This is a genomic window from Hymenobacter properus, from assembly GCF_015694735.1.
Lineage (GTDB): Bacteria > Bacteroidota > Bacteroidia > Cytophagales > Hymenobacteraceae > Hymenobacter > Hymenobacter properus.
Genome location: NZ_JADQDP010000007.1, coordinates 57357 through 113471, shown reverse-complemented (window position 1 = coordinate 113471; position 56115 = coordinate 57357). Strand labels below are relative to the sequence as shown.

Here is a 56115-nt window from a genome sequence, read left to right as displayed (position 1 = left end):
AGCTGCTGCGCGAGCTGCAGCGCATCACGAGCGAAGGCGACTACGCGGCCGGCAAAAACCTCATCGAAACCTACGGCGTGCAGGTAGACCCCGAGCTGCACAAGGAAGTGCTGGCCCGCTACCAGAAGCTCAACATCGCGCCCTACCAGGGCTTTATTCAGCCCAAGCTTGTGCCGGTGATGAGCGGCAGCAAAATCACGGACGTGAAGGTTGAGTACCCCACCAACTTCGCGCAGCAGATGCTGGACTTTGGCAAAAAGTACTCGCTGCTGCCGGATTATAACTAGGGCGCTGGGGACTGATTAGCCCGTCATGCTGAGCGCAGTCGAAGCATCTCTACCGCTTCGTTGCTCCGATTGGATTAGTTGCGCGGTAGAGATGCTTCGACTGCGCTCAGCATGACATTCTTGATATTATTGAATATGTCCCGGCCGGTTGTTCAGACAGAACAACCGGCCTTGTTGTTTCGGGCCCGAGGTCCGCTCACGTTACCGCTTCATAGTGAACCACTTTCGCTTCTGCCTTTTTAAATTTTCCGCCCTGCGCCCAGCCGTCCTGACCCTGCTGCTGAGCATCTTCGGGGTCAGTGCCTGGGCCCAAACCCCGGCCGACTCAGCCAGCACCGCGCCGGCCGACACGGCGGCGGTGAGTAGCGTGGGCGGGCTCACGCCGCCGCCCGCCGGGCTGCCTTCGGCCGAGTTTGAAACCTACAACGTGAACAGCCGCGGCGTGCGCTACACGGCCGCCCTCACCGGCCTCTACACCACGGGCACGGTGGAGCGGGTGTACTTCAGCACCAGCCACACGGGCGGGTTTTCGCGCGGGCACTGGCAGTTTCCGGCGGCGCTGAGCTACAGCTACGGCCGCCAGGACGGCGCCCTGCGCGAGCGGGAGCTGCTGCTGCTCAGCACGCCCGACTACCGCCTGGGCAAGTGGAAATTTTACGCCCTGGGCGAGTTCGAAACCAGCAACCTGCGCGCCATCGCGCAGCGCGTGGTGGCGGGCGGCGGCGTGGGCTACCAGCTCTACGCCGACACGCTAACCAACGAAGTGGCCCTAAGCACCTTTCTGCTCAATGAGCGCACCGACTACAACACCGAGCCGGAGCTGCAGCGCTACGTGGTGCGCAACTCCACGCGCCTCAAGCTGCGCCTGACGCGGGGCGTGGCCAGCTTTTCGGAGCTGCTGTTCTACCAGCCCAGCCTGCGCGACCCCGGCGGCGACTACCGCCTCAACAGCGCCAGCGTATTGGCCCTCAAGCTCTACCAGCACCTGGCCCTGAACGTGGCCTACACGTTCTCCTACGAAAGCGTGGTGGTGCAAAACCGCAGCGCGGCCAATGCCACGCTATCGGTGGGGTTTGCTTACAGCACGGGGAAGTAGTAGCAATGCACTGTCATGCAGAGCGCAGCGAAGCATCTCGCGTGCTTCAACTAATTACTTAATCCAAGCGAGATGCTTCGCTGCGCTCTGCATGACCTGGGTAAAAGTGCCTTGATTAACCTGTTAGTCGGCCTGCATGTTGGCTTGCGTGAAGAGCGGCTCCCGGTCTTTCACCACTTTGATGAGCTCGCCCAGAAAAACGTTGGCGCGCAGGTAGAACACGGGGCCGTTCAGCTCCTTTTGCACCGATTTGGGCACAAAGAAGGGCTGCCGCCAGCCCGCACCCGTGCCAAAGCCGCCCCAGCGAAACAGCCGGTACTGGGCCGCCACAGCCGGCTCGGCCACGCCCATGAAGTCGCGTGGTGTTTTATCGAAGTCGCCCTCCACATTCTCGTAGCGCACGTAGGCCGAGCCCATGCCCAGCTGCAGATTGGCGCTGAGCTCCCAGCGGGTGGTTTCGAGCAGCACGTAGCCGGCGTAGGCGGCCAGGTAGCGGAAGCGCAGCTCGGCGTCGGCGTCTTCGGCGGCATTGTCGGGGCGGGACTGGCGGGTGGGCACGCCGGTGCTCAGAAAGTAGATGGCCGCGCCGGTCCGGAAGCGGCTTTTGAATTCAATGCCCAGCTTGAGGCCGTTGATGGTGGTGAGGTGGTGGTTGATGACGGAGTAGCGCGAGTCGTACTGCACCACAAAACGGTTGCGGGCCAGGCGCGGAATATTGGGCCGGCGCCCCACGGTATCGGCCGGCACCGCCAGGCCCACCTGGGCCCGGCCTAGCGCCGGCACCAGCCACAAGCCCATCCACAACCCAAAACGCAACATCAAACCCATAGCGAACCGAAGTACGGCCCGGCCCCGGCGAGGTTGTAGCCACGCTGGCGCCAAGGCCTTGCCCCGGCAGACGGATGAGCAGGTGCAATACTTTAACCCCTACTTCGCCAGCGCCGCGTTGAGGGCGGCCACGGTGGCGTCGCCGTCGCTGGGGCGCGGGGCCGTGCGGGTGATGATGCGGCCGTCGCGCCCAATGAGCCAGTAGGTAGGGTAGCCGCTCACCTGGTAGCGGCTGGCCACATCGTCGCCCGCGGGGCTGCGCAGGTGCACGCTGTTGGGGCTGGTGAGGTGCTCAGCAGCCAGCACTTTCTGCCATTTTTCTTCCTTGTCGCCCACCGAAATGAACACGAAAGCCACGTCGCGGCCTTCGAATTTCTTTTTTAATTCGATACTGGCGGGCATTTCCTTCATGCAGGGAGCGCACCAGGTGCCCCAAAAATCGAGGTACACCAGTTTGCCGCGCAGGTCTTGCAGCGACACTTTTCGGCCGGTATTATCAAGCAGCGTGAAGGCTGGGGCAGGCTGGGCCTCTCTCACCGCCAGTTGCCGACCGAGGAGCGTGCGCAAGGTGCGGGCCGCTGTTGAATCGCGGTTGTGGGCGCGGAACGTAGGGTAAGCAGCCACCACGCCGTCGAGGTTGGAATCGAGCTTCCAAAGATAGAATTGCGACATGGCCCGGTCGATGCTGGCCGGGTTGGCGCCAAAGTCGGCCCGGGCCAGGGCGTAGTGGCGGGGCGCCTCGGCGGGGTCGGCACTTAGCACACCACTGGGATTCAACCGGTTGGCGTAGGACGTGAGAAAGCGCATGACGGCCGTGTTGCCCTTGCCGCCCCGCTCGCCGAGGTATTGGTCGAACTGTTTGAGCGGCAGCTGTTGCAGAAAGTCGAAATAAGTGGTCGGCAGCACCGGTTCCTGCTTGGCGAGGTAGCGGTAGGTGCCGGGATATTCGAGCAGGGAAATGGCCCAGCCCAGGTCAATATCAAGCCGTTCGCTGCGCTGAAAATCAGCCGGCAGCGGGTGGGCTTTGGCATAGCTGGCCAGGAAATCGCGCCGCGCCTGGCGGAAATCGTTGGCCTGCTGCCGCATTTGGGCGGCCGTGGTGGTGGGCTGGGGGCGCGCGGCGGCGCTGCCCGGGCCAAACTCAAACCGCCACAGCGACCGGGCCAGGTAATTGTTGGCGTCGGCGCCGTCCCCGCTGAATTGCAGGCTTTCGTCAAACTTGGGGAAGTCGAGGGTCATCCGCACGTCGTCGCCGGGGCGGAGGTAGAGGCTGGCGTGCTGGCGGGCGTAATAAAAATCGACCGGCGTGCCCGTCTTCAGGTCGGGCACCGTCACCCGGAAGTCGCCGGTGGGGCTGAGCACGGCGCGCAATCGTTGGCCTCCCTGGTGTGAGCCGTAGGCAAGGCGCACGGTGTCGCCGGCCGGGGCGTGGTCGAGGTGGCCGCTAAGGGTGGCTGTGGTGGGTGGGATGGGAGCGGGCACACGCAGGGCGGCACTCAGCAGCAGCGCGGGTAGGGAAAGGAGCATAGCAGAAGATTGCAGCAAAAGGTCGGTTGGTCAAAGGTAGATTCGGCCGACGGGCTATTGGTTGCCTCGCTTCACCGCCGCGGCTCCCCGCTTCGCCCCGCCGTTTCGCCGCTTCGCCCCCGTAGCCCTGGCGGCCGGGCAGACCGGCCCGTAAGTTTGAACCAGTCATCTCACTTTACCCGCCATGCTCACGCCCGACCTCCTGTTCAAAATTGCCAGCAACGTGGCCGCGCTGGGCTGGCTGCTGCTGGTGCTGGCCCCACGCTGGCGCGGCACCCGCGCCGTGGTGCTGAGCGGAGCCCTGCCCCTGCTGCTGGCCGCTACCTACGTGGCCGTCATCGGCTACCAGACGCTGGCCCACCCGGCGCCGGGCGCAGGCTTTAGCTCGCTGGCGCAGGTGGCGGCACTGTTTAAAGAGCCGTGGGCCCTGACGGCCGGCTGGGTGCACTACCTGTGCTTCGACCTGGCGGTGGGCATCTGGGAAAGCCGCGATGCCCAGCGGCGCGGCGTGCCGCACCTATTGCTGCTGCCTTGCCTGGTGGCCACCTTCCTGCTCGGGCCGCTGGGGTTCCTGCTGTACTCGGCGGTGCGGCGATGGTACCCGCGGCCGGTAATGGCCACCATCTAGGTGTTTTTCAAAGCAATTACACTCCAGACCGCCTCACATGCATCCTTATTCAATCAATGCTGGCGGCTATTCCACCTCCGGGCACCGACAAGAGCCCGTTGGCGGGAGCGGCGCTACCTGGTTGTGTAGCCTTGCATACCTGCTGCTTTTGGTGTTCTTGCTCCTGACTGCGTCGGCCCAGGTTGTGGCGAAAGCTCCGGACTGTACCACGAAGAACATCACGTTCGAGTGTGCGGGAGTTACGCTGGCGGGCACCGTATTAGCGCCCAGGCGGCCGGTGGCGGCGGTGGTGCTGGTGCACGGCTCCGGGCAGGAAAAACGAATGATAGACATGGCGACGCGGCTGGCGGAGCGCGGCATTGCCGTGCTGACGTACGACAAGCGCGGCGTGGGCGAATCGGGGGGCGTGTATGCCGGGCCGGAAGTCGGCACCAACAACGTCGACGCGGCCAACCTTGACTTGCTGGCGCGCGATGCCAGCGCGGCCACCGATGCCCTGCGGGCGCAGCTGCCGGCCTGGCACGGCCCGATTGGATTGCTGGGGTTTAGCCAGGCCGGCTGGGTGATTCCCCTGGCGGCCCGCCGGAACAGCGCGGTGGGCTTTATGGTGTTGTTTAGCGGGCCCGTGGTGACGGCGCGCGAGCAGTTGCGGTTTCAGTTTTTCACGCAGGGCAACCGCCATTTTTGGGATACGCACACCGAAGCCGAGGCCCGCGAGCACCTGCTGCACGACCCCGACCGGTATCAATTTGCCGATACCGATGCGGGCGGCATTCTCGCCACGCTCGCCATCCCGGGGCTTTGGCTGTTTGGCGGCCAGGACATTCAGGCCCCGGTAAGCCTGTCGATGGAACACCTCGATGCACTCAAGGCCCAGGGCAAGCCCTACTCCTACCGCTTGTTTCCGGCCTTGGGGCACGACACGGGCTCCTTGCCCGAACCACTGGACACGGCCATTCGGTGGATGAAAGACCGGGCCGCCCGCCAGCGCTGAGAGCGGAGGCGCCGATGGCGCAGGCTGTAGAATTCTCTCTCCTGTCTCTTCTCTTCCAAACCTGAAACCCATGCTTCACCCGTCGCTTTCCGCACCGGCCGTTCCCGCCGAATCTTTCCTTTCCTCCATCGCCACCGCCCTGCGCACCCTGCACCGCGCCAACCCTGTGCTGTCGTGGACGGGCTGGCTGAACGTGGCGCTGGCCGCGTTGGCGCTGGCCCTGCTCCTGCTCGACCACCGCCTGGTGACGGGCGCGCCGGTGTGGGTGAAGCCGCTGAAGTTCGCGCTGTCCATCACGGCCTTTGCTTGGACGCTGGGCTGGCTGCTGGCCGACCTGCCGCAGGGGGCGCGGCGGGCCGTGCAGCTCATCAGCTGGGGCGTGGCCGTGAGCATGGTGGTGGAGCAAGCCGTGATTTTCACGCAGGCCGCACGCGGCACCACCTCGCACTACAACAATACCTCGGCCCTGAACGCCGTGCTGTTCGGCCTGATGGGCCTTTTCATTCTGGTGAACACCCTGCTAACGGTGTGGGCGCTGTTTCTGGTGTGGCGGCACCCGCTGCACGGGCCGGTGGGCTACGTGTGGGGCGTGCGCCTGGGGCTGCTGCTCTTCCTCATCGGCAGCGTGCTGGGCGGCATGATGATTCACAACATGCAGCACACCGTGGGCGCGCCCGACGGCGGCCCCGGCCTGCCGGGCCTGGGCTGGAGCACCCGGGCCGGCGACCTGCGCATTGCGCACTTCCTGGGCATGCACGCGCTGCAGGTGCTGCCCCTGCTGGGCTGGGCCCTCAGCCACTGGGCGCCGCGCTGGGCCGCCCCCCTCACCTGGACGGGCGCCGCGCTCTATGCGGCGGCAGTGGGCGGGCTGTTTGCGCTGGCGCTGGCCGGGCGGCCGCTGTGGGCCGGGCAGTAGCGCGAACTTTAGCTTCGCTGACCTTTGCGCTACTATTGCCCCGCCGCCCCATGCCCGCCCTCAACGACCGCCGCTTTCTGCTTTGGGGCATTCCGCTGCTGAGCCTGTTCATCACCGCCTTCACCTTGCCGGCGGCCGAGCGCAACTGGCCGCAGCTGCTCGGCCACTGGGCTATTTCGATGTATTTCACCACCGGCTATTGGCTGAGCAACCGGCTGCTGTGGCGAGAGCTGCTGCGCCGCCTCCCGCGCCCCGAGCAGACGCCGCGCCGCCTTTGGCTGCTGGCCGGCCTGGCGTTGCTGACCACCATCGGGGCCTCGGTGGGGCTGTTTTTGCCCATGCACGGGCTGCTGCCCCGCTATTTCCCGCTGGCCTGGGGCGCGCTGCTGGAGCAAATCCGCTTCAGCCTGGTGCCCACCGTGGCGGTGCTCACCCTCTACGAGGCCATGTATTTCTTTGAGCAGTGGAAGGACAACCTGGGCCGCGCCGAGCAGCTGGCCCGCGCCCAAACCCAGGCCCGGCTCGATGCCCTGCAAAGCCAGCTCGACCCGCACTTTCTCTTCAACAACCTCAACACCCTGGCGGCCCTCATCGAGCCGGAAAACGAGCCCGCCCAGCAGTTTGTGGAGCAGCTGGCCGACGTGTACCGCTACGTGCTGCTGGCCCAGGGCCAGGCCACGGTGCCGCTGGCCGAGGAGCTGGCCTTCGTCGAAACCTACCTGGCGCTGCACAAGGCCCGGTTTCGGGATAACCTGGCGGTGGAAGTAGCGGTGCCCGCTGCCGCCCTGGCCCGCCGCGTGGCGCCACTCAGCGTGCAGCTGCTGGTCGAGAATGCGCTGAAGCACAACGAGGCCTCGCGCCAGCACCCGCTGCACCTGCGCCTGTGGGCCCCGGCCGACGCGCCGGGCTTCTTGCTGGTGGAGAACACCCTGCGCCCGCGCACAGCCGGCCTCGCGCCCGGTACCGGCACGGGCTTGGCCAACGTGCGCCGCCGCTACGAGCTGTTGCACGCGGCCCGCCCCGTGGAAGCCGGGCCGACGGCGGGCAAATTCGTGGTGAAATTGCCGCTGCTCTCGCCTCACCCATGAACATTCTCCTCCTCGAAGACGAGTACCCGGCCGCCGAACGCCTGCAGCGCCTGCTGGGGCAAGCCGCCCCCGAGGCCCAGGTGCTGGCCGTGCGCGACACCGTGGCCGGCGCCCTGGACTGGCTGGCCGCTCACCCTGCCCCCGACCTCATTGTCAGCGACATTCAGCTGGCCGACGGCCTAAGTCTGGAAGTATGGGAACAAGCCGTGGTGCCCAGTCCGGTCATCTTCACCACCGCGTTTGACGCCTACGCCATCCGGGCGTTTCAGGCCAACAGCATTGCCTATCTGCTCAAGCCCGTGAAGCTGGCGGAACTCCAGGCTGCCCTGGCCAAGCTGCGGCAATGGGGTGAATTAAGAGTTAGGAGTGAAGAGTTAAGAGTTGATTCAGGGGACGCTGCCGAATTAACTCTTAACTCTTCACTCCTAACTCTTCACTCCATCGAGCGTTTGCTCGATGCCCGCCGGCCCTACAAAACGCGCTTTCTGGTGCGGCAGGGCGAGCAGTTGCTGCCCCTGCCCGTGGCCGAAGCGGCCTGGTTTCTTAGCCGCCACGAAACCGTGACGCTAGTGGCCGCCGACGGCCGCCGCTTCGTGCTCGACTACACCCTGGAGCAGCTCGAAGGCCTGCTCGACCCCACGCAGTTTTTCCGCCTCAACCGCCAGGTAATTGCTCAGCTCCCGGCCGTGCGGCGCCTGCACCCACATTTCAATGGCAAGCTGTTGGTGGAGCTGCACCCCGCCGCCCCCGAAGAGGTGCTGGTGAGCCGTGAGAAGGCCCCTGCCCTCAAGGCCTGGCTGGAAGGCTAGCCTCGAAAAAAATTTCGAAGAGTTCTGTAACGTTCGAAAAGTCGCGCAGTATCCACACGCGAACACACTCTTCATCTTTTTTCTGCAACGAAGTTGAGCGGGTCGCGACGGGCGGCCCGCTCCGACCTGGTTGGCCGCCAGTTCGCTTTCCGGCACCCTGCCGCCCCGCCAATATTCCGGTTTTGCTGCTTTTCCGCTACGCGCCTTTGGCCGGACCGGGCACCCGCATGCCACTACCGCAGCTGCCTTGCAGCGGCTGCTTTTCGCATTAGCTCACTCATCGCTAAGCCCTTATGCCACACCTTTTCTTTCTGCTGAAAGCGCGTTTTTCTCAAAACCAGCGCCCCTTGTTTCGCGCAGCCCTCTTGCTGCTGAGTTTCTGGCTGGCCGCCTTCTCGGCCCAGGCGCAGGTTGCAGCCGTGACGGGCAGCGTGCGCAGCGGCGCGGGCGCTGGCGTCGAGTTTGCCACCATAACCCTGCACCGCGCCGCCGATTCTGCGGTGGTGAAAACCGAGTTTAGCGACGCACAGGGCTCCTTCAAATTGGAGCACAAGGCCGGCGGGCTCTATCGCGTGTCGGCGTCGCAAGTGGGGTTTGTGCGGTATTGGAGCGCGCCGTTTGAGCTGTCCGCGGCTGGCGTGGCGCTGCCGGCCATCGCTCTGCAAACCAGTGCAGCTACAGCGCTGAAAGAGGTGACAGTGATGGGGCAGAAACCGCTGTTTGAACGCCTGGCCGACCGCACCGTGGTGAACGTGGAAGGCTCGACGCTGGCCGCCGGCAACTCGTCGCTGGAAGTGCTGGCCCGCTCGCCGGGCGTGACCGTGGACGGCAGCGACAACCTCGCCCTGAAAGGCCGCACGGGCCTGCTGGTGCTCATAGACGGCAAGCGCCAGCCCATGACCGGCACTGAGCTGGCCGACTACCTGAGGGCCCTGCCCGCCGACCAGCTCAAAAGCATTGAGCTGATTACCAACCCACCGGCCAAGTACGACGCCCAGGGCGGGGCCGGCATCATCGCCATCAACCTCAAGAAAGACCAGCGCCTCGGCACCAACGGCAGCCTGAACGCCAGCTTCGGCCGGGGCGAGTACAACAAGTTCACCAGCGGCTTCAACCTGAACCACCGGCGTGAGAAGGTGAACCTGTTTTCGTCGGTTACTTACACCGACCGCGAGAACTTCAACGTGCGCGACACTTACCGCTACTTCTACGAAACGCGCGACGGCCAGCAAGTGCTCAAAGGCACCAGCGACCAGCGCAACCGCATGGTCTCGACGGACCATTTCCTCATCTGGCGGGCCGGAGCCGACGTGAACCTGTCCAAGCACACGGTGCTGGGCGGCGTGGTCACGGGTTTCTCCATCCCCAATCCCAAGCCCCACGGTACGGGCCTGAACACCAGCGTTTTTTACGATGCCAATGGCAACGTGCAGGAATCCTACACGGCCCTGAGCACCAGCATGGGCAACAACCCCAACGTGTCGGGCAATGTCAACTTCAGGCACACCTTTGGCGAGGGCACGGGCAAGCCCGAACTCACGGCCGACGTGGACTACGCCCGCTACTCCACCCACCGCACGCAGAGCCAGACCACATTTTTTGAGCCGAACGTGCCCTTTAATACCCTGGCAAGCGACCAAACCAGCGAGCTGACCATTCAGGCGGTGAAGGCCGACTACGTTCAGTCGCTCAGCGCCCAAACCCGCTTTGAAGCCGGCGCCAAGGCCAGCCAGGTGACGGCCGACAACGACATTCGCTTCGAGAACACCCGCCAGGGCGTTACCACCCTCGACCGCAACCTGAGCAACCGTTTCAAATACGACGAATTTATCTCGGCCGCCTATGTCAACCTCAACCACACCGTGGGCAAGCTCAATGTGCAGGCCGGCCTGCGCGGCGAGCAAACCCATGCCAAAGGCCAGCAGCTGACCACCAACCAAGGCTTCCAGCGCGACTACTACCAGCTGTTTCCGAGCGCAGCGCTGAAGTACTCCCTCAACGAGCGCCACGAAACCACGCTTTCGTTGAGCCGGCGCATCAACCGGCCCGGCTACGGGCAGCTCAACCCCTTCCGCTACATCATCGACCCGGCCACCTCGGGCAAAGGCAACGAGGACCTGCGCCCCGAAACCAGCCTCAACACCGAAGTCAACTACACCTACCGGCAGAAATACACCCTCGGCCTGAGCTACAGCCGCACCAGCGACCCCATCACGGACGTGGCCTACCCCGAAACCGACAGCACCACGGTGTCGACCAACGTCAACCTCGACCGCCAGCACTACGTGGCCCTGACGCTCACAGCGCCGCTCACGGCCGGCAAGTGGCTGAGTGTGTACAACAACGCCATTCTCTACTACATCCACTACCAGGGCAACCTGGCCGGCACCTCGCTGCGCGCCGGCAAGCCCACCCTTAACCTGAGTACCAACCTCACCTTCACGCTGGCCAAGGGTTGGGGGGGCGAAGTGAGCGGACGCTACACCTCGGCGCAGCGCGTGGGCTTCTTCGAGTTTCAGCCGCTAGGCCAGGTGGGCATCGGCATCAAAAAGGACGTGTGGGACCGAAAAGGCACCTTCCGCCTCGCGGCCACCGACATCTTCTATACCACTCCACTGCGGGCCGTTTCGGAATACACCAACTACCGCCAGTACCTGTTCCTGCGCCGCGACACCCGCGTAGTGACGCTGTCGTTCAACTGGCGCTTCGGCAATGATAAGGTGACCACCAACAGCTCCCGCCGCACCGGCGCCGAAGACGAGCGCCGCCGGGCGCAGTAGTCAGCTTCGAGGAAGTGTAAACGCAAGTAACAAGCCCCGTCATGCCGAGCGCAGCCGAGGCATCTCGCGTGTGGTAGTAATCAAAATCGTTGGACGATTGAAGTACTGCCCCGAGCGAGATGCCTCGGCTGCGCTCGGCATGACGTCCTTTTCATTTTACTCTTTCACGCTACCTATCCAGCCAGCTTTTGAACACGTTCACTTTCTCGCGGCTCACCAGCACCTGGGCGTCGGGGGCGGTGGGCTTGAGCACGGTTTGCAGGCGGGAGTTGGTGTAGTGGATGATGTCCTGAATGGCCGACTGCTGGGCCAGGTAGGCCCGATTGAGGCGGAAGAAGCGGCGCGGGTCGAGCAGGCCCTCCAGCTGGTCCATGGTGTAGTCAACCACGAACTTGCGGCCCTCGGTGGTTTGCAGGAAAGTGGCTTTTTCGAGGCTAAAGAAGTAGGCAATCTGGTCGAGGGGCACCACTTTCAGGTGCTCGCCCACGCGCACCACAAACTGGGTTTTGTAGCTGGCGGCGGGCGGCGCGCCCTGCTGCATCTGCTGCACCAGCTGGGCCAGCAGCGCGGGGTCGAAGGCGGGCGCCGGGGCGGCGGGCAGCCGCTCGCGCAGCTTGCGCAGGGCCGTCTGAAGCTCTTCTTCATCAATGGGTTTGAGCAGATAGTCCACGCTGTTGACCTTGAAGGCCTGCAGGGCGTACTGGTCGTAGGCAGTGGTGAAGATGACCGGGCAGCGCACCGGCGTTTGCTCGAAAATCTCGAAGCTCAGCCCATCGGCCAGGTGGATGTCGAGAAACAGCACATCAGGTGCCGGGCCGGCCTGCAACAGCTGCACGGCCTGGCTTACCGCCTCGGCCGTGCCCGCTACCTGCACAGGGTCGGGCTGGCGGGCCAGCATATCGGCCAGGCGGCGGGCGGCAAGGGGTTCGTCTTCGACAATGAGGGCGCGGAGAGGCATGGGTAAAATCATTTGAACATCAAAGAACGTCATGCTGAGCGCAGCCGAAGCATCTCTACCGCGCAAGTAATTATTTACTACTGCAGTAGAGATGCTTCGGCTGCGCTCAGCATGACGTTTCTAAATGGGAACATGCACCTACAGCACCAGCAATGGCAGCGTCACCACGAACTCGCCGGCCTCCTCCCCTATCACCAGCTGCTTATCCGTCAGGAAAGCGTAGCGGGCAGCCAGGTTTTTCAGGCCCAGGCCCGACGACTCGCCCGGCGCGAGGCGGCGCGGGCGCCGGGTGTTGCGCACGGTCAGGGTCTGCTTCTCCGCGTCGAGCGTGACGGTCACCCGCAGCGGCTGGGCCTGAAAGGCGGCGTTGTGCTTGATGACGTTTTCGAGCAGCATTTGCAGGGCCAGCGGTGGCACGTAGTACGGGGCCAGGGCGGCGGGCGGCAAGTCCATTTCCACGGCCAGGGCGTCGCCGAGGCGGGTTTGCTGCAGGTAGAGGTAGCTTTCGGCGAAGCGCACCTCCTGGGCCAGGGGCACCAGCTCCTGGCTTTCGCTGTCGAGCACGTAGCGGTACACCTGCGAGAGCTGGCGGATGAAGCGCACGGCCCGCGGCGGGTCGTTTTCTTCCACCAGGCTGGTGAGGGCGTTCAGGGAGTTGAACAGGAAGTGCGGGTCCACCTGCCGGCGCAGCGAGTCGAGGCGGGCCACGGCGGTTTCCTTTTCGAGGCGCTCGGCGCGCACGGCGGCGTCGCGCCACTGAAAGAAAAACGACCTACTGTGGTTGAACAGCGAGATGATGACCGTGATGATGAGCGGCATGAGCACCTGCCAGTACATCTGCCCCGACCACAACCGGGCCAGCGGCTGCCCCTGAATGAGCAGCAGCACAGCGTTCATGAGCACTATCACCAGCACCGAGCCGCCCAACGACACACCCAGCGTGAGCAGCAACCGCTTGAGCGGCTGCGACGACCAGGGGTAGTGCCGGTTGAGCCATTCCACTACGTACCCGTTGGTGAGCCACAAGCCCACGCTGTAGCACACGGTGTAGGCGTAGGTGATGGCGAAAGAAGCCCAGCTGTGCAGCGCGTTGGGGTTCATGAGCACGCTGATGCCCAGGGCCAGCAGCAGGATGACGCCCGCGGCCCGGCGCAACGCCCGCCACGAAGTGGGCGCTGCCCGGAACACATCAGGCAAGGCAGGCACAGAAGAATCGGAAGCGGCCACGGCGGCAGGCAAGGAAGTGGGCATCAAAGAAAGAGAGAAAGGTCCGGAAGAAATAGAACCAGACGTCATGCCGAGCGCAGCCGAGGCATCCCGTGTGCGCAACGCAACTCATGCGATTGGTTTACTTCGGCACGCGAGCTGCTTCGGCTGCGCTCGGCACGACGTTCTTTATCTAATTTGTGGCCGCGGCGGCGTACTGCTGCAGGCGGGCCTGCAGTTGGCGCTGGCCCCAGTTGGGCATCAGCGGGCTGCTGGGCTGGAAGGCGGTGTATTTGGCCTGGGCTTCTTCGTAGAGCGGCTTGGCGGCCTCGGGCCCGCCGCCGAACATCTTGGGCATGAAGTTCACGTTGTTGGCCCCCACCAGGTAGGCGCGGGGGTTGGCGGGGTTGAGCCTTTTGGCTTGGGCTACGGCTTCATTCACCAGAGGAGAGTATTTCATGGCACGCAGCGTGGGCGCCACGCCCAGGCGGGCTTGATAGATGTAGGCCTGCAGCACGAGCAGTTCCGATTCGTCGCCGTGCAGCTTGCGGGCTTGGGCCAGGGCGGCCTCGGCCTGGTCGAGGGTTTTGTCTTTGGCGTCGGCTTCCTCTTTGCTTTGGAAAACGTTGATGAGCAGCGCATAGGCCTGGTAGTAGCGGGGCAGCCAGTCGGCGGGCCGGGCGCTGGCGGCGCGCTCCAGCTTGGCGGCCACGGCCCGGAGGGCGGCGGGGTCGCCGGTGCTCATCAGCTCGGCAATGGTGGCCGTCATCTGGGCTGTGTAGGCGTCGGCGGGGGCTTCCGCAGAAGCGGCCGGGGCGGCAAGCTGGGTTTGGGCGCGGGCGGCCAGCGAAGCGGCGGCGAGGGCGAGGGTGAACAGGGCGGTTTTCATGAGAACGGGCTGGGGGTTGGGGCGCGGCGGCGTTGCCGGGGCTGATGATTCAAAGGTGGCCGCAGACGGAGCCCGATTTCCACTTGCCGTTGCCGAAGCGTCGAATGAGGCCGACGAAGCGGCAGATTAGCCGACGGCCCGTTCTGTATCAAGATGGCCAAGCGCGTGCTGGGGGTATGCAACGTTTTGGCTGTTTGGAAAATCATGCTGACCTTACTATTGCATTTCCACCAGTCCAATCCCTTCCTTGTATGCGAACTTCCTTACTCGCCCTCAGCGGCCTGCTATTGTTTTCTGCCCTGCCGGGCCGCGCCTAAACCGCGCCGGAGCCGGCGGCTTCGCCCCGCTTTTTTGTGGGCTTGGGCGTGTACAGCAGCTATTATCAAAAGATAGGCAAATACCCCCCGGAGTACGTGAGCAGCCAATTTCGGCTGCCCGTGCAGCTGACGGCCGGCTACCAGTTCACGCCCCGCCTGGCCGTGCAGGCCAGCGCCGCCTACAGCGGCACCTCGCGCGACCTGTTCACGGTCAACTCCAACAACCCGGCCTCGCCCACTGGCTACACCGAGGGCAGCTTCACTTTCACGGCGCGTAGCATTTCGGCCGCCGCCCTGGCCCGCTACACCGTCACCAGCCCCACGGCCCGCCTGCGGGTCGATGCTCTCGGAGGCGCGGGCCTGGAGCACTCCGGCGGCAACTCACGCGGCACCATCTCTACCCGTCCATTCGGCCAGGATGCCCAGCCCGTCGAGTCGCATTACTCAAAAAACATACTGACGGCTACCCTGGGCGCCGGCCTGCGCTATAGCCTCAACCCGCACTTCGAACTGACCTACGACTTCACCGTGAACCGCGCGCTGACGTCGGACACGCGGGATTACATCACCCGCAGCCTTACCACCGCCCACGGCCTGGGCGTGCGCTACCGCTTCGGGTCACGTTGAGGAAACTATCCATAGAAAAGCCGCCCCGCTCCGGCAGGGCGGCTTTTTCTATGGGCTCACCGGTGAGCTGCTTTGCGAAAAGCAGGTGTTTTTGGGTGTGGTTTGCGCAGTGCCTTGCAACGCTGGCCGCCCCGACGGAATCTACCCAGTACACCAACACCTTTTTCTACACATGCAACACCTCCGCCCCGCCCTGAGTGGCCTGCTGCTGGCCCTGCCATTGCTCGGCCGCGCCCAAGCCGCCCCCGATGCTGCACCTGCCCCGCGCTTCTACGTGGGCTTGGCCGCCTACAGCAGCGACTATCTGCCGCTCGAAAGCCGCCACTCCGGCGTCAGCGGCTTTCCTGTGCCGCTGCAGCTCACGGCGGGCTACCAGCTGCGCCCGCGCCTGGCAGTGCAAGTAGGGCTGGCCTATAGTGGCTCGGCCTATGGCTATAACGGCGAGGGCTATTTCTACAACCTGAACAGCGCCCGGGGCACTTACTACAGCTACTCGGGCAAAAGCACTGTCCGCAACACCTCGGCATCGGTGCTGGCCCGCTACACCCTCACCCGCAAGGCCGAGCACCGCCTGCAGTTCGACGCCCTGGGCGGTTTCACGCTGGTGCACCGCCGCGGCTCCGACCAAGGCATCTACGTCGACAGCTTGAGCGGAAGCCGCAATACGAGCCCCTACGACGGCCACGCCAGCACCAACACCCTGCTGCTCACCGCCGGCCTGGGCACTCGCTACCGCCTGAGCCCGCGCTTCGACCTCACCCTGGACCTGTTGCTCAACCGTTCGCTCGCATCGCCGCTGTACTACGATAACTTTTTCAAAAACTATCAGGGAGGATTCAGCAGCAGCGCTGCCCTGGGCGTGCGCTACCGATTTGGGCGGAAGTAGGGCGTTATTTTCGGCCAAGCCGGCGCTGCTCAGGCTGACATAACCAAAGACAGTCGGGCTTGCACTTAGCCCTGAGCCCGTCCGCAGCGAGTATCTTCGGGCTTTCAGCCCGCTTGCTCTTCTGCCATGTCTGATTTCCCCGCTTCGGCCCTGCCCGACACCGCCCCGGCCGCAGCCGAGTTGCTGCGCGCTGTGTTCGATGTGTCGCTCTCGGCCCTCAACCTGCTGCGCCCGCTCTACGCGGCCGAGGGCGGCGAAATAGTTGACTTTGCATTCGACTACCTCAATCCCGCGGCCCAGCGCCTCACGGGCTTGGCCGGGCAGCCCGGGGGCACGCTCCTGGGGCACTTTCCCAACGCTTCCGCCAACGGTTTGTTCGACCTGTACCGCCGCGTGTTCGAAACCGGCGAGACCGGCGAACTGGAGCTGCACTACCAAGCCAACCAAGGCGGCACCTTTCTGCAAGTGGCAGCCCGGCGGCAGTCCGGGCTGCTGGTAGCCAGCTTCCTCGACGCCCCCGCAGGCCCCCATACCGCAGTAGAAACCGCCCTGCGCGAAAGCCGGGCCCGCGAGCAGGCCGCCCGCACCGAGGCCGAGGCCGAGCGCAGCCGCCTGCTGCAGGTGCTGGAGCGCCTGCCGGCCAACGTGGCCCTGCTCAGCGGCCCCGAGCACCGCTACAGCTACGCCAACCCCGAGTACCGGCGCCTGTTTCCGGGCCGGCCGGTGCTGGGCCGCACCCTGCGCGAGGTCATCCCCGAGCTGGAGGGGCAGGGCTACTACGAGTTGTTCGACCGGGTATTCGAAACCGGCGAGCCCTACTACCAGCCCGAAAGCGAGGCCTGGGCCGACTACGCGGGCACCGGCCAGCCGCAGCGCCGCTACTACCGCACCACCTTCGAGCCCCTGCGCAACGCCGAAGGCACGATAACGGAGGTCCTCAACTTTGCCGTCGACGTCACGGCGCAGGTCGAGGCTCGCCAGCAGGTGGAGCGCCTCAGCCAGGAAGCCGAGGCCGCCCGCGCCGAGGCCGAGCGCCAGCGCGGCGAGCTGCTGCGCGTGTTTGAGCAGGCCCCCATCGCCATTGCCGTGTACCGCGGCCCCCAGTACGTCATCGAGCTGGCCAACCCCACCGTGTGCCGCCTGTGGGGCCGCCGCCAGAAGGACATCATCGGCAAGGGCTTGTTTGAGGCGCTGCCCGAAGTGGCCGGCATGGGCTACGAGCAGCTGCTGGATGAGGTAATGGCCACCGGCGTGCCCTACGTGGCCCACGCCATGCCCGCCCAGCACGACCGCAACGGCCGCCGCGAAACCGTGTACTGGGACTTTGTGTACGTGCCCATGTACGAGCCCGACGGCCGCATCTACGGCGCCATGGTGGTGGCCACCGAGGTAACCACCCAAGTGCTTGCCCACCAGCAGATGCAGCAGCTCAACGAGGAGCTGGAGCTGCGCGTGACGGCCCGCTCGGCCGAGGCCCGCGCCGCCCAGTTTGAGGCCGAGCAGCAGCGCGAGCAAGCCCGGCACCAGCAGGCGTTGCTGGGCCAGATTCTGCGCCAAACGCCGGCGGCCATTGCCACCCTCACCGGCCCGGAGCACCGCTTCAGCTTTTTCAACGACGAGTACCTGGCGCTCACGGCGGGCCGCGCCCGGCTGGGCCAAAAGGCGGCCGAGCTGCTGCCGGAGGTGGAAGAGCAAGGCTTCATTGCCCTGCTCGACCAGGTGTATGCCACCGGCGAGCCCTTCGTGGGCACCGAAACCACGCTGCTGCTTCAAAACGCGGCCGGCCAGCCCCAGCTGCGCCACATCGACTTCATCTATCAGCCCTTGTTCGACGGGCAGCGGCGGCCGCAGGGCATCCTGGCTTTTGTGCTCGACGTGACCGACAGGGTGCGGGCCCGCAAGCAGGCCGAAACCCTGCAAGCCGCCATGATGGGGGTGCTTCGGCGCCAGGGCGAGGAGCGCGAAAACGTGTTTCAGCTGTTTGAGCAGGCCCCGGCGGCCATTTGCCTGCTGCGCGAACCCGACCACCGCATCGACTACCTCAACCCCGCCTACCAGGCCCTGTTTCCGGGCCAGGAGCTGCGCGGCCAAACCCTGGCCGCCGCGCAGCCCGACAACCCCACCCTGGTAACGCTGTTCGACGCCATTTACCGGGGCGGCGTGGGGCAGTTTCAGGCCGAGGTGCCGATGCGTGTGGCCCCGCCCGACGGGCCGGCCCTCACCCGCTACTTCGATTTCACCTACCAGGCCTACCGCGAGCAGGGCCGCAACGTGGGCGTGTCGCTGTTCGGGTTTGATGTGACGGAGCGCGTGCTTACCCGCCGGCAGCGCGACGCTGAGCAGCAGTTGGTAGTAGCCGTGTTTGAGCAGTCGCCCACGGCCATTTGGGTGGTCGAAGGGCCCAATTACGTGTTCAGCATCGTCAACCCACTTATGGAGCAGATTCTGGGCCATAAGCGGGAGCAGCTGTTGGGGCGCCCCTATTTCGAGGCCATCCCGGAGCTGGCCACCCAGGGCCTGCCCGAGCTGCTGGGCCAGGTGTGGCGCAGCGGCGAAACCTTGGCGGTGAACGAACTGCCGGTGCGGCTGGCCTACCACCAGCCCGACGAAAGAGGCTATTTCAGCTTCGTGTTTCAGCCCTTGCGCGGCGCGCAGGGCCAGGTCGAGCGCCTTGCCTGCGTGGCCACTGAGGTAACGGCCCAGGTGCTGGCCCGCCAGCAAGTGCAGGGGCTGAACGAGGAGTTGGCCGCCATCAACGAGGAAATGCAGGCCACCAACCAGGAGCTGCACGGCACCAACGCCCGCCTGCTGCGCACCAACACCGACCTCGACACCTTCGTGTACACGGCCTCGCACGACCTCAAGGCCCCCATCAGCAACATCGAAGGCCTGCTCGAAGCCCTGCGCCACGACCTGCCGCCCGCCGTGCTGACCAACGACGGCATCGCGCGCCTGCTCGAGCTGATGCAGGGCTCGGTGGTGCGCTTCCAGCAAACCATTGGCCACCTCACCGCCATTTCGCAGCTGCAGCAACCCGAAACCGCTGAAACGGTGGACCTGGCGGCATTGGTGCGGGGCGTGCGGCTCGACCTGGCCCCCCTTATCATGGCAGCCGAGGCCGACCTCACCGTGACTATAAACGGCTGCCAGGCCGTGCGCGTGGCCCCCAAAACCCTGCGCTCGGTGGTGTACAACCTGCTCTCGAACGCTGTGAAGTACCGCTCGCCCGGGCGCCCCGCCCAGGTGCAGCTGCGCGCCCATTGCGCGCCCCAGCATCTCCTCATCGAAGTGCAGGACAACGGCCTGGGCCTGAGCGAGGAGCAGCAGGGCCGCCTCTTTGGCATGTTCCGCCGCCTGCACACCCACGTGGAGGGCTCGGGCGTGGGCCTGTTCATGGTGAAGCGCTTGGTAGAAAACGCTGGCGGCACCATCGAGGTGGAGAGCACACCTGAGGTGGGCACCACCTTCCGCGTGACGCTGCCGACGTAGCAGGCGCAGCCCCTAAGACCCAAATTAAGCTCTATTGAGCAACCCTTTGGGCTACTTCGCGGCGTAAGTGGTAGTCTGCACTATCGTATTTCCGTAGGAATCGGTCTCGCTGATTTCCAGCTCAAGGGTGGTGGCGGTTAGGCTCACAATTTTGTTGCGATAGGCGGGTGAAGAGCTAGATACAAGTTCAGTTTCGTTAGCAGCGAAGTCCCAAGTGCCGCCCGTTGTCGGAGGCTGGCACGTCAATGGCCCCTCTTCAACTGTAACGGTCCGGTCGCGGTTGTAATGGATGATGTCGTCTAAAGCGCAAAGGGGAAAGCCATAAGAAGCCGGTGAGCCTGAGTGAGTGCTCGTAGTGCCCCCAGAAGTTATCACCTGCGTAATGAGCTGAATATTCCAGCCCGCGCTGGTGAGCCAGATTTCCCGCTGCGAGCGTTTGTCGGGCTCGGGCTCACTTTTCTTTTTGCAATCAGTCAGGCCAAAAGCGCAGCCGGCGAGCAGCGCGAGCGTAAGGATTCGTAAGGGATTTGTCATGGGTGGAAAGGGTTGGTTTCCGACGGAACGCCCATCACCGCCCAAATATTGGCTGAGCATGGCAATGAGCGCCCAGTCTTTGGCTGTGTCCTACTCCGGCTTATCGTTCAAATCGACCTTGCTCGTCTTATTGAGGGAAATGACTTTTTGATGGAGATGAACACGCCCACGAACAGCATCCGCGGGGCCAGACGTGATGGCCACGTTGCAGAGCTGGCCGTTGGCGTCGGGCTTGCGGCGCCACACGGCGCGGCCGCTACTGCCGCAAGCCCCAGAAAACGCCCCACCTTTGCGCCATGATGCTACTAGTTGCCACTATTCGCCTGCTGCTGTGGGTGAGCCCGCTGCCCGGCCCGCCAGTGGCGCCGCCCGCCCCACCGCGCCAAACCCAGCCCCAGCTACCAGGCGACTGCCAGCGCCAGCCCGGCGAGGCCGACAGCGCCTTCGTGCGACGGGTGCTGCCGCAGGCTTACGCACAGTCGCACGACCTGCTGGCCTATGCCTGGCGGCCGAGCGCCTTCGGCAAGCAGCTGTTTTTCTCCGTGCACGGCGAGGAAGGCAACGAGTACGGTACCCACCTCTATGTGCTCGACCCTTATCAAGAAAACACCTACGCCGTGCAAATCCTGCCCGTTATGCAAGCCGACGACACGTACCTGAGCGCCATTTTCTTCGACGATGCCAACCGGGACGGGCACAAAGACCTGCTGGTGCTTTCCAACTACAGCCTCCTCGACCAGGTGATAGATGTAGAGGGCCAGCGGATGTACGGCCGCAGCACCCACCACCACACCGACATCTGGCAATACCGCGGCCCCGACAAAGCCGGCCGGCCGCAGTACCAGCTCCTCCCCGCACGCCCTAGCCTCGACGACCTGCCCACGGCCTCCGAAGTGCGCGGGGCCCTCGCGCCGGCCCCGCGCACCCGCCACCGCCCAGCCCCGGCCAAAGCCAGGAAGCGCTAGCCCACGCTACACTCACTCCGGCTTCTCGTTCAAATCGACCTTGCTCGTCTTGTTGATGGAGATGAACACGCCCACAAACAGCATGCGCGGGGCCGGGGGCAGCACGGCCACGCTGGGGCGCAGGCCGCTGGCGTCGGGCTGGCCGGCGAAGGTGTAGCCGTACACGTTCTGACGGCCCAGCACGTTGCTGGCCGACACATACACGATGGTGAACTGGCCGAACCAGTGGGTGAGGTAGCTCGCGTTCAGGCTCAGGTCCTGGTAGGCGGGCAGGCTGCCTTGGTTGTAGCCGGGTAGGTTGGGGTCATTGTAGCGACGGGGCGAGCCGTAGGCGTAGGTGAAGCCCACCTGAGTGTGAATTTTCTGGAGCCAGTACTTGCCCACTACGCTCAGGTTGTGCCGGGCCGTGAAGGTGGGCACAGCCTGCTCGGGATAGTCACGGAACTGGCGGCGCGTGTCCACGAAGTCGTAGCTCACCCAGTAATCAGCCTTTTTGAAGGTGGTGCGGTCGCGCCACAGCACATCCAAACCGCGCGCATAGCCGCTGCCGGCGTTCTGGTAAGTCGTAGGATTATAAGGCTGGGCGGCGCTGAAGGTGGTGAGCTGGGCGTAGTTCTTCTGGTAGATTTCAGCCCGCAGCGTGCGCTCCTTCACCATGCGCTGGTAGGTGAGCATGTAATGCTCGGCCCGCTCAAACTGCAGGGCGTGGCTGATACGCAGCAAATCCGTGGTGGGCGTTTGGTAGAAGTAGCCCCAGGCAGCCGAGAGCTGGCTGTTCTCGCCGGTTTTGTAAGCCAGGCCCAGGCGTGGGGCGGCGTTGAAGCGGCCCAACAAGGCCGAGTATTCGGTACGCAGCCCGGCGCGGCCGGCCAGATTATGGCTCAGCACCATTTCGCTTTCGGCGAAAGCGGCGCCGCGCTGCTCGTCCACGCCCAGGCTGAGCGTGGGCGCTTCGGCCGCGGGCTGGTAGTGCTGGCGGTAGCGCTGGGCATAGCCTTCGACGCCCATTTTCAGGTTGAACCAATTGCTGGCCGAGTCGTTGGTGAGCACCAGCCGGGCCACGGCTGAGCGGTCAAGGTCGTGCACGGTCTGCACGTCGGGCTGGATGAGGTTGTCGTCTTGCGTGAGGGCCAGGCCGGTGTTCAGGCTCCAGCCGCGGGTGAGCGGGGCGCGGTAGGTGGTGTTCAAGTAGATGTTGTCGTTGGCCAAAGCCACGGGGTGGCCGGTGGCGGCAAACTCGGGGTTGGCGTCGGGCTGGCGCAGGGCCAGGCGCTGGCGGCTGTAGGTGCCGTACACTTTCAGCATGCCGGCCTCTCCTACTTTATGTGCCAGCTTGAGCGAGCCGCCCATTTGCAGCGGCGCTTTTTCCCAGCCCAGGTTTTGGGGCACGAGGTTGTAGTAAGGCGCCAGGTTGGTGTAGTCGCCGGTCAGGGCCAGGCTGGTGCAGTCCCAGCGCTTGGTGCGGGCCAGGCTGCCGCCCACGCTCATCAGCGACACGCTGGTGAGGGTTTCGGGCGCCAGGTCGGTCGAGTTCAACGCCACCACGGCGCTCAGGGCTTGGCCATACTCAGCCGAGTAGCCGCCGGTGCTGAACACGGTGCCTTTGAACAGGAAGGGCGAAAACCGGCCCCGGGCGGCCACGTTGGGCACCGCGCCACCGTAAGGCGTTTGCACGGGCAGGCCGTCGAGGTAGGTTTTGGTTTCCGACGCCGCCCCGCCGCGCACGAAGAGTTGGCCGGTTTCGCCGTTGCGGGTCGTGCCGGGCAGCGCATTCAGGGCGCCAGCGATGTCGCCCAGCGCACCGGCCGTGGTCACAATGTCCAGGGGCTTGAGCACCGAGCTGCGTTTCTCGTCGCTGGCCTCGAAAGCGCCCGCCGTCACCACCACGTCACCCAAGGCGGCGCGGCTGGCTTTCAGCCGCAGGTTGGGCAGGCTGATGGGGCCTTCGCCCAGGGTCACCAGCGTTTCCAGCGGCTCGTAGCCGATGAAGGTGGCCACCAGCACGGCCGGGCCGGCGGCGTGGTCGGTGCTGAAGCTGAAGCGGCCCAGCGAGTCGGTGCTGGCTCCGTCGAAGCTGGTTTTCACGAATACGTTCACGCCCGGCAGGGGCTGGCCGTCGGCATCGCGCACGGTGCCGGTGAGGTGGGTGGCCGGGTTGGTGGGTTGGTGGGTGGCGGCGGGCGCGGCCGGGGTTTGGGCGAGGGCAGCGGCGGGAGCGTTCAGCAGCAGGAGCAGCGGGAGTAGCGAGGGTTTCATGGGGCCAGCGGCTAGGTGATGGCCCAAAGGTGATGGCCGGCCCGGCCCGGCTTCAACTAAAAGCGGCCGAAGCGCCCGTAGGCTCAGATGAAGCGCTGGCCGAGAAAGATGAACCGCTGGCCGAGAAAGCTCAACCTATCGCCCGCGGCGCCGTTTGGGGGGAGGCGGCCCCGGTTGGGGCCGGGCCGGTACTTTTGCAGCGCAGGGGTTTCATGCTTCACGGCACCCTCATGCGTTTATCCGCTACTTTCCACGCTGCAAGCCCGTCGCTGCTATGACCACAACCGCTGCTCCTATCGACTACCGCGCTCTGTTTCACGCCCTGCCTGGCTCCTACCTGCTGCTGGCCCCCGATGGCACCGTGCTCGACAACTCCGACGAGCACGTGGCCGTGTCGATGCTGCCGCGCGAGCAGTCGGTGGGGCGCAACATCTTCGACGCCTACCCTTCGGCCCCCGAAAGCCAGCGCGACCTCGACGCCTCGCACGAAGAGGTGCGCCGCACCCGGCGCCCCCACACCATGCCCCTGCTGCGCTACGACTTGGAGCGCCCCGCCGAACAGGGCGGCGGCACCGAGGTGCGCTACTGGCAAATCACCCACTACCCCATCCTCGACGCCCAGGGCCAGCTGCAGTTCATCCTGCAGATTCCGCAGGACGTGACGGCCCAGCACCAGGCCACGCAGCAGGCCGCCGAAGCCAAGGAAGCCCTCGACGAAGCCCAGAACCGCACCGAGTTCATCCTCGAAAGCCTGCCCGTGCTGGTGTGGACCAACCGCCCCGACGGCACCCCCGATTACTTCAACCAGCGCTGGCTCGACTTCACCGGCAAGAGCTTGGCTGAGATGCTGGCCCTCGACTGGGACGCCCTCACCTACCCCGACGACCGCGCTGGCTTGCAGCGGGGCTGGCAGCAGGCCCTGGCCGACGGCACGCCCTTCCAATACGAATACCGCATGCGCCGCCACGACGGCCAGTACCGCTGGGTGCTCATCCGGACCTCGCCGCGGCGCGATGCCCAGGGCGCTATCAGCATGTGGGTGGGCGCGGCCAGCGACGTGCACGAGCGGCGCCAAATGGTGCAGGAGCTGCTCACGGCCAACGAAACCCAGGCCGAGCTGGCCGAGCAGTCCTACCAGCTCTACCAGAAAGCCGAAAACCAGCGCGAGACCTTCCACAGCCTGTTCATGCAGGCCCCGGCCATGATTTGCATCCTGCGCGGCCCCGAGCACCGCTACGAGTTTGTGAACCCGGTGTACCAACAAATTTTTCCGCACCGCGAACTCGTGGGCCGCACCGTGGCCGAGGCCCTGCCCGAGCTGCACGACCAAGGCATTTTCGAGCTACTCGACCACGTGTACCAGTCCGGCGAGACCTTTCACGCCCACGAACTGCCCTTGCAACTGGAGCGCGACGCCAGCCAACAATTGCGCGACTCTTATTTCAATTTCACCTACCAGCAGTTCCGCGAAAACGGCCAGCCGGCCGGCATCATGGTGTTCGCCTATGAGGTAACCGACCTGGTACGCGCCCGCCAGGCCCTGGAAAAACTTCGCGAGCAAGGCCCCGGCGCCGGCACGCCGGAGCTAACTTAGCGGGCCCGACCGTACTACCTTTTTTCTACTTCGTTTTTAACTCATTGCATGGCTCTTTCCTCCTTCGACTTTCAGCAAGCCCGCGTGAAGCTGGTGTTGTTTAAGTCGCGGCTGCGCTCAGTGCTCTACGGGGTGCGCGAGGCTGAGCCAGCCCTTTTTTCCGTGGCCGACAACCCCGTGGGCCAGTGGGTGCGCACCTCGCTGCGCCCCGAACTGGGCGCCCGTCCCGAGGTGCGCGAGCTGGAACAGGTGCTCCAGCACATGCTGAGCGCCGGCGAGGCCCTGGCCACCCGCTACCAGCGCGGCCACATTGAGGAGGCCCGCGCCGGCCTCGACCAAGTGAACGCCTACGCCGACCAGATTGAAGCCCTGCTGCAAGGGCTCGAACGCGGCTTTGCCACGGCGGCATAGGTAGGTGGTTTAGAGAACGTCAAGCTGAGCGCAGCCGAAGCATCTCTTCCGCGCAGCGTAATTCATGTTTTACAGCGGTAGAGATGCTTCGGCTGCGCTCAGCTTGACGTTCTTTCTTGCTTCTACACACGTTACCATCCAGCCCTCACCCTTCAGCCGCCACGCCCTACCTTTACATTCCGCCTCGGTTTTGCCAACCGTCCTCCTGCCTTTATGCCTGCTTCGACTGCCCCCGACTCGCCCGTTGATTATCAGCGTCTGTTCCGCTCCCTGCCGGACAATTTCCTGCTGATGAAGCCCGACGCCACCATCGTCGACAACACCGACAGCCACGTGGCCGCGTCGCTGAAATCGCGCGAGGAAGCCGTGGGCCGGACCCTGTTCGAAGCCTACCCGTCCGTCGACCAGAACCAGGGCGACATCATTGCCGCCTCGCACGAGCACGTGCGCCAGCACCTGGAGCCCCACGCCATGCCCGTCATTCGCTACGACCTGGCCCGGCCCGCCGAGCAGGGCGGCGGATTCGAGGAAATGTACTGGCAGGCCACCCACTACCCGCTGCTCGACGAGCAGGGCAACCTGGAATACATCCTCCAGCGCACCCAAAACATCACCGCGCAGCACCGCGCCGCCCAGGAAGCCGAGCGCGCCCAGGCGGCCCTGGCCGAATCGCAGGACCGCACCCGCTTCGTGCTCGAGAACCTGCCCGTGCTCATCTGGACGGCCAACGCCGCCGGCGACCGGGATTTCTTCAACCAGCGCTGGCTGGCCTTCACCGGCCGCACCGCCGAAGAGCAGATGGGCATGGAGTGGAGTACCAGCATCCACCCCGATGACCGGGAGCGGGTGCTGGCCGCCTGGAAAAACTCCGTCGAAACCGGTACTACTTACCAGGTAGAATACCGCCTGCGCCGCCACGACGGCCAGTACCGCTGGGTGCTGGTGCGGGCCACGCCCCGGCGCGACGCCCAGGGCGCCATCAACCTGTGGGTGGGCGGCGGCACCGACATCCACGAGCAGCGCCAGATGGTGCAGGAGCTGCTCACGGCCAACGAAACCCAGGCCGAGCTGGCCGAGCAGTCGTACCAGCTCTACCAAAAAGCCGAAAACCAGCGCGAGACCTTCCACAACTTGTTCATGCAGGCCCCGGCCATGATTTGCATCCTGCGCGGCCCCGAGCACCGCTACGAGTTTGTGAACCCGGTGTACCAACAAATTTTTCCGCACCGCGAGCTGCTGGGCCACACCGTGGCCGAAGTGCTGCCCGAAGTGAAAGACCAGGGCATCATCGAGATTCTGGACAAGGTGTACCAGACCGGCGAAACCTTCTTCGGCAACGAATTGAAGCTGCAGCTGGAGCGCGACGCCAGCAAGGAGCTGAAGGATACGTACTTCAATTTTACGTACCAGCAGTTCCGCGAAAACGGCGAGCCGGCCGGCATCACGGTGTTTGCCTACGAAGTCACCGACCTGGTGCGCGCCCGCCAGGCCCTCGAACGCCTCGGCAACGCGGCCGGCAACTAAGCCCCGCGCAGTTTGGCCCGAATCTGGCTAGGCCCGCCTGCTTATCTTTGTAGTTCTGCTTACCCCTCCCCCGCATGGCCCTCTCTTCTTTCGACTTTCAGCAAGCCCGCGTCAAGCAGGTATTGTTTAAGTCGCGGCTGCGCTCGGTGCTCTACGGGGTGCGCGAGGCCGAGCCGGCCCTGTTCTCGTTGGCCGAAAACCCGCTGGGGCAGTGGCTACAAACGTCGGTAAAGCCCACCCTCGGCGGCCAGCCCGAAGTTCGCGAAATTGAGCGCGTACTCCAGCAAATGCTCACCAAAGGCCAGGACCTGGTGACGAGCTACACCCGCGGCCACATCGAGGAGTCGCGCGCCGGCCTCGACCAAATCAACTCCTACGCCGACCACATCGAAAACCTGCTGCACCGCCTGGAGCAGGGCGCGGCCGTGGCGTAAGGGTAGCTCTTCCTAAAGGGAACGATATAGAAACGGTCATGCTGAGCGCAGCCGAAGCATCTCTACCGCAATACTAAAATTGATTGCACGGTAGAGATGCTTCGGCTGCGCTCAGCATGACTGTTCTTTTAAATACTCTGACGCCTACAAATTGAACAGCGCCGCCGCGTTGCGCGTCGTGGCTTCGGCCACTTCTTCCACGTCTTTGCCCAGCAGCTCGGCCACGCGGCGCAGCACCAGCGGCAGGTAGGCGGGCTCGTTGCGCTTGCCGCGGTGCGGCACGGGCGCCAGGTAGGGGCAGTCGGTTTCCAGCAGCAGGTGCTTCAGGTCGAGGCCCGGGAGCACTTTGTCGGCCCCGCCGTTTTTGAAGGTAGCCACGCCGCCAATGCCCAGCAGGAAACCCAGCTTGATGGCCTGCTCGGCCTCCGCCGGCGTGCCCGAGAAGCAATGGAACACGCCACGCAGGGTGCCGTCCTGGGCCGCTTCTACCAGGGCCACTGTTTCGGCAAAGGCCTCGCGGGTGTGCAGCACAATGGGCAGCTGGTGCTTCTTGGCCATTTCGAGCTGGATTTTCAGGGCTTCCTGCTGCTCGGCAAAAAGGGATTTGTCCCAATATAAATCCAGCCCGGCCTCGCCCACCGCGGCAAAGGGCCGGCGCCCCAGCCAGGTTTCTACCTCGTATAAATCGCGCTCGAAGCTGCGCGTAACCGAGCACGGGTGCAGGCCCATCATGGCAAAGCAGGTGTCGGGCGCCTGGGCTTCCAGCTCCAGCATGGCGTCGATGCTGCTGTGGTCCACGTTGGGCATTACGATGGTGCGCACGCCGGCCTCCTGCGCCCGGTGCAGGGCGTCGAGGCGGTCGGGCTTGAACTGTTCGGAGTAGAGGTGGGCGTGCGAATCGGTGATATGCATCTTAGGAATCATCGGAAAATAGAAGGTAAAAGAACGTCATGCTGAGCGCAGTCGAAGCATCTCTACCGCGCCGTTTGTCATGCTGACGAAGGAAGCATCTTAGTACCGCAAAAAGCTCGTCGTTCTGACTTGATAAGGTCCTTCGCTTTGCTCAGGATGACAGATGGCGCAGTAGAGATGCTTCGACTGCGCTCAGCATGACGTTCTTTTTATCATTTCGACATTTCATTCATAACGCCTCCCCTTCCACACCACCGCCCCGCCAAACAGCCGGAACCCAATGATGCTGACGGTGAGCGCCAACGTGTAAAACTCGAACAGCGGCAGCAGTTCCCAGCGCAGCCGCAGGCCGGCGCGGCGGTGGCCCGCGTAGGCCATCAGGGCCTGCACCAGCACTTTGGCCGACCACACGGCCAGGGCCGGCCCCGCCCCTGCCAGCCACCCCAGCCCCGCCAGCGCCGGCCAGAACCCGCTGAACACCAGCAGTTGCAGGCGCAGGCGCAGCGGCAAGGCTTCCACGCCGCGCAGCCAGCGGCGGCGCTGCCGCAGCAGGGCCGCCCAGGTGGGCATGGGCAGCGAATCGGCCCGCGCCTCCGCGCTGAACACGTGCCGGAAGCCAAAGCCCCGCGCCACAGTGGCCTGAAACAGGGCAAAATCCTCGGTCACGGAAAAGGGCAGCGCCTCGTAGCCGCCGGTGGCCTCGTAGGCGGCGCGGGTCACGAGCATGTTGTTGCCCATGGCCGTCACGGGCCGGCCCTGCTCGGCCACCACCTGCACGAGGCTCAGCGAGAGCAGCCAGTCGATGCCCTGCAGCTGATGAAACCACCGCGGCCCGCGCACCGCCGTGATGCCCGTGACCGTGCCTACGCCCGGCGCGGCCTGGGCCAGCAGGGCCGGAATCCAGGTTTTGGGCAGGTAGATGTCGGCGTCGGTAATGAAGCAATAGTCGGTGGTGGCGTGCCGGGCCAGGTGGGCCAGCACGTTGGCCTTGCCGCGGGCTTCGCCCAGGTTTTCGGTAATGGGGATGACCTGGAACCGGCCGGCAAAGCCCTGCATGGCGGCCTCGGCCACGGCGGTGGTGCGGTCGGTGCTGGCGTCGTCTCCCACCAGGATTTCGAGCAGCTCGGCCGGGTACTCCAGGGCGCGCAGACTTGCCAGGCAGCGCGGCAGGGCAGTTTCTTCATCGCGCGCGGCAATGAGGATGCTCACGCGTGGTAGCGGCTGCGGCAGTGGCTGGGCCGGGTGCGCGCCGCGCCTGGTGGCAAAGCGCCAGGTGGCGTAGGCCATGCTCAGCAGCCACAACAGCAGAAATAGCAGCAAGAAAATCAGCAGAAACCCCATCACGGCGCCAGAAACTGAAAGCCTCGTTCGGCAAAGTGCGCCAGCACCCGCGGCAGCACGAAGCGCAGCCGCGCGCTGGCCTTGCGGCTGTCGTGAAACACCAGCACATCGCCGGGCCGCACGGCCGCCAGCGTGTAGCGCAGGCAGTCTTCGGGGCTCAGCGCAGGGTCGTAGTCGCGGGTGAGCACCGACCACATGATGACTCGATAATCACGCTGCAAAGCCGGCAGCAGCGGCCACGTGAGCCGGCCATAGGGTGGGCGAAACAAAGGGTCTGCTGCTGCTTTGTCCGGGGTATTTTCGGCCACCAGCTGCCGAATGACATGCTGGCACTCAGCTACTCCGGCCAGATACTCGGGCCGGCTCAGGCTCCAGGCGCTGCGGTGGCGGTGGGTGTGGTTGCCGAGGCGGTGGCCGGCGGCCAGGGCGGCGCGGGCAATGTCGGGGTAGCGGGCCAGGTTTTCGCCCACGCAGAAAAAGGCCGCCTGCGCGTTGTATTGGGCGAGTTGCTCCAGCACCCAGGGCGTTTCTTCGGGAATGGGGCCATCGTCGAAGGTGAGGTAGACCGCCGGGGCGCCGCCGGGCGTGGCGGCCGGACCGGTCCACTCACAGCCGGGCAGCAGGGCGTGCAGCAGCTGGGGCGGCCGGGTGAGCAAGGCCGCTTCGAGCCGGGAGCCTAGCCGCATCAGGAGCGCACGATGTGCATGAAGGGCACCTCCGTGTCGGGCAGCGGGCCCAGCACGGCCGCCAGCACGGCCAGGAAGGCTTTGGCCGTATCGGGCTGGCCGGCGCCCGGGCCGCGGCTCAGGTGCCGGTGCGTGTCGCCGGCCCACTCGCCCACCACCGTGGGGGCGCCCGTCAGGCCGCTCAGGCCCAGCGTGGCCTCGAGGGTAAAGTAGCGGGGACGCTTTTCCTCGGCCTCGGTTTCGCGCTCGTCATCTTCCTCGTACACCAGGGCCGAATAATAGGCTTCGGTGGTGGATTGCGGCGGCGGCAGGTGAAACAAGGCCGTGGCGCGGCCCGCCACTTCGTGCCAGCTCAGGCGCAGGCCCTTGGGCGTTACTTTGTCGGCGGCGGGCAGGTTTTCGGCGGCCTTGTCCCACACGTACAGCAGCAGCTCGCGGGCCAGGTACGGGTCGCTCAGCTCGCGGCGCACCGAGGCCGGACGGCGCCAGGCCAGCTGCGGCAGCAAGACGTGCGTAAAGTTGTAAGGATGAAGACGCGCCATAGGGGGCTACAAAAGTAACGCCTGAAACCTTCGTTTGCTGAATAACAAGTGGTGAAGAGCAAGGAGCTGTCACTGCTTCGCTGCGCTCGCAATGACAGGCTTTCTTCTTCTCACTCCCCTATCGCCCGCTCCAGCGCCTCCCACAGCACTTCGGCGCTGCGGCTCCACGAAAAGCGGTGCAGGTTCTGCTGGCCCTGGGCCACAAGTTGCTGGCGCAGGCCGGCGTTTTGCCACAGGCGGGCCAAGCCGGCGGCGATGCTATCGGGCGAGTGCGGGTCGACCAGTTCGGCGCCGCCCGGCCCGGCCACTTCGGGCATGGAGCTGACCTGCGAGGTGAGTACCGGGCAACCACTGGCCTGGGCCTCCACAATGGGAATGCCAAAGCCTTCGAAATAAGGCACGTACACCGTAGCCAGGGCCGCCGCGTAGAGGTTGGCCAGCTCGGCATCGGCCACCCGGCCGGTGAAATGCACAGTATTTTGGTGGCGCATCTGCTGGTAGGCTTCCAGAATGGGCCCCGCTTTCCAGGCTTTGCGGCCCACAATGAGAAGTTGCGCCGCTGCTGCCTCGGGGCCGCCCTGGGCCTTGAAAATATCGAAGGCCCGGAGCAGGTGGCCCAGGTTCTTGCGCGGCTGCAGAGCGCCTACGAACAGGAAATACGGCTGCCCGTGGCTGAACCGCCGCCGGGTTTCACGCTGCGCGTCGGCCGGCTCGGGCCGGAACAGCTCGGCGGGCGCGTTGTAGGCCACACTGATTTTTTCGGGCCGGATGCCATAGGTCTGCACCAAGTCGGCCTTCGTGGCTTCCGACACCGCCACCAGCTGCGCCGAGGCGCGGGCAAAACGCGGCGTGAAAAAGTGGTAGTACTTGCGCTGCAGTAAGCCCACATCGAGCGGAAAATGCTCAAAGGCGAGGTCGTGCATCACCGTGACGCGCGGCACCGTGGTGGCCAACGTGGTGAAGCCGTCGAGGCTCAAAAACGCAGCCGGCCGGTGCCGGGCCAGCCACAGGGCCACGGCGCCCTCAAACCACGCCACAAACAGAAATGGGTGCCGCGCCGGTGGCAGCAACACGTGCGGCACCACGTTGGGCCCAAACAAATAGCGCGCGTCGTAAGCCCGGTCGAACAGGAAGTGAAACGTCACCTCTGGGTGCTGGGCCACCAGCCGGCTCAGCGTTTCGTAGCTGAAGCGGCCAATGCCTTCCAGGTGCGCGCCCGGCAGCAGAAAGCGGGTGTTGACGGCGATGTGCAGCGGGTTATTGGCAGTCATTTACCGTTTCGGAATTAATTCCCCAATCTCCTTACGCCGCACCAGGCCCGTGCCGAGCACTATCAGCCCAAACACTACGGCCATCACGCCGGCCTCCAGCCACCAGCTCAGGTACAGGCCGTATTGCAGGCCGGCCCAGGCGCCGCACAGCAGCCCAAAGGCCAGCAGCAGCCGGGCCAGCAGCCGCCCGGGCACGCCCACGCCCGTGCGCCGCGCCACCAGCACCAGGTAGCCCACGCTCACGGCCACAGCGCACAGCAGTGTGTCGAGCGAGGCGGCCACGGCGCCGTAGCGGGGCAGCAAAAACACGTTCAGGCCGATGTTGAGGAAGATGCTCAGGGCCACCAGCCAGCTCACGGCGCGCTCGTGGGTGGTGCTGGTGAGCAGGGTGCTGTAGATGGCAAAGAAGGCGTGCACCAGCACATTAAGGAACAATATTTTCAGGCACAGCGTCATGCGCGCCACCTCGGCCGGCGAGCTGTGGTGGAATTGCCAGAACACTACCTCGCCCCGAAACAATACGAACGCCACAATAAACAGCATGGGCAGCGTGACGATGCGCTGCCCGAACATGAGGAGTTGGCGCTGGGCGCCGGCATCTTTGGGCACGCTGGCGAATTTGGCAAAAAACAGCGGCAGCACCGTCCAGGCGTACATCATCACGGCGTCGACCCAGCGGTAGGCGCCGGCGTAGTAGCCTGCCTCGGTGGGCGAGGCCAGGCGCTCGAGCATCACCATGTCGATGCGCTCGTTCACGCCGTAGAGCAGCGTCATGAGGGCGAAGGGCAGGCTGGCGCGCAGGGCCGTGCGGGCCACCGGGCCCTGCCAACGGTAGCGCACCCGGCCGAACAGGCGCGTCATCAGCCCGTAGGTGAGCACCACCGTGAAGGCGGCGGCCCCCAGCCGGGCGCCCACGTAGTTGGGCAGGGTGAGGCCAATGGGCAGCAGCACCAGCACGGCGCCCAGCAGCACAAATTTTTCGAGCACCGAGAGCACGGCGTCGGTGTTGAATTTCTGGTGGGCCTGCAGGGTGCCGCGCAAAAACTGCCCGTACTGGGCCAGCAGCAGGGCCCCGCCCACGGCCCCGAGCAGCAGCAGCTCGTTGCCGCGGTAGCCCAGCACCCAGCCCACCACAAACATGGCGGCCAGGGCCACGAAGTTGAGGGCGCCGCGCAGGGGCAGCAGGGTGGGAAAGGTTTCGGCCAGAAAGCGGGGTTCGGCGGCCACGCGCTGCACGGCGTAGGGCGTGAGGCCAAGGTCGGACAGGGCGGCCACCACCAGCGTGAGGGCCGACAGGGCCGTGACCAGCCCAAACGTGGCGTGCCCGAGCCGGTCCTGCACCAGGTTTTCGACCACCACCCAGCCGGGTTTCACCAGCAGGTTGAGCAGGACGACGAAGCTGATATTGCCAAAAAACCGTTTGATGCCGACGAGGTAGCTAAGGACCGGAATGGAGAAGCGGCGCCGCGCGCCGGGCCCGCAAAGCTACGAAACCCACCGGCCCAACCGCGCGGCGTGCCGGGCGGGGCCATTTTCCGGCTATCTTTGCCTGCCGCCTTCCCGCGTCTTCCCTCCCATTTAAAAGTCCGGGCGTAGGCACTTCTCTTTTGTATGTCTGCACCTTCTTTCTCGCTGGTGGGCCTGGGGCCCATTATCAACCGCTGGAAAAACCTCGTGGCCGGGGCCGTGGTACTGGCCGCCGTGGTGAGCATTGTGGTGGCGCTGTTGATGCCCAACATCTACCGCTCCACCGCCATTTTCATCCCCACCAACCCGCAAACGGCTGACCCTGACCGCCTGCTGGAAGAAAACGGCCAGTCGCGCAACAAGCTGGAGCTCGGCGGCCGCGCCGAAGACCTGGACCGGGCCATCACCATCGGCGAGTCGCAGCCGGTGGCCGAGCTGCTCATCAAGAAATTCAACCTCTACAAGCACTACGAGGCCGGCGCGCCCGGCGACGACCAGGCCGACAACTTCGTGCTGAAAGAATTCACCGACAACCTGTCGATTGTGCACAACGAGCGCGACGCCATCGAGCTCACGTTCACGGACAAAGACAAGAACCTGGCCGCCCAGATTGCCAACACCCTGGTGCAGGTTATCGACTCGGTGAACCAGCAGCTCACCCTGGAAAACCGCCGCAAGGTGCTCGACCTCTACCGCTACCGCTACGACTACCTGAGCACCAGCTTTGAGCGCAGCCGCAAGGAATTGCTCGGCGCCCGCAAGCGCTACGGCATCTTCGGCCTCGAAATGCAGGGCCGCTACATGGTGAAGCAAATCATTGAAACCGAGGCAGCCCTGCGCAAGGCCGAGGCCAGCGGCGGCGACGTGGCCGGCCTGCGGCGCGCGTTGCGCGGCCTCACCAAGGCCGACGGCGGCAACCTCATCAACCTGGAAAGCTACGTGCAGGGCACCGACTCGCTGAGCATGTTCACGACCCGTGTGACCGACTTGCAGGCCCGCCTCATCAGCGCCCGCTCGGCCTACGAAACCGCCGAGCTGAGCTTGCGGGGCCGCCTGTCGAGCGTCTACATCGTGCAGAAAGCCTACCCGGCCACCAAAAAAATCAAGCCCGTGCGCTGGCTTATCGTGACGGGCTCGGTGGTGCTGACGTTTGTGCTGTCGGTTATTTTCATTGTCTTGCTGGAGCTTTACCGGCGCAACCGGCCCAGCGCCATCCGCCCGGCGTGAACCCGTCGGTAAACAACCTGTGGCAGCGGCTCCGGCAGTCCTTTGATGGACCGCAACTGCTGTTTATAGCCTTTGTGGGGCTGCTGCTGCTGAGCGGGGCGGGCGCGGCCCTCATGCACCTGCCGGCCCTGCTGCTGCCGGCGGCCCTGGCCGTGGCCGTGCTGGTGGCCCTGGTGGAATGGCGCTGGATTTATTACCTGCTGTTCTTCCTACTGCCTTTCTCGGAAGAAATCAGCCTGTTCGGCGGCCTGAGCATGGACGTGCCGTCGGAGCCGCTCATGCTGGCCCTCACCGGGTGTGTGGGCGCGGCGCTGCTGCTGGGCACGGTTCGCATTGCGCCCCACGAGTGGCTGCACCCCCTCGTCATCATCCTAGCGTTGATGCTGCTGTGGACGGCCGTCGACATGTTTTTTTCGGTCGACACCCTCAAATCGTTTAAGTACTTGCTGGCCAAGGTGTGGTACCTCACACCGTTTGTGCTGGGCACGCTGCTTATTGTGCGCCGCCCGGCCGATACCTGGCGCTTTGCCACTTTCTACGCCGCCGGGGCCTGCCTGAGCGTGTTTTACGTGGTGAGCCGGCACGCCACCAAGGGCTTCAGCTTCGCGGACATCAACTGGGCGCTGCGGCCGTTTTTCCGCAACCACGTCATTTACGCCGCCATGCTGGCGCTGCTCATTCCGTTTTGCTGGTTTGCGCTGCGCGCGGCCACCAAGGGGGTTTCCAAGCTGGCCTGGCGGGTGGTGCTGGGCGTTTTGCTGTTTGGCCTGCTCACGTCTTACACCCGCGCGTCTATCCTCTCGCTACCCATCGCGGCATTGTTTTTAGTGGTGATGCGCCTGCGTTTCACCAAGGTGGTGCTGGTGGCGGTAGCCATTGGCACGGCCCTGGCCGTGGCTCACATCGCCACCGGCGACAACTACATGGAGTTCGCGCCCAACTACGAGCGCACCATTTTCAACGGCAAAAACTTTGAGAAGCACCTCGAAGCCACCTACAAGATGCAGGACGTGTCGGGCATGGAGCGGGTGTACCGTTGGGTGGCCGCCGCCCGCATGATTGCCGACAAGCCCTTGGTGGGCAGCGGCGCGGCCACGTTCTACCCCGAATACAAGCGCTACACCATCAAGAGCTTCCGCACCTACGTGAGCGACAACCCCGAGAAGTCGACCACCCACAACTACTTCCTGCTGCAACTGGCCGAGCAAGGCATTCCCGGTTTCCTCCTCTTCATCGTCTTCATCAGCACGGCGCTGCTGAAGGCCGAAAGCCTTTACCACCGCGCCCGGCAGCATCCTGAGGTGCGCGGCGTTGTGCTGGCCGCCACCATGTCGCTGGTCGTCATCGTGTTTCACCTCACCCTGAACGAGCTGGTGGAGGCCGACAAGATTGGTCCGGTCTTTTTCATCTGCATGGCCCTGCTTATTCGTTGCGAAAGCTGGCTGGCCGAAGATGAAAAGGGTGAACCGTCATTGCAAGCGTAGTATTCTGCGAATCAAGCGGCCTTAATTCGTCTTGTCAATTCCAGACGCTCCTTTTACCAGAAAGCCCCGGCACTGCGCAGTGCCGGGGCTTTTTATTAAGGCTCTGTCACTTTACTGGGCCAGTCGCTCAGAACAGGACGGATTAGCCACGCTGACCTTCGGATGCTACGGCTGCGTCTCGCAATGATAGATGAAGCATGGCCGCACCGTTACTTAAACCGGCAGCTGAGTATCGTTACATCATCAGCGAACTGGCTGTTGCGGGCGCTGAAGGCCTCGATGCTGCGCAGCAGTTCCTGGTGCAGCTTGGGCAGCGGCAGGTAGCGGCTGCGCTCCAGCACGCTCAGCACCCCGTCTTCACCAAACTCGTTGTTGTCGTCGTCGAACACTTCGGTGAGGCCGTCGGTGTAGAGCAGAAGTAAGGAGTGCGGCGAGATGCCCACTTCGCCCACGCGCAGCAAGGGCAGGTCTTCCATGATGCCGAGCATGACGGTGCCGTGCTTGAGGCGCTCCACCGAGCCATTGTCGCAGAGCAGCAGCGGGTCGTTGTGGCCGGCGTTCACGTATTGCAGGCGGCGGGTGCGGCGGTCATAGATGCCGAAAAAGGCCGTGATGAACTTCTCGCCGCCCGAGTTGCGGAACAGCAGGTGGTTGAGTTCGGGCACGATGGTGGCCAGCGCCACGCCCTGGCGCAGCAGCGTGCGCAACCCGGCCTGGAAGTTCGACATCAGCAGCGAGGCCGGCACGCCCTTGCCGCTCACGTCGGCCACGCACAGCAGCAGGCGGTGCTCGTCGATTTCGACCACGTCGTAGTAGTCGCCGCCGATTTCGGTGTGGGGCACGTAGCTGCGCTCGATGGCCAGGTGGGCGTCGTTGGGCAAGCTGCGGGGGAAGAGCATGGCCTGCACTTCCTGGGCAATTTCGATTTCCTTGCGCACGGCGGCATCGGCCACGCGCTGGGCTTGCAGGCGGCGGTTTTCCACGGCCCCGATGAGCGTGTTGGCCAGCGAGCCGAGAAAGGGAATAAGCTGCTGGCGGTCGAAGTCGGAGCGCAGGCCGCCCACAAACACGTAGGCCGCCACCTGCTTCTGGCGCAGCACGGGTATCACCATTTCGTAACGGTCCCAGGCTTCGCCGAGGTGCAGGTCTTCCACGGCCTGGGGCTGGGTCACGCCCCCTTCGCGCAGGTGCGGGGTCAACACCAGCTTTTCGGCCTCGGCCAAGTCGCAGCCCAGGGCCACGCGCACCTGAAAGCCATGGTCTTCGCGGGCAAACAGCAGCAGCTGCACCACATTGCGCTGGCCCTGCAGGGTGAGGCGCAGCATGTGGTAAAGCTCGTCGACGGTGTGGTCGCGGGCCGTCATGTCGTGGGCCACGCCGAGCACGGTATCCAGCTCAAACTGCTTGAGCAGCAGCTGACGACGCAGCTGTTTTATCTGGTCGTCGCGTTGCGTGACCTGGGCAGTTAGCGCATCGGCCAGGGGCTCAGCAGAAGAAAGAGGGACGGAAGCCATGCAGCAAGGTAAGCAGCCCAAATGAATCGCGCGTGAAACGCGAACGGGGCTACAAACTTAAGCAGCCACGGGGGTTTTGGGGTCGTAGGCGTCGCGCAGGCCGTTGCCGAGCAGGTTAAAGCTGAGCACTAGCAACGAGATGGCCGTGCCCGGCAGCAACGTGAGCCACAGGCCGGCCTCGGTGCCCAGCAGGTCGTAGCCTTCCTTCACCATGAGGCCCCAGCTGGGCGCCGGCGGCTGCACCCCCAGCCCGAGAAAACTCAGGCCGGCCTCGAGCAAAATAGCCGCCGCAAAGTTGCTGGTGGCCAGCACAATGAGCGGACCGCGCATATTGGGCAGCAGGTGGCGGGCAATGAGCCGCCAAGTGGGCAGCCCCAGCACCCGGCCGGCCTCCACGAAGGTGGCGGCGCGCAGGCTGAGCATTTGGCCCCGCACCACCCGGGCCACGTCGACCCACATGGTGAGGCCCACAGCTACAAAACTGACCCACACGCCTTTGCTGTCGAGTGCCAGCGAAATGGCAATGACCAGCATGATGCCCGGAATGCTCCACACCACCGTCATCAGCCCCAGCAGCAGCGAATCGACCCAGCCGCCAAAGTAGCCGGCCACGGCGCCCACGGCCATGCCCAGCGCCAGCGAGATGAGCACCGCCACCAGTCCGATGCCCAGCGAGATGCGGGTGCCCAGCAGCAGTCGGCTCAGCTCGTCGCGCCCGGCTTTGTCGGTGCCGAGGGCGTAGGTGCGGCTGATGACGTGCTTCTCCCGGATTTCTTGCTGCAAAGCAGCCGGGGCGCCGGCGTGGCCCGTCACGGCCGATAGCGCCAGCCGCCGCAGCCGGCCGGCCTCTGCCGAGTGCTGGCCCAGGGGCTTGAGAATGATGGAATCGCCGGAGAATTCGTAGCCGCCGATGGGGGTTTCCAGCACGTCGGGCTCGCGGCCGTGCAGCCAAGTGGTGAAGAGGTTATCGGCGTGGACGGAGTTGCGGGCCGAATCGGGCAGGGGCTGGCGCAGCAGCTGCACGCGCAGGCCGGGGGCCTCCTTTTGAATCTGCACAAAGCCGTGGCTGGCGTTGGGCGAGTTATCGGGCAGTATCCAGTAGCCCAGCAAGGCCACCAGCGCGCACAGGGCAATGAAGGCCAGCCCGGCCACGGCGGGCCGGTTTTGCCACAGGCGCTGGCGCACGTAGTAGCCCGGAGGCCGCGCCGCCGCGGCGGTAGTTGTAGAAACGGCCGTGGCTGCCACGGCTAGCGGGAGTTGTGCTGCAGGAGGCCTTCCTTCGAGGCCAGGTAGGAAGCGTCGCGGGCGATGGCGCCGAACGAAGTGGTTTCGTAGGCCAGCTCGGTGTCGACGTCGGGCCAATAGCTGCGCACGAGGCCTTGTTCCAGCAGGCTGCGGAGCTGGTTTTCAAGCTCCTGCGGGGGCAGGCCGGTTTTTTGGAGCAGGGTGCGAAACGGAGTGACGAAGTACAGCTCGTCGAGCAGGTCGAATTCGGGGTCAGTCACGGCGGGGAAACGAGCGGGAAGAGGTAGTTGGGCAAATGTAAGCCCGAAGCCGGGCTTGGCAGAACCGGGCAGCGTGCGGCGCTAGCTTTGGGCTACGGAAGCCGGGCCCGGTGGCCGGTCTGCGTCTCATGAATAGATTCAAGCTTGTGCTGGCGGTTTTGGCCTTGTCGCTGGTGGCCCGCTTCGGCTGGCACATCTACCAGATGGCTACGCAGCCGGCCTTCATCAGCTACCGCGCCGACGTGCGCCACCACCAGGTGCGGCTGTACTGGAAAGACGAACACAACCGCCGCTTCCGCAGCCTGGAGGGCCTGCGCAAGTGGCTGGACGCGCGCGGCCAAAAGCTGGATTTCGCCATGAATGCCGGCATGTTCGACCCTGACTTCGCCCCGCAAGGGTTGTACATCGAAGCCGGCCAAACCGTGGTACCGCTGGATACCGCCGCTGGCCAGGGCAATTTCTACCTGAAGCCCAACGGCGTCTTCTACCTCGGCACCGATGTCAGCGCCCACATTTCCTCCACGGCGGCCTTCCGCAACGACGGCCGCGTGGCCTACGCCACCCAATCGGGCCCGATGTTGGTGCTGGACGGGCGCCTCCACCCCGCCTTTCGGCCGGGCTCGGCCAATGTGCAAATCCGCAACGGGGTGGGCATTTTGCCCAACGGCGAGGTGCTGCTGGCCATGTCGCGTCGCAAAATCAACTTCTACGATTTTGCCGAGTACTTCCGCAAAGCGGGCTGCCGGCAGGCGCTGTACCTGGATGGGTTCGTGTCGCGCACCTACGAGCCCGGGGTTGGCCGTCCTGCGGATGATGGTGATTTTGGGGTGATAATCGGCGTTACTACTCCGAAGCCATAGCTACCGCGGGTGCAGCCACGCTGCCCTCCTGCGACTTGATATAGACGAGGATAGAGGTGATTTCCTTGTCCGACAGGGCGAACGAAGGCATCTGCTGCTTGCTGAACTTGTTGAAGAGAGCCACGGCGTAGTCGTCGCCGCTGGCCACCACTTTGCTGGAGTTCTTCACCCACGGAATGAGCCAGGAAACGGGGCGGCGCTTGCTGATGCCAGCCAGGGCCGGACCCACCACCTGCTCGTTCACGGCGTGGCACTGGGCGCAGTTGCCTTTGAAGAGGACGTCGCCGGCGGCGATGGCAGCGGCTTCTTCGGGCGAGGCGGCCGCATGGGGCGCCGTGGTTTGGGAGGTGGGCTGCAGGCTTACTTCCTGCGGTTCGGGCTCATCGGCCCGGGCCGCGTCACTGGCCGAAAAGCCCGCCAAACCCGCCGCGCTCAGCAGCGTGAAACCAATCAACACCACAACCAACGCCATGCCCACCGAAAGGGCGAAACCAACCGACTTGAACCACATGAGTACCGGGGCTTAGGTGAAATATATATGCGGCAAATTTACCATCCAAGGCCTTGGGAGGTGTTTTTTGCCGCTGATTTTCAACTACCCGACCCACGCTACGCTCCCGGAGCAGCCGCAGGGGGCAGCCACAGCAGCCAGCGGCGCAAATGCCGGCCGGGGCTCTACATTTGAAGCATTCCCGGCCAACCATCCATGCAGCCCGCGCTACCTCCTGCCCCACCCTCGAAGCTACATTTCCCGTCCCTTGAAGCGCTGCGGTTTTTTGCCTTTCTGAAAGTCTTTTTCTTTCATGTGCCCATTCAGCTCGACTGGCCGGTGCTGCAGTACCTGAAGCGCGGCGGGGGCATCGGGGTCGATTTTTTCTTTGTGCTGAGCGGCTTTCTCATTACCTACCTGCTGGTGGCCGACAAGCAGGCCCGGGGGCAGGTGGCGGTGCGCAGCTTTCTCATCCGGCGCAGCCTGCGCATCTGGCCGCTGTATTACGCCGGGGTGCTGCTGGCCTTTGGGCTGCCCGATGCCCTGGCCGAGCGTTGGGGCTTCCACATGGTGGGCGGCGGCTACGTGCCCGATTGGCGCTTTTCGTTCACGTTTCTGGAGAACTACAAAATGCTGCTCATGGACAACCTGCCGCGCACCACGCCGCTGTCGGTGTTCTGGTCGCTGTGCATTGAGGAGCATTTTTACCTGGTATGGGTGCTGGTGCTGTTCCTGCTGGCGCGGCATCACATCCGCCTCTTTCTGCTGGCTTGCCTGCCGCTGGCCTGCGGGTTTCGGCTGCTGGAGCCCTTCGTGTTTCCGCACAACTCCGTGATGGAAACCAACGACTTACTCACGCACCTCGACGTGTTTGCCGTGGGCGGGCTGCTGGGCCACTGGGTAGCCACGGACTACGCCGGCTTTTCGGCCCGCATAAACGGCCTGCCCTTGAGCCTGCGCTACGGGCTCATCGGGGCGGTGCTGCTAGCCGTGGTGTTTCAGGCCGAGGTGCTGCCCTACGTGCCGGGCAGTTGGTTTAATATCGTGCGGCCCGGCATCGTAGCGGCCTTGTTTGCGCTGCTTATTGCTCAGTTCCTGCCGCTGCATTCGGCTATTCGCCTCACCAATCCGGTGCTGGGCTACCTCGGGCGCATCAGCTACGGGCTGTATGTGTTTCACATCATCGTCATCCACGTGGCCCTGCAATACTGCCTCAACCACCACCTGCCGGTCGATACCGTGGGCAAGAACCTGCTTTTTGTGGGCGGCACCCTCGCCGTTACCGTGGCGGTCAGCATGCTTTCCTTCCACTTTTTCGAGCAGCCTTTCCTGCGCCTGCGCGAGCGGCTCACCCGGCCCCGTCCGGCCGGGGCAGCCGTGCTACACGGCTGAGCCCAGCGCCTAGCTCACTGCCCGCCCCTTCCACTGGTAGCCGCCGCGCAGCCCGGCCAGGCCCACGCCCAGCGCATACGGCGCGTACAGCAACTGCAGCAGCGGCAGCAGCCCCAGCCACCGGCGCCGCCCCAAAAACCGCAATACCGGCGCCATAAACCAGGCATCGGCGCCCAGCTTGAGCCCCCAGGCGGCCAGCACCCAGAGCCAGAGCGCGGGCCAGGCCAGCCCCGCCCCTACCCCGGCGGCCAGGGCCACGTTGGCACCTAGCACCAGCAGGGCCAGCTGGCGCGAGGCCAGGCTTTGGTAATGCCGCCACTTGCTGGCCCAGCGCACCCGCTGCCGCAACAGCGCCCGCAGCGTGGGTGGCGCGGCCGTGCGCACAATGGCGGCCGCATCGAGCAGAAAATGGGTAGTGCCGGGAAAAGCCGCGTGGATTTTGTGCAGCAGAAATTCGTCGTCGCCGCTGGCCAGGTGGGCGTTGTCGGTGAAGCCACCCACGGCCGCGAAGGCGGCGCGGCGGTAGGCCAGGTTGGCCCCGTTGCACATGGTGGGCCACTGCCGGGCCAGGCAGGCACCGCCCACGCCCACCAGCCCGGCAAACTCCAGCCCCATGAGCCGGGCGAAAAGCGTATCAGGCCCCGTAAGCAGCACCGGGCCACTGATGAAATTGGCGTTAGGATTTTGGGCGATGAGGGCCGCGTAGGCCGCCAGCCAGCCGGGGCCGAGGCGGCAGTCGGCATCGGTGCACACGAGCCAGGGGGCACGGGCAGCTTGCAGGGCGGCCTGAAGGGCGGCTTTTTTGCCGGTAGCACCGGTGGGAAGCGTAATGAGCCGCAACGGAAACGCCGAAACCTCCGCGGCAGCCGTCACAAGCTCGGCCGTGGCGTCGGTGGAATGGTCGTCGGCGATGAGGACTTCAAACTGTGCGGCCGGCAGCGTCTGGGCCGCCAGGTCGCGTAGTAGCTGGGGCAGGTTTTGGGCTTCGTTGCGGGCGGCAATGAGAATGGAGAAGATGGGCGCCTCGCTGCATGCAGGGTTAGCAGGCGGTGTTCCCAATTTCTCACTTTTTATTTCCAGTTCCTCATTCAGCGAGGCTTTCCAGCCACCGCGCAGCCAGCCCATCACGCCCGCATACAGGGCCGGCAGCACCAACAGCCCCGCCCCTACCGCGCCCATCATCGGCCGGCGCGCTTCTCGCGCAGCACGCGCAGGCCCGGCACCAGCAGCAGGCCGGCCGCGCTGGGCAGGGCAATGTTGATGACCCACAAACTGAGGCTGGCCGACAGAACCGGCAGCGCCGGCTGGCCTAACAGCCCAAACAAGTGCGTGGCCGACAGCTCGCGCACGCCCACATCAGCCAGCGCATTGAGCGAGGGCACCAGCGACTTCAACAGGAAAGTGCCCGCCACAGCAGCCAGCCCGGGCCCCAGCGGCGAGGCCACCCCGTACGCCCCCAGCAGCAGCAGAAACTGCGCGCAAAACACCCCGTAGCGCAGCCCCGAAATGGCCAGCACCACCGTGAGCGCCCGGGCCGGGTAGGTGGGCATGATGGCCAGCGCCGGCCGGAACCGCCGCAGCGGCCGCCACAGCCCCAGCGCCGCCAGCAGCAGGCGCGACCGGTACAGCGGCACTAGCACCACGGCACAAATCAGCACCGCCGACACGCTCACGCCCAGCCCCGCGGCCGGGTAGCCGGCCAGGTAAAATTTCAGCAGAAAATACAGCAGCCCCGCCACGCCCGCCAGCACCGTGGCCACCAGTTGGCAGTAGCGCCCCAGGAAAACGGCCCCCAATGCGCTTACCCGGCGGCTTTTGAGCTCGATGATGCGGCCGGCGTAGTCGCCCACCCGGTTGGGGGTGGCGAAGCCCAGCGTGAGGCCCACCAGCACCGCCCGGAAGCTGCGCCCGAACGTGACGGGCTCGAGGTGCCGGGCCAAGCGGTACCACTTCCAGGCCTCCAGGCCCCAGTTGAGGGGCACCAGGGCCAGGGCCAGCAGCACCGGCCCGCGCCCGGCGCCACGCAGGGTAGCCCCCAGCAGTTGCCGCCAGGCTGCCGCCGTGTCGGGCGCCGCGAAGATGCTGTTGTAGAGCAGGCCCAGCGTGAGCAGTGTCACGCCCACCTTGCCCCAGAACACCAGCCGGCGCCATTGCCGGGCGCGGCGGGTTTCGGGCTCGCTCGGCTTTTGGGAGGGGCCGGGGCCCGGTGCCGCCTCAGAAGCGGAACCCGGGGCGGCACCGGGCTGGTTGGGGTCGTAACTTTGTGTGAGATGCCTGCCCCCCAACGCCCCCGTCCCGTTCCCGCCATCGAGCTGCTGCCCAAGATTATTCTGGGCGTCGACCCCGGCACCCAGATTATGGGCTACGCCCTGATTGAGGTGCGCGGCCAGCGCGTGGACGTGCTGTGCTACGACGTCATCAACATGAAGGCCTTGGGGTCGAACCATGCCGTAAAGCTAAAGCAGATTTTCGACCGCATGCTGGAGCTCATCGACGAGTACCTGCCCGATGAGCTGGCCATCGAAGCCCCATTTTTCGGCGTCAACGTGCAGAGCATGTTGAAGTTGGGCCGGGCCCAGGGCGTGGCCATTGCCGCCGCCCTCTCCCGCCAGATTCCCTACGTGGAGTACGCCCCCACCAAGGTGAAGCAGTCCGTCACGGGCTCGGGCTCGGCCACCAAGGAGCAGGTGGCCCACATGCTGCGCCAGACGCTCACGCTGCCGCCCGTGGCCGAAGCCAGCAAGTTCCTCGACGCCACCGACGCCCTGGCCGTGGCCCTGTGCCACCATTACATGAAGGGCAACAACGTGACGGCCAGCGGCGGCAAAAGCTGGGGGAAATTTTTGGCCGAGAACCCAGAGCGGGTGGGCGCCAGTACGGCAGCAGGCAGGAAGAAGGCGCCGGCGAAGTCTTAGCGAGCAGACTAATGGATGGCTTTGGGCCAAGCGTAGTTTTTTGACCACTCCTGAAACACTTGCACTTCGGTCGGATGCGCAGTCAGCCACTGTTGCACCTCCGGTACGTCGGTTTGGGAGGCGTGCGAGAGGTAGGCGAAAGCAGGTACGAAGCCTTTTTTCTCCATCTCCACGAAATAAGGAACATAGTAATTCCAGGTGAAGCCTTGCTGGTTGTTGCTTAGCTCGCCAAGCGTTTGGCATAAGTCCCCGAACTGTTTGGCAAACCGTTCGATGTTGCTGGTACTCTTGCTATCTTTCGTGAGCGCATTAGCGGCGGATAACGAAAGCATCAGCTCGACGGGACCGAAATTATCCGGGCCTTTGCTTTTGCCATTGCTGCCCGACAACGCGGCGCTGGATATGTTGATTGTCACGTCCTTTTCCCCGGTCTGGCTCACGCCCTGGCTCATGGCTTTGTCGAGCATCGGCAGCCGCTGGGTGGCACGGGCGCCGCGGGGCTCCAGCACCAGAAACCGCGACATAGCTAAGATGCCCGGCACCCGCGCCTGATTGCTCAACTGCATTACCCCTAAGCTCATGTGCGAGCTGGTATGCCCAGGGCTGAGTGCCACCGACTGCTGAAAACTACCAACCGATGCGGCTACTTGGCCGCTGGTGGCCTGCGCCACTCCTTCATTGAAATACAACGCATAAGAATCCGGATGGTGCTTCAAGCCTTGTTCATATACCCGAATGGCCTCCTTCGGCTTCTTCAACGCATCAAGGCTATTGCCAAGGGTGACGTATACCATGACGTCGGAATCAGGCTTGGCTTTCAGCAGCTTCTGGCAAATCTCGACCGTTTCAGCATCGCGGCCTAAGGCACTGTAGGCCAAGGCCAGTTCGCTCAGGGCCAATTCATCATTTGGCGCCGAAGCCAGCACCTGCTGGTATTTGGCCACGGCTTCTGCATACTTGCCCTGGTCATACAATTTGACGCCTTCAGCTACCAAATCCCGACTAGGCGTGCCACCACTTGTTTGGGCGTATGCCGCCCCCATGCTACCAGCCAACAGCAGTACTAATAATGCCTTCTTCATAAGAAAATGAGAGCGAACGATTTGCAGCCAAGGTAACCACCAAAGCCAGAATACCAAGCACCACCGCAAAGCACGTTCTAGCCAACCCTGATTTCTCCCGCCGCATACGTCACCGCGTAGCCGCTGATGTCCACCCGGTCGCCGCGCAGGCGGCACCACAAATCCCCACCGCGGGGCGAAATCTGACGGGCGCGCAGCTCAGTTTTGCCCAGCTTTTCGGCCCAGTACGGGATGAGCGTGCTGTGGGCCGAGCCCGTTACGGGGTCTTCGGGCACGCCCACGCGGGGGCCGAAGAAGCGCGACACAAAATCCAGCTCGCCCGTGCCGGGGGCGGTGGCAATGACGCCCACGTACTCCAGGGCAGCCAGGCGGGCCATGTCGGGTTTTAAGGCGCGCACTTCGGCTTCAGAGTTGAACGTCACCAGCAGGTCGCGGGAGGCCAACACCCGGAGCGGCGTGGCGCCCAGGGCATCGGTGAGGCCGGTGGGGTGCGTGGGAAGTTCCTGCGGCGGGCGCGAGGGAAAGTCGAGGGTGAGGCGGCCGTCGGCCTCGCGGGCCACCCGCAGGGGGCCACTCTGGCTGTGGAAGGTTACCTGCGTTTCGGCCAGGCCGAGGTGGGTGAACAGCACGTGAGCCGAAGCCAGCGTGGCGTGCCCGCAAAGGTCGATTTCGACGGCGGGCGTGAACCAGCGGATGTCGTACTCGGCCGCAGCGTCGGTGCGGGGCACGATGAAGGCGGTTTCGGCCAGGTTGTTTTCGGCGGCAATTTGCTGCATGAGCGCAGCGGCCGGCCAGCTCTCGAGCGGGCACACGCCGGCGGGGTTGCCGGTGAAAGGCTTTTGGGCAAAGGCGTCGACGTGGAAGTAGCGCATAAGAAAGGTTGTGCGAAGCGTGGCAGGTTTCGAAGGCAAGGATACGGCACCGGTTGGTTTCAGCAATTTAAAATGAACGTCATGCTGAGCGCAGCCGAGTCATCTCGCAGGCGCAACGCAACCTAATCAGCACAACGACTTTGATTACTTCAGCACGCGAGATGCCTCGGCTGGGCTCGGCATGACGGCTGGCTCCAACCGTCATGCCTAACCGTCAGCCGCCGATTTCAAAATATCTTTAGCCTCGTGCAACCCGGCCGGCCGCTCGCCGGTCATGGCCCCAAGCAGCCGGTCCTGTACAGCCGGCTTTGCCATCTGCTTTCTACATGCCGCCTTCCATTGTCACCGTCGATGAAGCGCTGCTGGCGGCGTGCCGGCGCGGCGAATCGGCGGCGCAATATCAGCTCTATAAAAAACTGTCGTACAACCTGATGGGTGTGTGCCTGCGCTACTGTCCCAACCGGGCCGAGGCGGAGGACGCGCTGCAAAACACGTTCGTTAAAATCTTTACCCGCCTCGACCAGTACCGCGGCCAGGGGCCGTTTGAGGGCTGGGCGCGCCGCATTGCCGTCACCACCTCGCTGCACGCCGTGGAGCAGTACCGTCTGCGCCACCCCGGCCCCAGCGGCGACGCCCTCGACGAGCTGGCCGAAGGCCTGCCCACCGCCGAGCCTTCGGCCGTGGACCAGCTGGCGGCCGACGACCTGGTGGCGCTGCTGGCCACCCTGCCGCCTGGTTACCGCACCGTGCTCAACCTCTACGCCGTGGAAGGCTACTCGCACCAGGAAATTGGCGAGCTGCTGGGCATTGCCGAAGGCACCAGCAAATCGCAGCTGGCCCGCGCCCGGCGCCTTCTCGAAACTCGCCTGGCGGCCCTTAAAACCCCGAATTGTCATGTCTGACCCTACGCCCGAAGATTTGTACGAAGCCCTGCGCAAGCGCCTGGCCGACTACGGCCAGGAGCCGCCGGCCGGCCTGTGGGCCGGCATCCGGCAGCAGCTGCCGCCTCCCGTGGCCGTGCCACGCCGGCGGCGCTGGCGGGCCAGCTTGGCGCTGCTCAGCCTGCTGTTCGTGGTGGCCGCGCTGGCTACCTGGCAGTGGCAGCGCGCGGGCCGTCCGGCTGCGCAAACGACCGTGGCAGCGCGCCGCGGGCCGGCCACAGAACCAGCTCTTAATGGACTGCACCATCAGTCAGATAATTCGGTAGCTACAATGCCAGGGGGCCAAACGTCGAGCGAAGTGTCATCGTCGAACTCGGCTGGTTCAGCTTTGGGCTCGTTGCCGAACAATTCAAGTGCCGGGGAGCATGGCGCCGCCCCTGCTACTGGCCCCAAGCCGGGTGAAATGGCTTCGGCCGCTTCAGCGTCGGCAGCGCCGAGTGGCGCAAACCCGGCCGCCCGGTCGATTGCGCCGACTACGGCCCTCGCCTTGGAAACCAGCCGCCACACCAGCCGGCGCCAACGGGCGCTGGCCGGTGCCGAAGTGGCCTCTACTGCCACAGCAGCCCGGCCGCGGCTTCTTTCTCGTTCGGCCCGGGCAGCAAGCCTAGGCCATGAGTCAGCAACGACAGAACAGCCCGGCGGCGGAGCTGCTCGGGGCACGGTGGCTACGGCGCGGACTTCGCAGCCAGCCGCGGCAGGCCACCCTCAAACGGATTTTGCATCCGTCACTTCCGCAACATTGAAGCCGACAGAAACCGGCCGGGCGGCTTCTTCGGTTTCGGGCGAAGGAGATGCCAGGCTGGCCAGCGGTGCAGCCGGCACGGTTCCGGCACCCGGCACCTCCGAGGCGGCCACTGCGGCAGCGGAGTCCCACTCGAACCAAACCGCCCGATGGGACTGGCTAAACGCGCGCCTGATAAGCCTGCAATTGCCCGCAGGGGCCGCGCCGGCCGCTCCCATGCCTACGCCTGTGGCGGTGCCAGCCCTGCCGCCGATGGTGCCCACGGTGGTGTCGCGGTGGGCGGTGCAGTTGGTGGCGGGCCCGGGCTTGACGTACCGCCACCTGGGCACCGTGGCGCCCTCTTATACCACCAACACGGCCACGGTTGCCACTTCCGTCACGTCCTCGCCCTTTACGAACGCCAACCCTGGCCGCAACCTAACCACGACTTCCACTTCGGCGGCCTCGCTGGAGCGCCCGGCCCTGGGCTATGGCGCGCAGCTGAGCGTCCGCCGCACCCTCACGCCGCACTGGACGCTGAGCGGCGGCCTGGGCTACGCCGAATACGCCACCCAACTGGCTATCCGGCAGGTAAATGCTGCTCAGATTACCCGGGCTAATTACGACTTTGCCTTTATAGACAGCCTCAGCCGGACCAGCGGCACCACCATTCGTCAGCGCGACACCTACCGCTTCCTGACGGTGCCGCTGCGAGTCGGCTACGCCTGGACCGCCGGGCCGCGCTGGCAGGTGGGCCTGCTGGGTGGCTTCGATGCGGCCATTTACCTGGGTGGCACCTCCACCGAGGGCTCGCCCTGCGCCTGCCAGCCCAAAACCTGGAGCGCCTCGGGCAGCCCCTACCGCAGCCTGAGCCTGGCCGCCAACCTGGGCGCCGAAGTGCGCTACCGCCTGGCCGGGCCCTGGCAGCTGCTGGCCCAGCCCACGGCCAGCTACCTGCTCACGCCGCTGGCCAAGCCCGTGAGCGGCTATTCCATTCGCCACCTGTTCGGGGCCACGGCGCTGCTGGGCGTGTCATACGACCTGCCGTAGCGCAACTCCCCCGTTTCCGCCTCTTTTTTATGAACCGACTTGTGCTAACAAGCCTGGCCGGGCTGCTGCTGGCCAGCAGTTGCCGCCACGACGACTTGGTGATATACAGCCCCGCAGCCAGTTCCCTGGCTGCCGCCAACGGCGCTTTTGCGCCGGCCGTGCAAACGTTCACCGTGAATTTAAGCCTGCCGCAAACCCTGCACACCCAGGGCGGTGCCACCATTACGTTCGGCGCCAATTCGCTGGTGCTGCCTAACAACGCCGTGGCCACGGGCATGGCCACGCTACGGGTGCGCGAGCTGCGCACAGTGGGCGACATGCTGCTCACCGGCATGCACACCAACCTGGCCGTGTCGGCGGCGCAGCTGCTGGTGTCGGGCGGCGAGTACAACGTGCAGGCGTGGCAGGGCGCCACCCGCCTGCGCTGGAGCACTCCGTTCATTGGCACAACGCCTGGAACGACCGGTTTTGCCCGCCTCAGCGCGCCCGTGCCGGCGGCCGGGCTCGACACCACGCGCATGTTCTTGTGGGCCATGCCCTTGGCCCAGAACGCAGTGGTGAACGGCGCGGCCGACTCCGTTGGCTGGCGGCCGGCCATTCAAGGCGGCACTGCGGGCTGGCCCCCTGTGCGCCCGAGCGGGGGTTTTTACAACGTCAATTTCCCGCTGGACACGATTAGCTGGCTGAATTTTGACCAGTACTGGCGCCCCGTCAACAATGCAAATTGGACCACGGCTCGGGTGCGCGTGCCAGCCGGCGCCACCGAAACCCGGGTGTACCTCCGCCCGGTGGGTTACACCAGCCTCAGCCGCACCTTTGCCACCTCCGACCCCACACTGTGGCAAAACCACCTGCCCGAGGGCACCGACACGCAAGTCATTGTGGAGCAGCTGCGCGACGGCCAGCTGTACTTCGGGGTAGAGCGCCTCACTTGGCACCAAAACGCGGTGTACGCTCCAAAGCTGCAGCTTTATACTGCGGCCGAAATAGCACAGCTGATGCAGCAGCTTTAAATTAAGTCAGAACGAAAAAGGCCGTCATGCAGAGTACAGCGAAGCTTCTTGCGTGCTTCAACTAATTCTGTCGATTGAATTACTCCCCCACGCGAGATGCTTCGCGGCGCGCTGCATGACGGGCCGTTATTCAATTCCCATTCTAAACACTCTCGCCGCCAATCACCACGTCGCGCACCGGGTTTTCGCCCAGCCAGTACGGGATTTCGGCCACGCTTCCCACGTCCAGCACCAGCACATCGGCGCGTTTGCCAGGGGCCAGGCTGCCGCAGTCGGCGGCGTGGCCGATGGCCCAGGCGGCATTAAGGGTGGCGGCGGCCACGGCTTCTTTGGGCGTGAATCCCATTTTGAGGCAGGCCACCGACAGCGCCAGCCACAGGTTTTTGCTAGGGCAGGAGCCAGGGTTGAAATCGGTGCTCAGGGCCACAGGCAAGCCGTTTTCGATAAACTCCCGGCCGGGCGCGTACTTCTCCTGCCGCAAAAACAGCGGCACCAGCGGCAGCAGCACGGCCACGGTGCGCCCATCGGTTTGCTGGGCAATGCGGGCGGCGGCGGCGGGCGTGAGATAGTCGCAGTGGTCAACGCTGGTGGCGCCCAGCTCGGCGGCCATTTCGCAGCCGCCCATGTCGTGCAGCTGCTCGGCGTGGATTTTCAAACCGAAGCCCATTTTGTGGGCCTGCCCCAAAAAGTAGCGCGCCACATTTAGCGGGAAGGCCCCTTCCTCGCAGAAAATATCCACGAACGCCGCCTCTCCTTTCAAATCTGAGAGCACCTCGCGCAAAATGAAATCGACGTAGGCGCGCGGCCCGGCTTCCTTGAACTCGGGTGGCACCACGTGTGCACCCAGGAAGGTGGGCACCACCCGCACCGGCTGCTGGCGCCCGGCCGCCCGCGCCACCCGCACCAGCCGCAGCTCGGTGTCGCGGTCGAGGCCGTAGCCACTCTTGGCTTCCAGCGTGGTGATGCCGTAGCGGCGGAAACACTCCAGGTGATGCAAGGCATTTTCCATAAGTTCCTCTTCCGAGGCGGCGCGGGTGGCCCGCACGGTGCTCAGGATGCCCCCGCCGCTGGCCAGAATGTCGAGGTAGCTCTCGCCGCGCAGCTTGCGCTCGAACTCGTGGGCCCGGTTGCCGCCGAACACGAGGTGGGTGTGGCACTCTACCAGGCCGGGCATCACCACGCGGCCGGTGGCGTCAAGCAGGCGGGTTCCGGCGGTGATGAGCGTGTGGTCCAGTTCGGCCATCGGGCCCACGGCCGCGATTTTATCGCCTTGGCATGCCACATAGCCATTTTCAATGATGTGCCAGTTGTTCAGGTGCGGCCCGGCCAGGGGGCGGTCGGTGGGGCCGCCGGCCAGGGTGAGCACCTGCGCGGCGTGTTGAATGACGAGGGTGTAGGGAAGCATGCGGCAAATAACGGCGTGCTTTGCGAGGAATGATGCATAAGTAAGGCGCAGCAATGTCATTGCGAGGGCGTAGCCCGTGGCAATCCGTCCTGTCGAAATCAGACATTTCCTTTTACCAGAAAGCCCCGGCACTGCGCAGTGCCGGGGCTTTTTTAGTTGGGCTTTGTCACATTAAGAGGCGAGTCGCTGAGAACAGGACGGATTGCCGCGCTCCACTGCGTTTCGCTCGCAATGACTGACGACCTTCTGCCTACGTCCAGTACTGCACCGGCGCGTGGGGGAAAAGGCGCTGCCACTCGGCGTAGAACCAAGTCCGCATTTCGCGCATTTGCTCAGGCTGGTACACATATTTGAGGCCGCCGAACTTGTTGCGCTTCACGGCGCGGCCTTCCTCGCTGAGGTCGAGGCTGGTGTTGGGGTACCACTGCAGGAGCACGTCCTTGGAGCCGGGCGTGAAGCGGTGGGTGATGAATTCCACCGTCAAATCGCAGTCAAAATCCAGGGCTTGCTGCAGGCGGTCGAACAGTTCGGTGTAGTGCTGCTGCCAGCCGGGGATGGGCATAATGGGAGCCAGCACCACGCCCACGGGGTAGCCGCCCCTGCCCTGCGCCACCGGCAAAGCTAGCCGGCGCAACGCCTGAATGCGGGCCTCCACCGAGGCCGTGCCGCCTTCGAGGCGACGCACCACGGCCTCGGCATTGAGCGAGAAACGGGCGCGGGTGCGCCCCTGGTGCGGCAGGCCCAACAAGGAATCGATGTGATTGTACTTGCTCACGAAGCGCAGCTGGGCGCCTTCGCGCTGGCCAAAGTAGCGCACGGCCTCGGCCAGGCTGCCGGTGAGGTGCTCAATGCCCAGCACGTCGGTGTAGCAGCTTGCCTCGAAGCTGACGACACGGCCGGGCTGCTCGTAGCTGGCGGTGTTTTGCAGGAGTTGGGGCAGGTTGGCGAAGGCCTTCACTACGGGCGGGCCGCTCAGCGAGCCGGCCAGGTAGCAGTACTGGCAGTGGGCGGGGCAACCTTCGGCCAGGTTCAGCTGCCAGTCGGCCGAGGGCGGGGTGGGCTGCAGGCGTAGGGCGCCGGCGGGGGCCTTCACCACAGCCAGGGTGTTTTTGGCGGTGCGGTAGGTGGCGCGCACGTCGCCGTCGGGGTCGCGCAGCCCGGTGAGGCGGTTGCTTTTCAGAAACTCCACCTCCAAGTTCTGGGCCGTGACGCGGGCCAGGATTTGCTGGCCGAATTCTTCATCAAGCGCATCGGGCGTGAACACTACGCGCTGCGGCAGCCACAGCTTGGCCGAGTGCGCGCGGGGCGTCAGAGCGGGCGCGGGCACGTCGGTGAGCAAGGTATCGGAAAGGGCAACGAGCGAGCCAGAAGTCAGCATAAAACCGGGTTGGTGACGGATAGTAGCTCAACGCTTTTGGCTGGAAATAAAGTCCGTAAAAACAGCTTAAAATCGTCAGCAATCAGCCTTTTTGCTCGAAATACCACCTGCTAAACACTCATCTAAAACCACCCGAAATACAGCGCCGACCAGCAGATTTGCGTACCCATTTTAGCCTTCTGCTTACCCCAATATATGTTCCTTCCCGACGACGCTCCGCTCATTCTCACGCTTGCGCTTGACGCCGATTCACAGGCGTATTTCAACGACCTGCGGCAGCAGCATTTCCCGCCAAAAATCAACTACCTGGCCGCCCACCTCACTCTGTTCCACCACCTGCCCGGCCCGGAGCGAGCCGCCGTGAGCGAGCAGCTTCGCCAATTCAGCCAGGCCCAGAAACCGCTGTCGCTGCAAGTGTCCGGCCTGCGCTCCCTGGGCCGCGGCGTGGCCTTTACCCTCGAAAACAACGAGCTACGCGCCCTGCACCGCCGCCTGCAAACCGCCTTCGCCGCTTACCTCACGCCCCAGGACCAGCAGAAGCTGCAGCCACACGTCACCATCCAAAACAAAGTAGACCCCGCCGCCGCCCGGCAGCTGCTGGCCGAACTGCAAGCCACGTTCAAGCCCTTCGAGGCCGTGGGCACGGGGCTGCACTTGTGGGCCTACCGCAACGGGCCGTGGGAAAGCCTGGCCAAGTTTCCGTTTGGGGGCTCAGGGCAGTAAGCGCACCTGGCCGGGTGGGAGAATGTCCAGGCGTGGTTTGGATGGGATGAGGCGTCCGAAAGCCTTCTATTGCTCCACCGGTGCCGGCACATACGGGAAAGGCAAACTCACCCGGATTTCGTGTTCTTGGCCCGCCGGGTTTTGGTAGCGCGCCGCGCGCATCACCCGGACGGCTTCTTCGTCGCAGCCGTAACCCAGACCCTTGACTACTACAACATCTTGCGGCACGCCCGCTGGGTCTATCCGCAATTGAAGCGTCACCTTGCCCCGCACTTGCTGGGCCTGCGCGGCGGCCGGATACCGTACCTGGGCCTTGAGCGCCTCGTAGCTTCCAATCAATTCCACCGCCGATGCCTCGCGGGCGGCAGCCACCGGTGCTGCGGCCGAAGGGGCGTAAAGTGTGGGCGGGTTGGGGTTGTGCGTGGCGGTGGGCACCTGGTAGGCAATGCCCCATTGCTGCAAATACTCCGCCAAGGGCGGCAGCCCCACCTTGGCCCGGCGCACGTCCACCTGAGGTTCGTCTTCAATGGGCTGAAGCAGGTAGTGCCCATCGGCCTGGCCGTTGAACTGCGAGCCGTAAACCTGCGGCTCGCCCCTTCCCTTCTTGATACGGTCGATGAAAATGGCCACCGACGACCACGCTAACTCCTTTTTGTCGGCGGCGGCGGTCAGCAAGGGCAGGTATTTTTCATCGGGGTTGTGCTGAATCACGAAAAAGGCCGCCCCCTTCTGGTACTCTCCCACCAACGAGCGGCCCGGGTACCCGTGCCGGGCAATGAGGCTGTCAACCTGCTGGGCCAGCCGGATATCCACACGCCCTTGCTGCTGCATGGCTTGGTCTATCTGCGGGGCGTTGATGCCGTATTTGCGTTCGGCCGCTTTGGCCTCCAGGCGATATTGCTGGTCCTGGTACTGAATTTTCTTCAGCAAAGCCACCAGGGCCGGGTCGAACGCGGCTTCGTGCTGCTGCTGCTTGGTGCGAGCCTGCGTCAGCAGCCGCGGCCAGGCAGGTTGGGATGCCAGCGAGGCAAAGTCCTCTTCCGTCCGCAGCTGCTCCTCCGAGAAATACCCTTTGGCAACGGCTTGGGTCAGCCAATCCAGCGCCCGCTTCGGCTCGTGGTTGCGGGCGGCCGCCTGCGCCGCCTGGTAATAATCCCGCGGCTTGCCAGGGGTTTGCTTGAGGCCCCGCTGGTAGCTGGCACTGGCGGCCCCGTACTCCTGGTGCAGGAAGTGCTGCCGGGCCGGGGCCAGCGCATCGGGCGCTGCCTGGGCCGCGGCGGTGGACAGACTGGTGTGCGCGATGACCAGGGCCAGGCAGGCAACGAAAAAAGGGTGGAGCATATGCAGAAGAGGCTGAGGCTGACTGCGAAAATGGCAGGCGGTTTCGCAGCAGCAAGATATTGCGGCCCGCCCATAAATACCGCGCCGGCCCAAGCAGGTACCATCTGCTCCGCGACGGCGCCATACCTATTCCGACGCCTTTGGCCCTTCCCAGGCGTCCAGCTCCGCCTGGCGCTCCCGCCGAATCTGAGCCAGCACCGCCCTATCGGGCCGCAGGCCGATGATGACGGCCGTGCCCCGCTCGCGGGCGTAGGGGTCGGTGATGGCGGCCACACGGCGGTAGGAGGCGAAGTGCGAAGCCAGCTCAGGGTGCAGCTCGTCGTCGATGATGAGGATGGCCTGGCAGGAATCGAGCGGCGGGTACCAGTAAATGAAGCTGCCGTTGAGGCTGTTGGCAATGGGCAGGGGCCGGCGGCGGTTGTAGTAGTTGATGGCGCTAGCCTGGCCGTAGTTGGCGCAGTGAATGAGCGTATGGGCGCGGGCCGCGGCGGGCAGGCTTTGATAGGCAGACCAGGTTTTGTCGGCTAGTTCGCGCCAGCCGCGCATGTCGGCGTAGTCCTGGGGCAGGGCGTGGTTCTGGCCGTCTTCCCAGCGGTACACGCCCAGCGGGGCGTATTTGGGCTGCAGCGCGGCCATGGTGGCGGGGCTGTACAAGGGAAACAGAATGGGCGCAAAAAAGACGGGAAAGGCCAGCGGCAGCAGCACCAGCGCCAGCCGCAAAGCCGATTTCCATCCGAAGCCAACTGGCCGGGCCGCCCGCTGCGACGGGCGCAGCCGCGCCTCCCACCACACCGCCCCGAAGGCATACAGCACCGGGTAGTAGCCTAGCGCGTAATAATCCTTGCCGTGCAGAGCGGCCAGCAGGCCCACGCCCAGCACCGAAACCCAGCCCACGGCCCGATACGGCCGAAACGCCCGGCTCAGCAGCAAGGCCAGCAGG

At 64.8% G+C, this 56115-nt stretch carries 50 protein-coding genes (2 of these 50 running past the window's edge); 25 read left to right on the top strand and 25 right to left on the bottom strand.

What is annotated here, in order from left to right; genetic code table 11:
• Positions 1-287 carry the 3' portion of a dipeptidyl-peptidase 3 family protein gene (locus tag I2I01_RS21765; RefSeq protein WP_196288636.1) on the top strand. It extends 1768 nt beyond the left edge of the window, so the window shows 287 of its 2055 coding nt (coding positions 1769-2055); its start codon lies beyond the left edge, outside the window; the stop codon is at positions 285-287.
• Between the two features lie 214 nt (positions 288-501).
• A complete protein-coding gene (locus I2I01_RS21760; RefSeq protein ID WP_196288635.1) occupies positions 502-1383 on the top strand; it encodes a DUF481 domain-containing protein in 882 nt (293 codons plus the stop codon).
• 123 nt (positions 1384-1506) lie between these two features.
• On the opposite strand, the gene I2I01_RS21755 is transcribed toward I2I01_RS21760, so the two are convergent.
• Entirely contained in the window at positions 1507-2211 is a 705-nt protein-coding gene (locus tag I2I01_RS21755; protein ID WP_196288634.1) for a hypothetical protein, read from the bottom strand.
• 99 nt (positions 2212-2310) lie between these two features.
• Positions 2311-3738 (bottom strand): TlpA family protein disulfide reductase, encoded by a 1428-nt coding sequence (locus I2I01_RS21750; protein WP_196288633.1) that lies wholly within the window; start codon positions 3736-3738, stop codon positions 2311-2313.
• Between the two features lie 184 nt (positions 3739-3922).
• Here I2I01_RS21750 and I2I01_RS21745 point away from each other — a divergent pair, with 184 nt between their 5' ends.
• From I2I01_RS21745 to I2I01_RS21720, 6 genes are all read left to right on the top strand, one after another.
• Complete coding sequence (locus I2I01_RS21745; RefSeq protein WP_196288632.1) at positions 3923-4366, top strand: ABA4-like family protein; 444 nt, start codon at positions 3923-3925, stop codon at positions 4364-4366.
• Between the two features lie 151 nt (positions 4367-4517).
• On the top strand, positions 4518-5360 hold the full coding sequence (locus I2I01_RS21740; RefSeq protein ID WP_317196908.1) for an alpha/beta hydrolase family protein: 843 nt from the start codon (positions 4518-4520) through the stop codon (positions 5358-5360).
• A 70-nt stretch (positions 5361-5430) separates the two neighbouring features.
• On the top strand, positions 5431-6276 hold the full coding sequence (locus I2I01_RS21735; protein ID WP_196288630.1) for a hypothetical protein: 846 nt from the start codon (positions 5431-5433) through the stop codon (positions 6274-6276).
• 50 nt (positions 6277-6326) lie between these two features.
• Positions 6327-7364, top strand: coding sequence for a sensor histidine kinase (locus I2I01_RS21730; RefSeq protein WP_196288629.1), 1038 nt, complete (start codon positions 6327-6329; stop codon positions 7362-7364).
• The gene (locus tag I2I01_RS21725) at positions 7361-8173 is read left to right on the top strand and encodes a LytR/AlgR family response regulator transcription factor (RefSeq protein WP_196288628.1); all 813 of its coding nucleotides are present in this window, start codon (positions 7361-7363) and stop codon (positions 8171-8173) included. Before I2I01_RS21730 ends, I2I01_RS21725 begins: the two co-directional genes overlap by 4 nt.
• A 293-nt stretch (positions 8174-8466) precedes the next feature.
• Positions 8467-10953, top strand: a complete 2487-nt coding sequence (locus I2I01_RS21720; protein WP_196288627.1) for a TonB-dependent receptor domain-containing protein — start codon at positions 8467-8469, stop codon at positions 10951-10953.
• A gap of 169 nt (positions 10954-11122) precedes the next feature.
• Here I2I01_RS21720 and I2I01_RS21715 read toward each other — a convergent pair whose 3' ends face one another.
• The 3 genes from I2I01_RS21715 to I2I01_RS21705 all read right to left on the bottom strand — a co-directional run bounded on the left by I2I01_RS21715 (position 11123) and on the right by I2I01_RS21705 (position 14006).
• Positions 11123-11911 (bottom strand): LytR/AlgR family response regulator transcription factor, encoded by a 789-nt coding sequence (locus tag I2I01_RS21715; RefSeq protein ID WP_211538098.1) that lies wholly within the window; start codon positions 11909-11911, stop codon positions 11123-11125.
• Positions 11912-12049: 138 nt separating this feature from the next.
• Positions 12050-13162 carry a sensor histidine kinase gene (locus I2I01_RS21710; RefSeq protein ID WP_196288625.1) on the bottom strand — a complete coding sequence of 371 codons (1113 nt, stop codon included), beginning with the start codon at positions 13160-13162 and terminating at the stop codon, positions 12050-12052.
• 148 nt (positions 13163-13310) lie between these two features.
• Positions 13311-14006 carry a hypothetical protein gene (locus I2I01_RS21705; protein ID WP_196288624.1) on the bottom strand — a complete coding sequence of 232 codons (696 nt, stop codon included), beginning with the start codon at positions 14004-14006 and terminating at the stop codon, positions 13311-13313.
• A 353-nt stretch (positions 14007-14359) separates the two neighbouring features.
• On the opposite strand from I2I01_RS21705, the gene I2I01_RS21700 reads away from it, so the two are divergent.
• From I2I01_RS21700 to I2I01_RS21690, 3 genes are all read left to right on the top strand, one after another.
• Positions 14360-14950, top strand: a complete 591-nt coding sequence (locus I2I01_RS21700) for an outer membrane beta-barrel protein (RefSeq protein ID WP_211538095.1) — start codon at positions 14360-14362, stop codon at positions 14948-14950.
• A gap of 172 nt (positions 14951-15122) precedes the next feature.
• Positions 15123-15836 (top strand): outer membrane beta-barrel protein, encoded by a 714-nt coding sequence (locus I2I01_RS21695; RefSeq protein WP_196288622.1) that lies wholly within the window; start codon positions 15123-15125, stop codon positions 15834-15836.
• A 126-nt stretch (positions 15837-15962) separates the two neighbouring features.
• The gene (locus tag I2I01_RS21690; RefSeq protein ID WP_196288621.1) at positions 15963-19325 is read left to right on the top strand and encodes a PAS domain-containing sensor histidine kinase; all 3363 of its coding nucleotides are present in this window, start codon (positions 15963-15965) and stop codon (positions 19323-19325) included.
• A gap of 51 nt (positions 19326-19376) precedes the next feature.
• Here I2I01_RS21690 and I2I01_RS21685 read toward each other — a convergent pair whose 3' ends face one another.
• Positions 19377-19859 (bottom strand): hypothetical protein, encoded by a 483-nt coding sequence (locus I2I01_RS21685; RefSeq protein WP_196288620.1) that lies wholly within the window; start codon positions 19857-19859, stop codon positions 19377-19379.
• A gap of 296 nt (positions 19860-20155) precedes the next feature.
• Here I2I01_RS21685 and I2I01_RS21680 point away from each other — a divergent pair, with 296 nt between their 5' ends.
• Positions 20156-20824, top strand: coding sequence for a hypothetical protein (locus I2I01_RS21680; RefSeq protein WP_196288619.1), 669 nt, complete (start codon positions 20156-20158; stop codon positions 20822-20824).
• Positions 20825-20836: 12 nt separating this feature from the next.
• Here the strand turns inward: I2I01_RS21680 and I2I01_RS21675 are convergent, their stop codons facing one another.
• The gene (locus I2I01_RS21675; protein ID WP_196288618.1) at positions 20837-23080 is read right to left on the bottom strand and encodes a TonB-dependent receptor; all 2244 of its coding nucleotides are present in this window, start codon (positions 23078-23080) and stop codon (positions 20837-20839) included.
• A 274-nt stretch (positions 23081-23354) separates the two neighbouring features.
• Between I2I01_RS21675 and I2I01_RS21670 the strand changes: the two genes are divergently transcribed.
• From I2I01_RS21670 to I2I01_RS21655, 4 genes are all read left to right on the top strand, one after another.
• Complete coding sequence (locus I2I01_RS21670; RefSeq protein WP_196288617.1) at positions 23355-24674, top strand: PAS domain-containing protein; 1320 nt, start codon at positions 23355-23357, stop codon at positions 24672-24674.
• Positions 24675-24722: 48 nt separating this feature from the next.
• Complete coding sequence (locus tag I2I01_RS21665; protein WP_196288616.1) at positions 24723-25085, top strand: hypothetical protein; 363 nt, start codon at positions 24723-24725, stop codon at positions 25083-25085.
• 213 nt (positions 25086-25298) lie between these two features.
• Positions 25299-26609 (top strand): PAS domain-containing protein, encoded by a 1311-nt coding sequence (locus tag I2I01_RS21660; protein ID WP_196288615.1) that lies wholly within the window; start codon positions 25299-25301, stop codon positions 26607-26609.
• 74 nt (positions 26610-26683) lie between these two features.
• Complete coding sequence (locus I2I01_RS21655; RefSeq protein ID WP_196288614.1) at positions 26684-27043, top strand: hypothetical protein; 360 nt, start codon at positions 26684-26686, stop codon at positions 27041-27043.
• A 144-nt stretch (positions 27044-27187) separates the two neighbouring features.
• Here I2I01_RS21655 and I2I01_RS21650 read toward each other — a convergent pair whose 3' ends face one another.
• The 6 genes from I2I01_RS21650 to I2I01_RS23615 all read right to left on the bottom strand — a co-directional run bounded on the left by I2I01_RS21650 (position 27188) and on the right by I2I01_RS23615 (position 33199).
• Positions 27188-27967 (bottom strand): TatD family hydrolase, encoded by a 780-nt coding sequence (locus tag I2I01_RS21650; protein ID WP_211538094.1) that lies wholly within the window; start codon positions 27965-27967, stop codon positions 27188-27190.
• Between the two features lie 213 nt (positions 27968-28180).
• Positions 28181-29296, bottom strand: a complete 1116-nt coding sequence (locus I2I01_RS21645) for a glycosyltransferase (RefSeq protein WP_230679265.1) — start codon at positions 29294-29296, stop codon at positions 28181-28183.
• Complete coding sequence (locus tag I2I01_RS21640; RefSeq protein ID WP_196288612.1) at positions 29296-29982, bottom strand: polysaccharide deacetylase family protein; 687 nt, start codon at positions 29980-29982, stop codon at positions 29296-29298. Before I2I01_RS21640 ends, I2I01_RS21645 begins: the two co-directional genes overlap by 1 nt.
• A complete protein-coding gene (locus I2I01_RS21635) occupies positions 29982-30524 on the bottom strand; it encodes a hypothetical protein (RefSeq protein WP_196288611.1) in 543 nt (180 codons plus the stop codon). The genes I2I01_RS21640 and I2I01_RS21635 overlap by 1 nt, the downstream gene beginning before the upstream one ends.
• A 110-nt stretch (positions 30525-30634) precedes the next feature.
• Positions 30635-31795 carry a glycosyltransferase family 4 protein gene (locus I2I01_RS21630; RefSeq protein WP_196288610.1) on the bottom strand — a complete coding sequence of 387 codons (1161 nt, stop codon included), beginning with the start codon at positions 31793-31795 and terminating at the stop codon, positions 30635-30637.
• Entirely contained in the window at positions 31796-33199 is a 1404-nt protein-coding gene (locus tag I2I01_RS23615) for an oligosaccharide flippase family protein (protein ID WP_317196907.1), read from the bottom strand.
• A 207-nt stretch (positions 33200-33406) separates the two neighbouring features.
• Here I2I01_RS23615 and I2I01_RS21620 point away from each other — a divergent pair, with 207 nt between their 5' ends.
• A complete protein-coding gene (locus I2I01_RS21620) occupies positions 33407-34489 on the top strand; it encodes a GumC domain-containing protein (RefSeq protein ID WP_196288608.1) in 1083 nt (360 codons plus the stop codon).
• A complete protein-coding gene (locus tag I2I01_RS23610) occupies positions 34486-35973 on the top strand; it encodes an O-antigen ligase family protein (protein WP_196288607.1) in 1488 nt (495 codons plus the stop codon). Before I2I01_RS21620 ends, I2I01_RS23610 begins: the two co-directional genes overlap by 4 nt.
• A 209-nt stretch (positions 35974-36182) precedes the next feature.
• Here I2I01_RS23610 and I2I01_RS21610 read toward each other — a convergent pair whose 3' ends face one another.
• The 3 genes from I2I01_RS21610 to I2I01_RS21600 are packed head-to-tail and all read right to left on the bottom strand — an operon-like array spanning position 36183 to position 38992.
• Positions 36183-37487 carry a PP2C family protein-serine/threonine phosphatase gene (locus I2I01_RS21610; protein WP_196288606.1) on the bottom strand — a complete coding sequence of 435 codons (1305 nt, stop codon included), beginning with the start codon at positions 37485-37487 and terminating at the stop codon, positions 36183-36185.
• Positions 37488-37544: 57 nt separating this feature from the next.
• Positions 37545-38732 (bottom strand): ABC transporter permease, encoded by a 1188-nt coding sequence (locus I2I01_RS21605; RefSeq protein ID WP_211538092.1) that lies wholly within the window; start codon positions 38730-38732, stop codon positions 37545-37547.
• 2 nt (positions 38733-38734) lie between these two features.
• Positions 38735-38992 (bottom strand): hypothetical protein, encoded by a 258-nt coding sequence (locus tag I2I01_RS21600; protein ID WP_196288605.1) that lies wholly within the window; start codon positions 38990-38992, stop codon positions 38735-38737.
• A gap of 128 nt (positions 38993-39120) precedes the next feature.
• On the opposite strand from I2I01_RS21600, the gene I2I01_RS21595 reads away from it, so the two are divergent.
• A complete protein-coding gene (locus I2I01_RS21595; protein ID WP_196288604.1) occupies positions 39121-39852 on the top strand; it encodes a phosphodiester glycosidase family protein in 732 nt (243 codons plus the stop codon).
• Here the strand turns inward: I2I01_RS21595 and I2I01_RS21590 are convergent.
• Positions 39836-40363 carry a c-type cytochrome gene (locus I2I01_RS21590; RefSeq protein WP_211538091.1) on the bottom strand — a complete coding sequence of 176 codons (528 nt, stop codon included), beginning with the start codon at positions 40361-40363 and terminating at the stop codon, positions 39836-39838. The two genes, I2I01_RS21595 and I2I01_RS21590, sit on opposite strands and share 17 nt — an antisense overlap.
• Positions 40364-40558: 195 nt before the next feature.
• On the opposite strand from I2I01_RS21590, the gene I2I01_RS21585 reads away from it, so the two are divergent.
• Positions 40559-41734, top strand: a complete 1176-nt coding sequence (locus I2I01_RS21585) for an acyltransferase family protein (protein WP_196288603.1) — start codon at positions 40559-40561, stop codon at positions 41732-41734.
• A gap of 9 nt (positions 41735-41743) precedes the next feature.
• Here I2I01_RS21585 and I2I01_RS21580 read toward each other — a convergent pair whose 3' ends face one another.
• Both I2I01_RS21580 and I2I01_RS21575 read right to left on the bottom strand, forming a co-directional pair.
• The gene (locus I2I01_RS21580; protein ID WP_196288602.1) at positions 41744-42916 is read right to left on the bottom strand and encodes a glycosyltransferase; all 1173 of its coding nucleotides are present in this window, start codon (positions 42914-42916) and stop codon (positions 41744-41746) included.
• Positions 42913-43872: a lysylphosphatidylglycerol synthase domain-containing protein gene (locus tag I2I01_RS21575; protein WP_196288601.1), complete on the bottom strand. Its 960-nt coding sequence runs from the start codon at positions 43870-43872 to the stop codon at positions 42913-42915. Before I2I01_RS21575 ends, I2I01_RS21580 begins: the two co-directional genes overlap by 4 nt.
• A 132-nt stretch (positions 43873-44004) precedes the next feature.
• Here I2I01_RS21575 and ruvC point away from each other — a divergent pair, with 132 nt between their 5' ends.
• A complete protein-coding gene (ruvC, locus tag I2I01_RS21570) occupies positions 44005-44649 on the top strand; it encodes a crossover junction endodeoxyribonuclease RuvC (protein ID WP_196288600.1) in 645 nt (214 codons plus the stop codon).
• A gap of 8 nt (positions 44650-44657) precedes the next feature.
• On the opposite strand, the gene I2I01_RS21565 is transcribed toward ruvC, so the two are convergent.
• Both I2I01_RS21565 and I2I01_RS21560 read right to left on the bottom strand, forming a co-directional pair.
• Entirely contained in the window at positions 44658-45731 is a 1074-nt protein-coding gene (locus I2I01_RS21565; protein WP_196288599.1) for a tetratricopeptide repeat protein, read from the bottom strand.
• A 77-nt stretch (positions 45732-45808) separates the two neighbouring features.
• Positions 45809-46603 carry a PhzF family phenazine biosynthesis protein gene (locus I2I01_RS21560; protein ID WP_196288598.1) on the bottom strand — a complete coding sequence of 265 codons (795 nt, stop codon included), beginning with the start codon at positions 46601-46603 and terminating at the stop codon, positions 45809-45811.
• Between the two features lie 326 nt (positions 46604-46929).
• On the opposite strand from I2I01_RS21560, the gene I2I01_RS21555 reads away from it, so the two are divergent.
• From I2I01_RS21555 to I2I01_RS21545, 3 genes are read left to right on the top strand one after another with little or no spacing between them, the layout of a single operon-like run.
• Positions 46930-47505, top strand: coding sequence for an RNA polymerase sigma factor (locus I2I01_RS21555; protein ID WP_196288597.1), 576 nt, complete (start codon positions 46930-46932; stop codon positions 47503-47505).
• Positions 47498-49315, top strand: a complete 1818-nt coding sequence (locus I2I01_RS21550; RefSeq protein WP_196288596.1) for an outer membrane beta-barrel protein — start codon at positions 47498-47500, stop codon at positions 49313-49315. Before I2I01_RS21555 ends, I2I01_RS21550 begins: the two co-directional genes overlap by 8 nt.
• A gap of 29 nt (positions 49316-49344) precedes the next feature.
• Entirely contained in the window at positions 49345-50328 is a 984-nt protein-coding gene (locus tag I2I01_RS21545) for a hypothetical protein (protein WP_196288595.1), read from the top strand.
• 142 nt (positions 50329-50470) lie between these two features.
• On the opposite strand, the gene hutI is transcribed toward I2I01_RS21545, so the two are convergent.
• A complete protein-coding gene (gene hutI, locus I2I01_RS21540; RefSeq protein ID WP_196288594.1) occupies positions 50471-51733 on the bottom strand; it encodes an imidazolonepropionase in 1263 nt (420 codons plus the stop codon).
• Positions 51734-51983: 250 nt separating this feature from the next.
• Entirely contained in the window at positions 51984-53111 is a 1128-nt protein-coding gene (locus I2I01_RS21535; RefSeq protein ID WP_211538090.1) for a spore photoproduct lyase family protein, read from the bottom strand.
• Positions 53112-53306: 195 nt separating this feature from the next.
• Between I2I01_RS21535 and I2I01_RS21530 the strand changes: the two genes are divergently transcribed.
• Positions 53307-53834: a 2'-5' RNA ligase family protein gene (locus I2I01_RS21530; RefSeq protein WP_196288593.1), complete on the top strand. Its 528-nt coding sequence runs from the start codon at positions 53307-53309 to the stop codon at positions 53832-53834.
• Positions 53835-53900: 66 nt separating this feature from the next.
• Here I2I01_RS21530 and I2I01_RS21525 read toward each other — a convergent pair whose 3' ends face one another.
• Both I2I01_RS21525 and I2I01_RS21520 read right to left on the bottom strand, forming a co-directional pair.
• On the bottom strand, positions 53901-55175 hold the full coding sequence (locus I2I01_RS21525) for an energy transducer TonB (RefSeq protein ID WP_196288592.1): 1275 nt from the start codon (positions 55173-55175) through the stop codon (positions 53901-53903).
• 126 nt (positions 55176-55301) lie between these two features.
• Positions 55302-56115, bottom strand: the 3' portion of a protein-coding gene (locus I2I01_RS21520; protein WP_196288591.1) for a glycosyltransferase family 39 protein. The gene runs 752 nt beyond the window's last position; the window shows 814 of its 1566 coding nt (coding positions 753-1566); its start codon lies beyond the right edge, outside the window — the gene reads right to left on this strand; it ends in the stop codon at positions 55302-55304.

Excerpts from the sequence above, each read along its gene's own strand:
- I2I01_RS21755 (WP_196288634.1), bottom strand. The coding sequence starts at position 2,211 with ATGGGTTTGATGTTGCGTTTTGGGTTGTGGATGGGCTTGTGGCTGGTG.
- I2I01_RS21750 (WP_196288633.1), bottom strand. The coding sequence starts at position 3,738 with ATGCTCCTTTCCCTACCCGCGCTGCTGCTGAGTGCCGCCCTGCGTGTG.
- I2I01_RS21745 (WP_196288632.1), top strand. The coding sequence starts at position 3,923 with ATGCTCACGCCCGACCTCCTGTTCAAAATTGCCAGCAACGTGGCCGCG.
- I2I01_RS21735 (WP_196288630.1), top strand. The coding sequence starts at position 5,431 with ATGCTTCACCCGTCGCTTTCCGCACCGGCCGTTCCCGCCGAATCTTTC.
- I2I01_RS21730 (WP_196288629.1), top strand. The coding sequence starts at position 6,327 with ATGCCCGCCCTCAACGACCGCCGCTTTCTGCTTTGGGGCATTCCGCTG.
- I2I01_RS21725 (WP_196288628.1), top strand. The coding sequence starts at position 7,361 with ATGAACATTCTCCTCCTCGAAGACGAGTACCCGGCCGCCGAACGCCTG.
- I2I01_RS21720 (WP_196288627.1), top strand. The coding sequence starts at position 8,467 with ATGCCACACCTTTTCTTTCTGCTGAAAGCGCGTTTTTCTCAAAACCAG.
- I2I01_RS21715 (WP_211538098.1), bottom strand. The coding sequence starts at position 11,911 with ATGCCTCTCCGCGCCCTCATTGTCGAAGACGAACCCCTTGCCGCCCGC.
- I2I01_RS21710 (WP_196288625.1), bottom strand. The coding sequence starts at position 13,162 with ATGCCCACTTCCTTGCCTGCCGCCGTGGCCGCTTCCGATTCTTCTGTG.
- I2I01_RS21705 (WP_196288624.1), bottom strand. The coding sequence starts at position 14,006 with ATGAAAACCGCCCTGTTCACCCTCGCCCTCGCCGCCGCTTCGCTGGCC.
- I2I01_RS21695 (WP_196288622.1), top strand. The coding sequence starts at position 15,123 with ATGCAACACCTCCGCCCCGCCCTGAGTGGCCTGCTGCTGGCCCTGCCA.
- I2I01_RS21690 (WP_196288621.1), top strand. The coding sequence starts at position 15,963 with ATGTCTGATTTCCCCGCTTCGGCCCTGCCCGACACCGCCCCGGCCGCA.
- I2I01_RS21685 (WP_196288620.1), bottom strand. The coding sequence starts at position 19,859 with ATGACAAATCCCTTACGAATCCTTACGCTCGCGCTGCTCGCCGGCTGC.
- I2I01_RS21680 (WP_196288619.1), top strand. The coding sequence starts at position 20,156 with ATGATGCTACTAGTTGCCACTATTCGCCTGCTGCTGTGGGTGAGCCCG.
- I2I01_RS21675 (WP_196288618.1), bottom strand. The coding sequence starts at position 23,080 with ATGAAACCCTCGCTACTCCCGCTGCTCCTGCTGCTGAACGCTCCCGCC.
- I2I01_RS21670 (WP_196288617.1), top strand. The coding sequence starts at position 23,355 with ATGACCACAACCGCTGCTCCTATCGACTACCGCGCTCTGTTTCACGCC.
- I2I01_RS21665 (WP_196288616.1), top strand. The coding sequence starts at position 24,723 with ATGGCTCTTTCCTCCTTCGACTTTCAGCAAGCCCGCGTGAAGCTGGTG.
- I2I01_RS21660 (WP_196288615.1), top strand. The coding sequence starts at position 25,299 with ATGCCTGCTTCGACTGCCCCCGACTCGCCCGTTGATTATCAGCGTCTG.
- I2I01_RS21655 (WP_196288614.1), top strand. The coding sequence starts at position 26,684 with ATGGCCCTCTCTTCTTTCGACTTTCAGCAAGCCCGCGTCAAGCAGGTA.
- I2I01_RS21650 (WP_211538094.1), bottom strand. The coding sequence starts at position 27,967 with ATGATTCCTAAGATGCATATCACCGATTCGCACGCCCACCTCTACTCC.
- I2I01_RS21645 (WP_230679265.1), bottom strand. The coding sequence starts at position 29,296 with ATGGGGTTTCTGCTGATTTTCTTGCTGCTATTTCTGCTGTTGTGGCTG.
- I2I01_RS21640 (WP_196288612.1), bottom strand. The coding sequence starts at position 29,982 with ATGCGGCTAGGCTCCCGGCTCGAAGCGGCCTTGCTCACCCGGCCGCCC.
- I2I01_RS21635 (WP_196288611.1), bottom strand. The coding sequence starts at position 30,524 with ATGGCGCGTCTTCATCCTTACAACTTTACGCACGTCTTGCTGCCGCAG.
- I2I01_RS21630 (WP_196288610.1), bottom strand. The coding sequence starts at position 31,795 with ATGACTGCCAATAACCCGCTGCACATCGCCGTCAACACCCGCTTTCTG.
- I2I01_RS21620 (WP_196288608.1), top strand. The coding sequence starts at position 33,407 with ATGTCTGCACCTTCTTTCTCGCTGGTGGGCCTGGGGCCCATTATCAAC.
- I2I01_RS21610 (WP_196288606.1), bottom strand. The coding sequence starts at position 37,487 with ATGGCTTCCGTCCCTCTTTCTTCTGCTGAGCCCCTGGCCGATGCGCTA.
- I2I01_RS21595 (WP_196288604.1), top strand. The coding sequence starts at position 39,121 with ATGAATAGATTCAAGCTTGTGCTGGCGGTTTTGGCCTTGTCGCTGGTG.
- I2I01_RS21590 (WP_211538091.1), bottom strand. The coding sequence starts at position 40,363 with ATGTGGTTCAAGTCGGTTGGTTTCGCCCTTTCGGTGGGCATGGCGTTG.
- I2I01_RS21585 (WP_196288603.1), top strand. The coding sequence starts at position 40,559 with ATGCAGCCCGCGCTACCTCCTGCCCCACCCTCGAAGCTACATTTCCCG.
- I2I01_RS21580 (WP_196288602.1), bottom strand. The coding sequence starts at position 42,916 with ATGATGGGCGCGGTAGGGGCGGGGCTGTTGGTGCTGCCGGCCCTGTAT.
- ruvC (WP_196288600.1), top strand. The coding sequence starts at position 44,005 with ATGCCTGCCCCCCAACGCCCCCGTCCCGTTCCCGCCATCGAGCTGCTG.
- I2I01_RS21565 (WP_196288599.1), bottom strand. The coding sequence starts at position 45,731 with ATGAAGAAGGCATTATTAGTACTGCTGTTGGCTGGTAGCATGGGGGCG.
- I2I01_RS21560 (WP_196288598.1), bottom strand. The coding sequence starts at position 46,603 with ATGCGCTACTTCCACGTCGACGCCTTTGCCCAAAAGCCTTTCACCGGC.
- I2I01_RS21555 (WP_196288597.1), top strand. The coding sequence starts at position 46,930 with ATGCCGCCTTCCATTGTCACCGTCGATGAAGCGCTGCTGGCGGCGTGC.
- I2I01_RS21550 (WP_196288596.1), top strand. The coding sequence starts at position 47,498 with ATGTCTGACCCTACGCCCGAAGATTTGTACGAAGCCCTGCGCAAGCGC.
- I2I01_RS21545 (WP_196288595.1), top strand. The coding sequence starts at position 49,345 with ATGAACCGACTTGTGCTAACAAGCCTGGCCGGGCTGCTGCTGGCCAGC.
- hutI (WP_196288594.1), bottom strand. The coding sequence starts at position 51,733 with ATGCTTCCCTACACCCTCGTCATTCAACACGCCGCGCAGGTGCTCACC.
- I2I01_RS21535 (WP_211538090.1), bottom strand. The coding sequence starts at position 53,111 with ATGCTGACTTCTGGCTCGCTCGTTGCCCTTTCCGATACCTTGCTCACC.
- I2I01_RS21530 (WP_196288593.1), top strand. The coding sequence starts at position 53,307 with ATGTTCCTTCCCGACGACGCTCCGCTCATTCTCACGCTTGCGCTTGAC.
- I2I01_RS21525 (WP_196288592.1), bottom strand. The coding sequence starts at position 55,175 with ATGCTCCACCCTTTTTTCGTTGCCTGCCTGGCCCTGGTCATCGCGCAC.